39 protein-coding genes, 1 other RNA gene and 1 pseudogene are annotated in these 56,125 nt (G+C 71.5%); 31 read left to right on the top strand and 10 right to left on the bottom strand.

Going from position 1 to position 56,125, the window contains the following annotated elements; all coding sequences use genetic code 11:
- The 3 genes from ACYVD5_RS10480 to hpf all read left to right on the top strand — a co-directional run.
- Positions 1-1,858: LpqB family beta-propeller domain-containing protein (locus ACYVD5_RS10480; RefSeq protein WP_461000773.1), on the top strand; the 1,858-nt coding region annotated here is incomplete at its 5' end.
- Between the two features lie 513 nt (positions 1,859-2,371).
- Positions 2,372-3,190, top strand: coding sequence for a ComF family protein (locus ACYVD5_RS10485; RefSeq protein WP_461000774.1), 819 nt, complete (start codon positions 2,372-2,374; stop codon positions 3,188-3,190).
- Positions 3,191-4,097: 907 nt separating this feature from the next.
- Positions 4,098-4,781, top strand: a complete 684-nt coding sequence (hpf, locus tag ACYVD5_RS10490; protein ID WP_461000775.1) for a ribosome hibernation-promoting factor, HPF/YfiA family — start codon at positions 4,098-4,100, stop codon at positions 4,779-4,781.
- A gap of 146 nt (positions 4,782-4,927) precedes the next feature.
- On the opposite strand, the gene ACYVD5_RS10495 is transcribed toward hpf, so the two are convergent.
- Positions 4,928-5,461 (bottom strand): hypothetical protein, encoded by a 534-nt coding sequence (locus tag ACYVD5_RS10495; RefSeq protein WP_461000776.1) that lies wholly within the window; start codon positions 5,459-5,461, stop codon positions 4,928-4,930.
- A gap of 252 nt (positions 5,462-5,713) precedes the next feature.
- Here ACYVD5_RS10495 and secA point away from each other — a divergent pair, with 252 nt between their 5' ends.
- A complete protein-coding gene (secA, locus tag ACYVD5_RS10500) occupies positions 5,714-8,635 on the top strand; it encodes a preprotein translocase subunit SecA (protein WP_461000777.1) in 2,922 nt (973 codons plus the stop codon).
- Between the two features lie 366 nt (positions 8,636-9,001).
- Here the strand turns inward: secA and ACYVD5_RS10505 are convergent, their stop codons facing one another.
- Together ACYVD5_RS10505 and ACYVD5_RS10510 are read right to left on the bottom strand one after the other, a co-directional pair.
- Positions 9,002-10,438 carry a PTS transporter subunit EIIC gene (locus ACYVD5_RS10505; RefSeq protein ID WP_461000778.1) on the bottom strand — a complete coding sequence of 479 codons (1,437 nt, stop codon included), beginning with the start codon at positions 10,436-10,438 and terminating at the stop codon, positions 9,002-9,004.
- Positions 10,439-10,514: 76 nt separating this feature from the next.
- Positions 10,515-11,255 carry a GntR family transcriptional regulator gene (locus tag ACYVD5_RS10510; protein ID WP_461000808.1) on the bottom strand — a complete coding sequence of 247 codons (741 nt, stop codon included), beginning with the start codon at positions 11,253-11,255 and terminating at the stop codon, positions 10,515-10,517.
- Positions 11,256-11,436: 181 nt separating this feature from the next.
- Between ACYVD5_RS10510 and ACYVD5_RS10515 the strand changes: the two genes are divergently transcribed.
- The 7 genes from ACYVD5_RS10515 to ACYVD5_RS10545 all read left to right on the top strand — a co-directional run bounded on the left by ACYVD5_RS10515 (position 11,437) and on the right by ACYVD5_RS10545 (position 18,110).
- On the top strand, positions 11,437-12,486 hold the full coding sequence (locus tag ACYVD5_RS10515; protein ID WP_461000779.1) for an SIS domain-containing protein: 1,050 nt from the start codon (positions 11,437-11,439) through the stop codon (positions 12,484-12,486).
- 157 nt (positions 12,487-12,643) lie between these two features.
- Positions 12,644-12,892 carry a glucose PTS transporter subunit EIIB gene (locus tag ACYVD5_RS10520; RefSeq protein WP_461000809.1) on the top strand — a complete coding sequence of 83 codons (249 nt, stop codon included), beginning with the start codon at positions 12,644-12,646 and terminating at the stop codon, positions 12,890-12,892.
- 97 nt (positions 12,893-12,989) lie between these two features.
- A complete protein-coding gene (locus ACYVD5_RS10525; protein ID WP_461000780.1) occupies positions 12,990-13,442 on the top strand; it encodes a PTS sugar transporter subunit IIA in 453 nt (150 codons plus the stop codon).
- Positions 13,439-14,113 (top strand): HAD family hydrolase, encoded by a 675-nt coding sequence (locus ACYVD5_RS10530; protein WP_461000781.1) that lies wholly within the window; start codon positions 13,439-13,441, stop codon positions 14,111-14,113. Before ACYVD5_RS10525 ends, ACYVD5_RS10530 begins: the two co-directional genes overlap by 4 nt.
- 23 nt (positions 14,114-14,136) lie before the next feature.
- Positions 14,137-14,394 (top strand): HPr family phosphocarrier protein, encoded by a 258-nt coding sequence (locus ACYVD5_RS10535; RefSeq protein WP_461000782.1) that lies wholly within the window; start codon positions 14,137-14,139, stop codon positions 14,392-14,394.
- Positions 14,395-14,410: 16 nt separating this feature from the next.
- A complete protein-coding gene (gene ptsP / locus ACYVD5_RS10540) occupies positions 14,411-16,093 on the top strand; it encodes a phosphoenolpyruvate--protein phosphotransferase (RefSeq protein WP_461000783.1) in 1,683 nt (560 codons plus the stop codon).
- Between the two features lie 340 nt (positions 16,094-16,433).
- Complete coding sequence (locus tag ACYVD5_RS10545; protein WP_461000784.1) at positions 16,434-18,110, top strand: glycoside hydrolase family 3 protein; 1,677 nt, start codon at positions 16,434-16,436, stop codon at positions 18,108-18,110.
- Positions 18,111-18,147: 37 nt separating this feature from the next.
- Here the strand turns inward: ACYVD5_RS10545 and ACYVD5_RS10550 are convergent, their stop codons facing one another.
- Positions 18,148-19,347 (bottom strand): acyl-CoA dehydrogenase family protein, encoded by a 1,200-nt coding sequence (locus tag ACYVD5_RS10550; protein WP_461000785.1) that lies wholly within the window; start codon positions 19,345-19,347, stop codon positions 18,148-18,150.
- A 215-nt stretch (positions 19,348-19,562) separates the two neighbouring features.
- On the opposite strand from ACYVD5_RS10550, the gene ACYVD5_RS10555 reads away from it, so the two are divergent.
- The 11 genes from ACYVD5_RS10555 (at position 19,563) to ssrA (ending at position 36,240) form a co-directional block, all read left to right on the top strand.
- A complete protein-coding gene (locus ACYVD5_RS10555; protein WP_461000786.1) occupies positions 19,563-20,228 on the top strand; it encodes an HAD family hydrolase in 666 nt (221 codons plus the stop codon).
- Between the two features lie 129 nt (positions 20,229-20,357).
- Positions 20,358-20,882 carry a DUF6912 family protein gene (locus tag ACYVD5_RS10560; protein WP_461000787.1) on the top strand — a complete coding sequence of 175 codons (525 nt, stop codon included), beginning with the start codon at positions 20,358-20,360 and terminating at the stop codon, positions 20,880-20,882.
- Positions 20,883-21,437: 555 nt separating this feature from the next.
- Positions 21,438-23,072 (top strand): L-glutamate gamma-semialdehyde dehydrogenase, encoded by a 1,635-nt coding sequence (pruA, locus tag ACYVD5_RS10565; protein WP_461000788.1) that lies wholly within the window; start codon positions 21,438-21,440, stop codon positions 23,070-23,072.
- Positions 23,073-23,299: 227 nt separating this feature from the next.
- Positions 23,300-24,052, top strand: a complete 753-nt coding sequence (locus tag ACYVD5_RS10570) for an HAD family hydrolase (protein ID WP_461000789.1) — start codon at positions 23,300-23,302, stop codon at positions 24,050-24,052.
- A 432-nt stretch (positions 24,053-24,484) separates the two neighbouring features.
- Positions 24,485-29,407, top strand: a complete 4,923-nt coding sequence (locus tag ACYVD5_RS10575) for an NAD-glutamate dehydrogenase (RefSeq protein ID WP_461000790.1) — start codon at positions 24,485-24,487, stop codon at positions 29,405-29,407.
- 135 nt (positions 29,408-29,542) lie between these two features.
- Entirely contained in the window at positions 29,543-30,649 is a 1,107-nt protein-coding gene (prfB, locus tag ACYVD5_RS10580; RefSeq protein WP_461000791.1) for a peptide chain release factor 2, read from the top strand.
- 374 nt (positions 30,650-31,023) lie between these two features.
- A complete protein-coding gene (gene ftsE, locus ACYVD5_RS10585; protein WP_461000792.1) occupies positions 31,024-31,713 on the top strand; it encodes a cell division ATP-binding protein FtsE in 690 nt (229 codons plus the stop codon).
- Between the two features lie 75 nt (positions 31,714-31,788).
- The gene (gene ftsX, locus ACYVD5_RS10590; protein WP_461000793.1) at positions 31,789-32,697 is read left to right on the top strand and encodes a permease-like cell division protein FtsX; all 909 of its coding nucleotides are present in this window, start codon (positions 31,789-31,791) and stop codon (positions 32,695-32,697) included.
- Between the two features lie 60 nt (positions 32,698-32,757).
- Complete coding sequence (gene smpB / locus ACYVD5_RS10595) at positions 32,758-33,222, top strand: SsrA-binding protein SmpB (protein ID WP_461000794.1); 465 nt, start codon at positions 32,758-32,760, stop codon at positions 33,220-33,222.
- A gap of 47 nt (positions 33,223-33,269) precedes the next feature.
- Entirely contained in the window at positions 33,270-35,270 is a 2,001-nt protein-coding gene (locus ACYVD5_RS10600; protein ID WP_461000795.1) for a penicillin-binding transpeptidase domain-containing protein, read from the top strand.
- A gap of 598 nt (positions 35,271-35,868) precedes the next feature.
- Positions 35,869-36,240, top strand: a transfer-messenger RNA (tmRNA) gene (gene ssrA, locus ACYVD5_RS10605).
- 163 nt (positions 36,241-36,403) lie between these two features.
- Here ssrA and ACYVD5_RS10610 read toward each other — a convergent pair.
- A complete protein-coding gene (locus ACYVD5_RS10610; protein ID WP_461000796.1) occupies positions 36,404-36,757 on the bottom strand; it encodes a DUF6247 family protein in 354 nt (117 codons plus the stop codon).
- Between the two features lie 186 nt (positions 36,758-36,943).
- Between ACYVD5_RS10610 and ACYVD5_RS10615 the strand changes: the two genes are divergently transcribed.
- The gene (locus ACYVD5_RS10615; RefSeq protein ID WP_461000797.1) at positions 36,944-37,546 is read left to right on the top strand and encodes a YdcF family protein; all 603 of its coding nucleotides are present in this window, start codon (positions 36,944-36,946) and stop codon (positions 37,544-37,546) included.
- Positions 37,547-37,554: 8 nt separating this feature from the next.
- Here ACYVD5_RS10615 and ACYVD5_RS10620 read toward each other — a convergent pair.
- Positions 37,555-37,962, bottom strand: a pseudogene (locus tag ACYVD5_RS10620) (transposase); the annotation flags it as partial.
- Between the two features lie 255 nt (positions 37,963-38,217).
- Between ACYVD5_RS10620 and ACYVD5_RS10625 the strand changes: the two are divergent.
- On the top strand, positions 38,218-38,865 hold the full coding sequence (locus ACYVD5_RS10625) for a TetR/AcrR family transcriptional regulator C-terminal domain-containing protein (RefSeq protein WP_461000798.1): 648 nt from the start codon (positions 38,218-38,220) through the stop codon (positions 38,863-38,865).
- Positions 38,866-38,931: 66 nt separating this feature from the next.
- Here the strand turns inward: ACYVD5_RS10625 and ACYVD5_RS10630 are convergent, their stop codons facing one another.
- The 3 genes from ACYVD5_RS10630 to nagA all read right to left on the bottom strand — a co-directional run bounded on the left by ACYVD5_RS10630 (position 38,932) and on the right by nagA (position 43,176).
- On the bottom strand, positions 38,932-39,249 hold the full coding sequence (locus tag ACYVD5_RS10630; protein ID WP_461000799.1) for a hypothetical protein: 318 nt from the start codon (positions 39,247-39,249) through the stop codon (positions 38,932-38,934).
- A 138-nt stretch (positions 39,250-39,387) separates the two neighbouring features.
- Positions 39,388-41,685 (bottom strand): glycosyltransferase family 2 protein, encoded by a 2,298-nt coding sequence (locus ACYVD5_RS10635; protein ID WP_461000800.1) that lies wholly within the window; start codon positions 41,683-41,685, stop codon positions 39,388-39,390.
- Between the two features lie 336 nt (positions 41,686-42,021).
- Entirely contained in the window at positions 42,022-43,176 is a 1,155-nt protein-coding gene (nagA, locus tag ACYVD5_RS10640) for an N-acetylglucosamine-6-phosphate deacetylase (RefSeq protein ID WP_461000801.1), read from the bottom strand.
- Between the two features lie 157 nt (positions 43,177-43,333).
- On the opposite strand from nagA, the gene ACYVD5_RS10645 reads away from it, so the two are divergent.
- Both ACYVD5_RS10645 and ACYVD5_RS10650 read left to right on the top strand, forming a co-directional pair.
- On the top strand, positions 43,334-43,447 hold the full coding sequence (locus ACYVD5_RS10645; RefSeq protein ID WP_461000802.1) for an ADP-ribose pyrophosphatase: 114 nt from the start codon (positions 43,334-43,336) through the stop codon (positions 43,445-43,447).
- 342 nt (positions 43,448-43,789) lie between these two features.
- On the top strand, positions 43,790-44,368 hold the full coding sequence (locus tag ACYVD5_RS10650) for an NADPH-dependent FMN reductase (protein WP_461000803.1): 579 nt from the start codon (positions 43,790-43,792) through the stop codon (positions 44,366-44,368).
- A 136-nt stretch (positions 44,369-44,504) separates the two neighbouring features.
- Here ACYVD5_RS10650 and ACYVD5_RS10655 read toward each other — a convergent pair whose 3' ends face one another.
- Positions 44,505-45,437: a hypothetical protein gene (locus ACYVD5_RS10655; protein ID WP_461000804.1), complete on the bottom strand. Its 933-nt coding sequence runs from the start codon at positions 45,435-45,437 to the stop codon at positions 44,505-44,507.
- Positions 45,438-46,167: 730 nt separating this feature from the next.
- Here ACYVD5_RS10655 and ACYVD5_RS10660 point away from each other — a divergent pair.
- From ACYVD5_RS10660 to ACYVD5_RS10680, 5 genes are all read left to right on the top strand, one after another.
- Entirely contained in the window at positions 46,168-47,868 is a 1,701-nt protein-coding gene (locus ACYVD5_RS10660) for a GDSL-type esterase/lipase family protein (RefSeq protein ID WP_461000805.1), read from the top strand.
- Positions 47,869-47,947: 79 nt separating this feature from the next.
- Positions 47,948-50,059 carry a hypothetical protein gene (locus ACYVD5_RS10665; RefSeq protein ID WP_461000810.1) on the top strand — a complete coding sequence of 704 codons (2,112 nt, stop codon included), beginning with the start codon at positions 47,948-47,950 and terminating at the stop codon, positions 50,057-50,059.
- Positions 50,056-50,196, top strand: a complete 141-nt coding sequence (locus ACYVD5_RS10670) for a hypothetical protein (protein WP_461000806.1) — start codon at positions 50,056-50,058, stop codon at positions 50,194-50,196. Before ACYVD5_RS10665 ends, ACYVD5_RS10670 begins: the two co-directional genes overlap by 4 nt.
- A 250-nt stretch (positions 50,197-50,446) precedes the next feature.
- Entirely contained in the window at positions 50,447-51,958 is a 1,512-nt protein-coding gene (locus ACYVD5_RS10675; RefSeq protein ID WP_461000807.1) for a glycosyltransferase family 4 protein, read from the top strand.
- A 284-nt stretch (positions 51,959-52,242) separates the two neighbouring features.
- Positions 52,243-56,125, top strand: a 3,883-nt coding sequence (locus tag ACYVD5_RS10680) for an alpha-(1->3)-arabinofuranosyltransferase (RefSeq protein WP_461000811.1), incomplete at its 3' end; no start/stop codon positions are given.

The following is a 56,125-nucleotide window of genomic DNA, read 5'->3' on the forward strand; positions in this document are numbered from 1 at the left end:
CGATGGGGCCGCGGCGGTGGTGGCGCTGGGGCTGTCGGCGTGCGCGACCGTGCCCAGCGGCGGCCCGGTCGTCGAAGGGGCGGGCGGCGACGCCGGCTCCGCGTCGGGCAGCGGCTACGTCCGCCAGCTCCCGCCCGGCCCCCAGCCCGGCGTCGACCCCGAAGGGCTGGTCCGCTGGTTCCTCAAGAGCATGGGCAGCTTCGAGGAGAACCACAGCGCCGCCCGCGAGTACCTCACCGCCCAACCCAGCACCGGCTGGGCGCCCGGCGGCCGCGTCCTGGTCTACGAGGACTTCGACAAGCTCGCCGTCGACACCCGTGTCGGCGACAAGGGCGAAAAGGCCACGGTGCGGTTGCTCGGCAACCAGGTCGCCACCATCGACAACACCGGGCAGTACCTGCCGGCCGAGCCCGGCAAGGTCATCGACATCACCCTGAAGTTGGTGCGCAACTCCAACGACCAGTGGCGGATCTCCGACCCGCCCGACGACCTGGTGCTCAGCCGCAGCGCCGTCGACCTCGCGTACCGGCCGCTGAACCTGTACTTCTTCAACCGCGACCGCAGCACCCTGGTGCCCGACCCGGTGTTCCTGCCTGTCAGCAGCGACCGGTCGGCGACCAAGCTGGTGAAGATGCTCGTCGAGGGGCCCACGAGCTGGCTCGACCCGGCGGTGCAGTCGGCGTTTCCCGAGGACGCCACCGCCGACGTCGCCTACGACGCCGGCACCGTCACGGTCGAGGTCGACTCCGCCGCAGGCGGCGCCAAGCAGCGCTTCGGCATGGGCGCGCAGCTGGTCTGGACCCTGCGCCAGCTTCCCGAGGTCGAAGAACTGACACTGCGGGTCGGCGGCCAGGAGATCGAGATCCCCCAGGAAGAGGGCGAGAACCTGCTCACCGGCGGCGCCGACTGGGAGTCGGTCAACCCCACGGGTGTCACCGGCAACCTGCGGGCCTACTTCCTGCGCGACGGGCAGCTGTGGTCGCTGGAGAGCGACACCCGCGACACCAAGCCCGAAGAGCGCCGCGTGCAGGGCGAGCCGGGAACGGGCGGGACCGCCCTGGAGCAGCACGCCGTCTCACTGGACGAGGACGCGGTCGCCGGTATCCGCGCAGGCGGCGAGGAGGTCGTCGTCTCCGGGCTCGGCGAGGACGGCGAGTATTCCCCGGTGCTCACCGGCGGCACGTACACCTCGCTGTCCTGGGACAGCTACGGCAACCTGTGGGTGGCCGAGGACGTGTCCGAGGACGGACCGGCCGCGCAGGACCGGCAGGACGGCGCCCAGTCGGCCGCCGAGGACACCGAGCGCGGCGACCCCGCCCCCTCTGCCTCCCCATCCGACCGCCCCGCGCCGGACCCGGGCACCCGCGTGTGGATGCTGCGCGGCGGCACCGACCCGGTCGAGGTCAAGGCGCCCGACCTCGCCGGCACCGCGGTCACCAAGCTGCGGCTCTCCCGCGACGGCACGCGCGCGGCGGTCGTCACCGACGACGGCACGGGCGGCACCGAGCTTTCCGTGGGCCGCGTGGTGCACACCGACAGCGGGGTCACGGTCAGCGGGGCACTGCCGCTGGCCACCGACCTCACGGGCATCACCGACGTCTCCTGGCGCGGCGGCGACCAGTTGGCGGTCCTCGGCCACATCGAAGAGGGAGCCGACAAGGGCTACCTGGTGTCGCTGGACGGCAGCACCGAAACCACCAGCGCCGGCGCCCCAGCGGGCAGCGACATGGTCGCGGTCACAGCCGCCCCCGGCCTGCCACTGCTCTCCAGCACCGAGGACGACCACATCTGGATGACCAACGACCGGATCAGCTGGCACCTCGTCTTCGACGGCACCAACCCGGTCTACCCAGGCTGAGGGGGCCGCGGGCGCTGAATCACTCGCAAAACGCCCGGTTTGCGCTTTGATCCGGGCGGGGCGGCCTAAGCCCTGTTTGGAAAGTGTGTGTTAGCGGCGCCGAGGGCGGCGGTCGGTGGGTGGGCGGCTCCTCATGCTTGGAAGGGGCGGGCCGGGTCCGCTGTGCGGCCTTGTTCGCGGCCGGGTGGCGGGTGGTCTGCACTCAAAAACCGGCTCCGAGGGCCGCGGTCGGCCCGGGCGTGCGTGTGTCCGTTCTGCCGGATTGCAGGTGGCAGTGCGCCCGTTATGTCGGGTTCCCGTTGATGATCATGCAGAAATGCCGGTCTCAGCTTTGATATTTGGGCATTTCTGCAGGGTCGGTGCGTCGCGCGCCCCCCGAGCGGGCCCGTGTCCGACCCGGCCCCCGGACGCACTGCAGTCCCGATCGATCAGGGCCTATTAAACAGGACTTGGTTGTCCACAGGCGGCGAATCCGCGTGGCGTCGCCGGTGCGGGACTGCCGAACCTGGGGGCATGAGCGAAGAAACCTCTCCTCCGCCCGCCGCCTCCCCGCCGCCCGCCGGCTTCGGCCGCGCTTGCCCCGGCCGTCTTCCGCCCCGCCGCACCTCCGGCCCCACGGTGCCGCACACGCGTCCGCGGGCGCTCCCGCGGCTGCGGGCCACCGCGGCCACCGGGGACGGCTGCACGGCCGCGTTCGGTGGTCTGCTCGGGCTGCTGCTCGGCGACCACTGCGCAGGGTGTGCGCGCCCCGGAGGGCGGCTGTGTCCCGACTGTGCGCGCGCACTCGGTTCGCGTCCGCGCCGCTGCCGCCGCCGGGCCGGATGCCCGCCGGTGTGGGCGGTCGGCGGCTACGGCGGGCTGCAGCGCACCGCGCTGCTGGCGTTCAAGCAGCGCGGTGCGCGTTCGCTTGCGGTGCCGCTGGGTAGCCGGTTGGCCGCGGCGATCGGTGCCGCCGCGGCACAGCACCCCGGCGCGCTGGTGGTGCCGGTCCCGGCCCGTCCTGCCGCGCTGCGCCGGCGCGGCTACGATCCGGTGCTCCTGCTGGCCTGGGCGGCCGCACAGGCCGGCGGCGTGAGCGGGCCCGGGCCGGCCCCGGTGCTGGTCCACCGGCGCCGTGTCAGCGACCAGGTCGGGCTGGGCCGCGACCGGCGCCGGGCCAACCTCACCGGGGCGCTGGCGGTGCGCGGGCCCACCGCGGCTCTGGCCGGGCGGCCGGTGGTGGTCGTCGACGACATCGTCACCACCGGAGCCACCCTCGCCGAGGCGGCGCGGGCGCTGCGCTGTGCGGGCGCGGCGGTTGTGGGCGGCGCTGTTCTCGCAGAGCGCAACTGACCGCCGGGCCCCGATCGGGCGGCCCTCCGCAGGGTTCAGCCGGGGAATCGGCGGCGCCCCTCCGCCACCGGCCGCCTGCGGCCGCCCGAGGGCGGATTCGGCGGTCAATGCGGTATTGCGGCTTGTCAGGACGAGGCTGCGGTGCAGTCCGGAACACCTGCGGCAACCTTTGACCTTTGGCCCCTCTGCCACCGTTTTCGGCGATTCCTCCGCGATCCTGCTCCCCCGGGAGCGGATACGGAGCAGGATCACCACCTGACATCTGGAGGAACTCGGGTTAGCGTTCAGAACATGGCACCCGTCCGGGTCCGTGGTTGCGCCGGCTGCGGCGCCCCCTCGCAGGGGCGCCCATTCGGCAAGCCGATGCCAGCCGCAGGCGAAACGGCCCACGTAAGGCGACTTTTCGTCGACCGATCACGGTGCGGCTTAGAGGTAAGTCCTGCCCTGCAGAGGGATCCGATGTCCCTCGGTTGCGGGAGAAGGGCAGTAGTCGCGCTCAAGCGCGGCGGGCCCCTCAGCAGGCGGATGTGGGGACGAAGACCAGGTCGGCCGGACGGGTGGCATAGCCCGGCGGTGCGCGGAGCACGGTGCATGCGGCACCGTGCGCCCCGCACCGCCGCGGCACATCCCCTGCGCGCCCGCCGATCCCCGCGCGGGTGCGTGTCAGGCCGCACCCCGCCCGCGACCAGTGCGATTGCCTCCTCCGCAGCGGATATGACCCGCGATCTTGTGGGTATGCGCAGTCGCAAACGTGCAGACCGTCCCAGCCGCCGCGCGAGCCGCAACGGCAGCGCGTAGTGGCGGAGAGGAGGACCGCGGAGTATCGGCATGCTCCGCGCCTCGCGCGGAGCGGCAGTTCCGGCCGTGCCACCGCTTCATCCGGTGGCCACGCGTTGAAGGGGGTCTTGTGGACATCATCGTCAAAGGTCGGCGCACAAGTGTCAGCGACAAGTTCCGGCAGCACGTCGAGAACAAGCTGGACAAGCTCTCCAAGTGGGAGAAAAAGGGCATGAGCGTCGATGTGGAGGTGTCCAAGGAGCGGAACCCGAAGCTCGCCGACATGCGAGAGCGCGTCGAGCTGACCATCCGCTCCACCGGCCCGGTCATCCGCAGCGAAGCTTCCGCCGATGATCGCTACAACGCCCTGGACCAGGCGATCGACCGCATCGAGGCGCGCCTGCGCAAAGTCGCCGACCGCAACAAGGTGCGCAAGGGCAACCGCGCCCCCGTCTCGGTGGCCGCGGCCACCGCCGACCTCGCCAACGGCACCGCCGATGCGCCGGGCGGGGGCGGGGCCATCGGGCCGACCGCGGTCCCCGCACCTGCTGCGAACCCCGACGAATTCGACGGCGGCGCTGTGGACGACCAATTCTCCGACGAGTACGTCGAACTCGACACCCAGGGCAACGGCCCCGTCATCGTCCGCGAGAAGTTCCACTCCGCCAAGCCGATGACCATCGACCAGGCCCTCATGGAAATGGAGCTCGTCGGACACGACTTCTACCTGTTCCACGACGAGGACCGCGACGCCCCCAGCGTGGTCTACCGCCGCAAGGGCTTCAATTACGGAGTCCTGCGCCTGGTCGACTGAACCCGACCGACCGGCACCCGCCGGGCCCGCACGGGCCCGAGCGGGTCGGCGGCCCCGGGGTTTGTGCTCCGGGGCCGCGCGTGCGACCGCCCCTGCCGTGTGCGGGCCGACCGCCCGATCGCCCGGTCGCCGGTCCGGGGTCCGGGTCAGCCCGCCGACCTGGCCCCTCGGCGGTGCTGGTACCGGTCGGCTGCGCTGCCGCCGGGAACCGGCAGGTCGTCGGCTGCGGCCCGGTGGCCCTCCTCGCGTTCCGCCCGCTGCCGGTCGACGGATTTGATCCGGTGCAGCGGCGTGTTGTGCGGCTCCTCGGACTCGCGGCGCGGATCATCGAGCACGACGTCGGTGAAGATGTCGGTCATCAGGAACAGCACCCCGCCCGCGGCCATCACCACGAGGCCGATACCGATGAGCCACCAGTTCGCGCCCAGCGAAACCCCGAGTCCCCCGGCGAGGAACCCGATGAAGAAAACCGCCACTGCGATCCACGACCCCGGGCGGCCGCGGTGCGTGTTGGTGGGCGCGAAACCGCCGCCTTCGGCCTGGTATCCGCGGACGTAGCGGTAGGGCCTGCGGCCGCGCCCGGGGTTGTCCGTCGCCGTTTCGCCGGCGGTATCGCCGGACGTGTTGGCGGATGTCCCGCCGGACGTGCTGCCGGCATCGGGGTTGTTGGATTCCGTCATGGCGGCACCCCCCGCTTACCCAAGAACCAATCGGTGTGCATGGCGCCCTCATGGTGCGCAATAACCGGATCCGCAGGTGGTAAACGATTCTCCGGGCACCGCCGCCGCGGTGGTGGCGGCGACGTGACGGTGCTGTGACCATCCGTGAGTGCACGGCGGGCCGATCCTGTCGCCTACGATGAAAAGGTGGGGGTCAAGGATCCGTCCCGCCTCCGGACGCGGGCGCCCAGATCTGCGAGGAGCGCATAGGAAGTGCCAGCCATACTCGACAAGGTCCTCCGCGCAGGCGAAGGCAAGATCCTGCGCAAGCTGAACAAGCTCAAGGACCAGATCAATTCGATCGAGGACGACTTCGTCGATCTCAGCGACACCGAATTGCGCGAACTCACCGATGAGTTCCGCGAGCGCCACACCGAAGGCGGTGAATCGCTCGACGATCTGCTGCCCGAGGCCTTCGCCGCGGTGCGCGAGGCCGCCAAGCGCACGCTCGGCCAGCGCCACTTCGACGTCCAGCTCATGGGCGGCGCGGCACTGCATCTCGGCAACATCGCCGAAATGAAGACCGGTGAGGGCAAGACCCTCACCTCGGCCCTCGCGGTGTTCCTGAACTCGCTGAGCGGCGACGGCGTGCACGTGGTGACCCCCAACGACTACCTGGCCAAGCGCGACGCCGAGAACATGGGGCGCATTTACCAGTTCCTCGGCCTGAAGGTCGGCGTGCTGGCCCCCGACATGTCGCGCGACGACCGCCAGGCGGCCTATGCCGCCGACGTCACCTACGGCACGAACAACGAGTTCGGCTTCGACTACCTGCGCGACAACATGGCCATCTCGCTTGAGGAGACCGTCCAGCGCGGCCACTCCTTCGCGATCGTCGACGAGGTCGACTCCATCCTCATCGACGAGGCCCGCACCCCGCTGATCATCAGCGGCCCCGGCGAACAGAACTCCAAGTGGTACTCCGAGTTCGCCAAGATCGCGCCCCGCCTGCGGCGCGACACCGACTACGAGGTCGAAGAGAAGAACCGCACGGTCGGCATCACCGAGAGCGGCGTGGCCAAGGTCGAGGACCTGCTGGGCATCGACAACCTCTACGAGTCGGTCAACACGCCCCTGATCAGCTTCCTGAACAACGCCATCAAGGCCAAGGAGCTTTTCCGGCGCGACAAGGAGTACATCGTCAACGACGGCGAAGTGCTCATCGTCGACGAGTTCACCGGCCGGGTGCTGCGCGGGCGCCGCTACAACGAGGGCATGCACCAGGCGATCGAGGCCAAGGAACGCGTCCGGATCAAGGACGAGAACCAGACCCAGGCCAAGATCACCCTGCAGAACTACTTCCGCCTTTACGACAAGCTGGCCGGTATGACCGGTACCGCCGTCACCGAGGCCGCGGAGTTCACCCAGACCTACGGTGTCGGCGTGGTGCCCATCGCCACCAACAAGCCGATGGTCCGCGCCGACGAGCGCGATGTCATCTACAAGGGCGAGGACGCCAAGTTCGAGGCGGTCGTCGACGACATCGCCGAGTCGCACGAGAACGGCCAGCCGGTGCTGGTCGGTACCACCAGCGTAGAGAAATCCGAGCTGCTGGCGAAGATGCTCAAGCGGCGCGGTATCGCCCACGAGGTCCTCAACGCCAAGAACCACGCGCGTGAGGCCTCGATCATTGCCCGCGCGGGCAAGCTCGGCGCGGTCACCGTCGCCACCAACATGGCCGGCCGCGGTACCGACATCATGCTCGGCGGCAACCCCGAGTTCATGGCCGACGAAGAGCTCCAGCGGCGCGGTCTGGCCCCGCTGGAGACCCCTGATGAGTACGAAGAGGCCTGGCCCGACGCGCTGGAGAAAGCGAAGAAGGAGGTCGAGAGCGAGCACGAGCAGGTCGTCGAGGCAGGCGGGCTCTACGTTCTCGGCACCGAGCGCCACGAGTCCCGGCGCATCGACAACCAGCTGCGCGGCCGCTCCGGCCGCCAGGGCGACCCCGGCCTCTCGCGCTTCTACCTTTCGCTTGAGGACGACCTGATGCGCCTGTTCAACAGCGCGCGGGTCGAGCTCATCTACGACCGGTTGAACATCCCCGACGACCAGCCGATCGAGTCCAAGGTCGTCACCAAGGCGATCCAGTCGGCTCAGGCGCAGGTCGAGGCGCAGAACCTCGAAATCCGCAAGAACGTCCTGAAGTACGACGAGGTCCTCAACCGGCAGCGCAAGGTCATCTACGCCGAGCGGCGCAAGGTGCTTGAGGGGGCCGACCTCCAGGAGCAGGCCGCGGGCATGCTCGACGACGTGCTCGACGGCTACGTCCGCGCGGCGACCGCCGAGGGCGACGCCGGCGACTGGGACCTCGACCGGCTGTGGAAGGCGTTCAAGCAGGTCTTCCCGATCAGCTTCACCGCCGACGACCTCATCGAGGAGAACGGCGGCGAGATCGGCTCGCTCACCCGCGAGATCATCTCCGACCGCGTCCGCGAGGACGCCCACGAGGCCTACGCCCGCCGCGAGGAAGAACTCGGCTCCGAGGCGATGCGCGAGCTGGAGCGCCGCGTGATCCTTGAGGTCATGGGCCGCAAGTGGCGCGAGCACCTCTACGAGATGGACTACCTGCAGCAGGGCATCGGCCTGCGGGCCATGGCGCAGCGCAATCCGCTGATCGAGTACCAGCGCGAGGGCTTCGACATGTTCCAGGAGATGCTGGAGGCCATCAAGGAGGAGTCGGTCGGCTACCTCTTCAACGTCGAGGTCCAGGTGCGCGGCAGGACCAGCGCGTCGATCACCCCGGCCACCGCGGCGGTCACCGCTGCGGGCGCCAACGGGGCCACCGTCACCGCCGCCCCCGCCGAGGACACCGCGGCCAAGGGCGGCGGCGAATCCGGCGACTCGGCCGGTCTCGGCGCCGAGGACGTGCTCGAAGCCGAATCCGCCGCCGACAGGGAGGCGGCCGCCGACTCCGACGCCGTCGACGACGGCGGCGAGGAGATCGTGGTCGCCGGGTTCGGCCAGAGCCGCCCGAGCCGGCTGCAGTACTCGGCTCCCGCCGAGGACGGCAGCGTCGACACCCGCACCGAAACCGTCGACGACGCCTACGCCGGCACCTCCCGCAACGCCCCGTGCCCCTGCGGCTCGGGCAAGAAGTTCAAGAAGTGCCACGGCGACCCCCGCAACCGGGGCTAGCCGGGGCGCGAGCACCGGTTGGGCGCCGGCAGACCCGCTAGAACCGGCTGGGACGGCCGGGACGACCGGAGCAACCTGTACGGCCCGCACGGCCGAAGGAAGCGGCCGCGGCAGGAGGATCCCTCCGCCGCGGCCGCTTTGCCGTGCCTGCTGCGCTCGCTGTATTTGCGGTACCGAGCGGTTCCGGCGTGCCGGTACGCGGGTGCGCAGGTGCACGCAGGCGCAGCGGCACCCGGCACACGTTTCGGGGCGGACCCCGGTGGCTCCGGGATCCGCCCCGATGGTGCAGTGAAGCGGTGGTGCGGTGGTGCGGGCGCGCCGGCCGGTCCGTTGCCGGCCGCCGCGCCCTTGCAGCGGATCCGCCGGCTAGGAGCCGCCCGATCCCTTGGCGGTGCCGCTGCCGCCGCCGTCGCCCGCGGCCGACTCGCCCCCGCCGGATCCGCCGGTCGCCGATCCGGAGTCCGGGTTGGTGGCCACCGACGCGTGCTCCTCCACCGGTTCGCGGCCCGGAGTGGGCAGGTTCAGCTTGGTGATCAGGAAGTAGAAGATCACGTAGTACAGCGCGGCATAGACCACGCCCATCAGCAGGATCCACATCAATCCGGTCGTGTTGGACTTGAACGCGTTCAGCACCATGTCGATGAGCCCTGCTGAGAACCCGAAGCCCAGATGGGCGTCGAGCGCATTGAGGATCGCCATTGAGATGCCGGTGAGCACCACGTGCGTAATGAACAGCACCGGTGCGATGAAGATGAACGCGAACTCGATCGGTTCGGTGATGCCGGTGACGAAGGCGGTCAGCGCGGCCGAGATCATGATGCCGCCGACCGCGGGGCGCTGGCTGGGGTGGGCCGCCCGCCACATCGCCAGGGCCGCTGCGGGCAGCCCGAACATCAGCACGGGGAAGAAGCCGGAGAGGAACCCGCCGGCAGTGGGGTCGCCGGCCAGGTAGCGGTTGATCTCGCCGTGGAACACGTCGCCGGACTGCGGGTCGGTGTAGCTGCCGAATACGAACCACACGACCGAGTTGACGATGTGGTGCAGGCCGAACGGCAGCAGCAGCCGGTTGACGACGCCGTAGACGCCGGCGCCCACCGCGCCCGATCCGACGATCCACTCGCCCAGGTTGTTGATCCAGCCGCCCACGGTCGGCCAGATGAAGCCGAAGGCCACCGCGACCACCAGCGCCGCCACGGCGGTGATGATCGGTACGAAGCGGCGCCCCCCGAAGAAGCCCAGCCACGTGGGCAGTTTGATGCGGTGGTAGCGCTGCCACAGCAGAGCCGCCAGCAGCCCGATGACGATGCCGCCGAGCACGTCGGTCGGGTTCTTCACGCCCCAGTTGATCGCCTCGGCGCCTTCGGCGTCGAAGGTCGTGATGGTCTCCTTCAGTTCACCGCTGGGGTCGAAGTTGAAGAACATGTAGCGGGTGACGCGGTCGAAGACGACGTAGCCCACGACCGCGGCCAGTGCGGTGGAACCGTCGGCGCGCTTGGCAAAGCCGATGGCGACGCCGACGGCGAACAGCAGCGGCAGCATCTGGAACAGCGCGTCGCCCGCGGTGCCGATGACACCGGCGACGTGCGCCATCCAGCCCAGGCCGCCGACGTCGGCGAGTCCGCCGGCATCGGGGCCGTTGGAGCCGAGCATGTCGCCTTGGCCCAAGCGCAGCAGGATCGCCGCCGCGGGCAGCACGGCAATGGGCATCATCAGGCTGCGGCCGATGCGTTGGAGCACACCCAGGATGGCCGAGGACGATCCGGTGGCGGGTGGACCGCCGCTTGTGGTGGATGTGGAACTCACGGGTTCCTCCAGTGGTGCGGGGTGTCGGATGATGCGTACGCGGCTGGGCGCGTGCGCGGTGGGGCCGGGCGGGTGGTCAGGATCCGCCCGGTCGTCGCGGGTCGAGGCGCGAATGCAGCGTGTAGCGGTCCGCGCGGTACCGGGATATCGCCAGTTCGACGCATCGGCCGTTGGCGAAACTGCGGCGGCGCATGGACAGCACCGGACTGCCCTGGGGCAGGCCGAGCAGCTTGGCGTCGGCGGGGTCGCAGACACCGGCCTCGATGGTCTGCTCGCCGGAGTCCAGGATGATCCCGTACTCCTGCTCCAAGACCGCATACAGCGACCGGCCGGCCAGCGTGTGCTGGTCCAGGCCGGGCGCCAGGTCGACGGGGATGTTGGACCGCTCCACGGCCATCGGTTCGCCGTCGGCGGTGCGCAGGCGTTCGATGTGGTGGACCGGGGTTTCCGGGGCCAGGCCCATGGCGCGCGCCGTGCTGCCGCTGGCGGGGAGCACGCGGCGCACCAGGTCCTGGGCGCCGGGTTGGAAGCCGCGCGCGCGCATGTCCGCGGTGAACGAGGCCAGCGCAAGCGACATCTCGATCTTGGGCCGGGCCAGGAACGTGCCCTTGCCCGGCACGCGGTAGAGCTTGCCTTCCGACACCATCAGGTCGATGGTCTGGCGAACGGTCATCCGGGACAGGTCGTAGCGCTGCCCCAGTTCGCGTTCGGAGGGGATCGGGTCGTCGACCGACAGGCCGGTTTCGACTATCCAGTCCAGGAGCAGGTCCCTAAGCTGCGAGTACTTGGGGACGGGGCTGGTCGGGTCGATCGCCATGGCGGTGCCTGTTCGGTTGAGAGACATTCTGATATGACTGGTATAGGCCGGACTAGACCACAGCGCGGCCATTTGTGTCAATATGTGGACCCGCGGCATACCGGCCACATCCCGCAGCATGCCGTTACCGCTGGCCACAGCGGTGAAACGGCACCCAGACGGATCCGAGGGAAGGCTCCAGATGACTACCACGACGAGCGTGATGCGCTCGGAGATCGCCGAGCAGCCCGAGGCGCTGCGCGCGACGCTGGACACGCTGCTGCCGCTCACGCCCGACATCGCCGCACTCGGCCGGGAAACCCGGCAGGTGCTGTTCATCGCCCGCGGCTCCTCCGACAACGCCGCCGTCTACGGGAGCTACCTCCTGCAGGCGCACACCGGACGCCTGGCCACCCTCGCCTCGCCGTCCATCGCCACCACCTACGGCGCCAAGGTCGACCTCACCGGTGTGCTGGCGGTGGCCATCTCGCAGTCGGGCCGCACCGAGGAAATCGTCGACACCATGGCCTGGGCCGCCGACTGCGGCGCCCGCACCGTCGGCATCACCAACGGGGCCGACTCGCCGCTGACCCGCACCGCCGACCTCGCCCTGGTCACCCGCGCCGGCAGCGAACTCGCGGTCCCCGCAACGAAGACCTACACCACCCAGCTCGCCGCGCTCGCCGTGCTCGCCCTGGGCCTGGGCGCCGAACTCGACCCCGCCGAACTGCAGGCCGTACCCGAGTCCGTCGACCAGGTGCTGGCCCAACCCGCCGTCAGCGACGGCGTCGAGGCCATCGCCGAGCGCTTGGTGGGCGTGCAGGGCGCGGTCGTCTCCGGGCGCGGCATGGCCTTCTCCAGCGCCCTGGAGGCCGCCCTCAAACTCAAGGAGGCCTGCTACCTGCACGCGATGGGGCTGTCCTACGCCGACCTGCTGCACGGGCCCATCGCCGTGGTCGACCACGCCACCCCGGCCATCCTCACCGCCGCGAACTCCGGCCCGACCCTGGGCGGCATCGTCGAACTGGCCGAACGGGTCACGGCCGCCGGAGCCCCCGCATACGGGATCGGCGGGGGAGCGGCGCTGGCCGGAGCCTGCGACCTGGCGGTCCCGGTTCCCGACCTGGCGGAGTGGCTGGCACCCATCGCGCTCATCGCGCCGGCGCAACTGATCACCGAACGGTTGGCCCGGCGACTGGGCTACAACCCGGACGCGCCTCGTGGCCTGGGCAAGGTAACCCAGACATCCTAGAAGCGCGCGGCCCGGGCGCAGGGCGGCACGGTTGGGGAGCCCGCTGGGCGGGGCCCGCAGCGCGGCTTAAGCTCGAAGCATCCCGGCACCCGGCCGCCCCGGTCGCGGCCACCCACCGCGGACGGCACATCCGGGCACCGGATCACGCACGACCGAACTGGAGGAACACATGGCCGACAAGGCAGCGGCGATCGTCGCCGGGCTCGGCGGCGCCGGCAACATCGAGGACATCGAGGCGTGCATCACCCGGCTGCGCACCGAGGTCGGCGACGCAGGCAAGGTCGACGAGCCGGCGCTCAAGGCGGCGGGCGCCCACGGCGTGCTGATCTCCGGAAACGTCGTCCAGGTCGTAGTGGGCCCCGAAGCCGACGCCCTCACCGACGACATCAACGACCTACTGGACTGACCCCACCCGGACCCGGTCGGCGGCCACCGCCGGCCGGCAACCACCACCGGGCGCGGTCCGCCGCCGGCGGCCGCGCCCCGTCCCCAGGAGGTGCCGCGTGCTCCAAGTGCTCGCCCCCGTCCCCGGAACCGCCCTCGCCATGTCCGCGGTCCCCGACCCGGTCTTCGCCCAAGGCATGGTCGGGCCCGGCGCGGCCGTCCAGCCCGCCTTGGCAACGCAGGACGCCGTCGCCCCCGTCAGCGGCCGCATCGCCAAACTGCACCCGCACGCGTTCATGGTGCTCACCGGCGACGGCCGCGGAGTGCTCGTGCACCTGGGCATCGACACCGTCAAACTCGACGGCGCCGGCTTCGAGAAGCTGACCGAAGAGGGCGCGCACGTCGAGGCCGGCGCCCCGGTGATCCGGTGGAACCCCGCCGAAATCGAGGCCAAGGGCCTCTCGGCCGCGGTACCGGTCGTCGCGCTGGAGGCCGCTGCCGGCACCGTCGCGATGTCCGCGGCGGCCGCAGGGGAAGTCACACCCGGCGACCCGCTGTTCACCTGGTCATGAGCTCCCACGACCCGCCGCCCGCCGCCGCCCTCTTCGACCTCGACGGCACCCTCATCAACAGCGAGCCCCGCTCCATGGAGGTATGGTCGCGGCTGCTGCACATGCACAACATCCCCCACGACCGGTCCACCCTGCACCGCTTCATGGGCCGCCGCGGCGCCGACGTCCTCAACGAGGACCCCGACCTGTTCCCCGGCGTCACCTGGGACGTGCTGGTCGCCGAACTGCAACTGATCCAGGCGTCCCCCGACCTGCCCGACTCGCAGGAACTACCGGAATCGGTGGCGTTCCTGCACCGCCTCCACGCCCAGGGGGTGCCGTTTGGCCTGGTCACCTCGGCCGGCCGGCAGTGGGCCCGCATCGCCCTGGAGCGGCTGGGCGTCCTCGCGATGTTCCGGTGCCTGGTCACCGCCGGCGACGTCGCCGAAGGCAAACCCCACCCGCAGGGTTACCTGATGGGCGCCCGCAACCTGGGCAGCGACCCGGCGCACACCGTGGTGTTCGAGGACACCCCGGCCGGTATCGAGGCGGGACGGCGCGCCGGCATGCACACCGTCGCCATCACCACCACCCATGAGCCCGCAGTACTGCGCAACGCCGATCTGGTCGTCGACCACCTCACCGAGGTCGACTGGCCCCGGATCAGCCGGACAGTACGACCCGACCAGTAGCAACCGGAAGGAAGGTGCGTCCCGTGGCGCAACGCCGAGTCACAGTCCAGTCCGAGGTCGGCCTGCACGCCCGCCCCGCCGCCCTGTTCGTCGAGGCCGCCACCAAGGCCGGCGGCGAAGTGACCCTGGCCAAGGGCGAAGGCGCCCCGGTCTCCGCCAAGAGCATCCTGGCCGTGATGGGCCTGGACGTCCGCAAGGGCGACGAGATCGTCATCAGCGCCGACGGCGAAGACGCCGACGCGCTGCTGGACCGCCTTACCGAGATCGCGGACGCCGGTTAGCCGGATGAGGGAGAGCATGCCACCGACTCTCAAAGGCGCCGGGGTCAGCCCCGGCGCGGGTTACGGGCCGGCCAAGCGGCTGGTCCGCGAAACCCCCCAACCCGACCCCGACGCACGCCACAGCGGCGACCCCGCCGCCGAGGCCGAACGCGCCGCCACCGCAATGGAGGAGACAGCGCGCGACCTCGCCGAACGCGGCGAACGCGCCGGCGGCGACGCCGCCGAGGTACTCAACGCCCAAGCGCTGATGGCCCGCGACCCCGCACTGGCCGACGACGTGCGCAGCCGCGTCGGCGACGGCGCCTCCGCGGCCCGCGCGGTGTCCGAGGCGATGGCGGTCTACCGGCGGATGCTCGCCGACGCCGGCGAGTACCTCGCCGCGCGGGTCGCCGACCTCGACGACGTCCGCAACCGGATCGTGGCCCGGCTGCTGGGGGCGCCCCTGCCGGGCGTGCCCTACTCCGACACCCCGTTCGTGCTGGTCGCCGAGGACCTCGCCCCCGCCGACACCGCCATGCTCGACCCCGAGCTGGTGGTCGCGTTCGTCACCCGCGAGGGCGGCCCCACCAGCCACACCGCCATCCTCGCCCGCTCCCTGGGCCTGCCCGCCGTCGTCGCCTGCCCCGGCGCCGACGACGTCGCCGAAGGCACCATGCTGCTGGTCGACGGCGCCACCGGCGAGGTCGCCGCCGACCCCGACCCCCGCTCCGTCGAAACCGCAACCGCCGCCGCCCGCGCCCGCGCCGACGCAGCGGCGCAGAGCACCGGTCCGGGGCGCACCGCCGACGGCCACGAGGTGCCGCTGCTGGCCAACATCGGCGGTCCCAAGGACCTGCCGGCGGCGCTGGAGCACGGCGCCGAAGGGGTGGGCCTGTACCGCACCGAGTTCCTGTTCCTCGACCGCGCCGACGCCCCTGGCCACGACGAACAGGTCGCCGCCTACCGGGCGGTCCTTGAGGCGTTTCCCGGCGGCCGGGTCGTCGTGCGCACCTTGGACGCCGGTGCCGACAAGCCGCTGCAGTTCCTGCCGGCGGCCGGCGACGAACCCAACCCGGCGCTGGGCGAACGCGGCCTGCGGATGATGCGCCGCCTGCCCGAAACCCTCGGCGCCCAACTCGCGGCACTGGCCGAGGCCGAACGCGACACCGGCGCCTACCTGCAGGTCATGGCGCCCATGGTCACCGACGCCGAGGACGCCGAATGGTTCGCGGCGGCAGCGGCAAAGGCCGGTATCCAGCACGCCGGGGTGATGATCGAGGTGCCCGCGGCGGCCCTGCGGGCCCGGCACATCGCCGCCCACGCCGACTTCTTCAGCATCGGTACCAACGACCTCACCCAGTACACCTGTGCGGCCGACCGCGAAACAGCCGGCCTGGGCCGGTTCCAGGACCCGTGGCAGCCTGCCGTACTGGATCTGGTGGCGGCTTCGGCCGCCTCGGCCGCCGGTGCCGGCCGCACGTGCGGCGTCTGCGGCGAGGCCGCCGCCGACCCGCTGCTGGCGTGTGTGCTGACCGGGTTGGGCGCCACCAGCCTGTCCATGGGCGCCCCGGCGCTGCCGCTGGTGCGGGCGGCGCTGGCCCGCACCGAGCTGGTCCAATGCCGCGCAGCCGCACAGGCGGCCCGCGCGGCTCAGGGGCCCGGCGACGCCCGCCGGGCCGCCGTCGAGCACCTTCCGGGCCTGGCCGAGCTGGGCCTGTAGGAGGCGCGGGCTCCCATTGGGCGCACAGGTCCCATGGGCCCATCGGCCTATGGGGCCGTGTCCCCATGTATCCCATGTATCCACGTGCCCAGCGGCGGGGCGCCGACCGGCCCGGTGAACGAGGCCGCCGGCACCCCGCCGGCCGGGGTGCGGTGCGCCCGCGGTTGCGGGAGTGCACCTGGTTGCCGCTACGCAGGCGCTATCGTGGGGCGCGCGCCGGGCGGGCGCTGATCTGCGCCGATGTGTCGGCCGCCCGTGCCGCCGCGTGCGGCGCCCGCTGGACGCACCCCTTCCCCCGCTGTGCCGTTGCCCTGCCATGCCTGTCCGCCGAAAGGTCCGCATGCCGCTCCGCCGCCTGCTCGCACTGCTGGGTACCGTCGCGTTCGCGCTGGTTCCCGCACTGTCAGGGTGCAGCCCGGGCACCTCCGGCCCGGCCACCCCCGCCGGTTCGGCGAGCCCGTCGCCGCAGGTCTCCGCCGCGGAGAAAACCGCTCGCAAACACCTGGCCGACATGTCGGTCGAGGAGAAGATCGGCCAACTGCTGGTACTGCTCGCCCGGGGCACCACCGCCGAGGAGAACGCCGAACTCGTCGCCGACTACCGGCCCGGCGGCCTCATCTACTTCCCGGAGAACCTCACCGGCCCCGGGCAGATCGCCTCGATGTCCAACGGCCTCCAGCAGGAAGCCGCCGGCAGCGGCGCCGGAGTCCCGCTGTTCCTCGGCATCGACCAGGAGCAGGGCCTGGTCTCGCGGCTGCCCGTCGGCACGGGCTTCCCCGACGCGATGGCGGTGGGCGCCACCCGCGACCCCGCCCACGCCAAGGCGCTCGCCAAAGCCACCGCGGCCGAACTCACCGCCCTGGGCATCAACCTCGACTACGCACCCGTCGCCGACACCAACACCAACCCCGACAACCCCGTGATCGGCATCCGCTCCTTCGGTTCCGACCCCGGCCTGGTCGCCGACATGGCCACCGCCGAAGCCGCCGCCTTCCGCGAGGGCGGGGTACTGCCCGTGGTCAAGCACTTCCCCGGCCACGGTGACACCGCCGTCGACAGCCACACCGGCCTGCCCGTGATCGGCAAGCCGCGCGGCGAGTGGGAGAAGGAGGACCTGCCGCCGTTCCGCGCCGCTGTCGACGCCGGCGTCGGCGCCATCATGACCGCGCACGTGGTCATGCCCGCACTCGCCGACTCCGGGGAACCCTCGACCCTCGCCCCCGAGGTCATCGGCGACATCCTCCGCGACGATCTCGGCTACGACGGCATCGTCACCACCGACGCGCTCAACATGGAGGGCGTGCGCCAGACCCACTCCGACGGCGAGGTCGCCGTGCGCGCCGTGCTCGCCGGCGCCGACCAGCTGCTGATGCCGCCCGACCCCCAGGCCGCCTTCGACGCACTGCGCACCGCCGTCCAGGACGACCGCATCAGCACCGAGCGGTTGGACCGCTCGGTGCTGCGCATCCTCACCGCAAAAGCCGAACACGGCCTGTTCGGCGCCGAGCCCGCCGACCCGCAGTCCGCCGCCGCCGCGGTGGGCACCGACGAGCACCGGGCCGCCGCGCGCGACCTTGCCGGCGACTCGGTGACCCTGCTGCGCAATACCGGCGGCGTGCTGCCGCTGGACGACGGCGCCGCGGTCAGCGTCACCGGGTCCGGCGCCGAGACCATCGGCGCGTCCCTGGAGGAGCTGGGCTACACGGTCACCGCCGACCCGGCAACGGCCGACGTGGCCGTGGTGGGCACGCAGAACGCCCGCGGCGACGCCGGGCAGCGGTCGCTCGTCGCCGAAGCCGGCGCCTCGGGCACCCCGGTGGTCGCGGTCGCCCAGGGCAACCCCTACGACATCGCCGAGCTCGGCGACGTTGAGGGCTACCTCGCCACCTACTCCGCGGTGGACCCCTCGCGGGCCGCTGCCGCGCGCGTGCTCGCCGGCGAAACCGCGCCGTCGGGCAAGCTGCCGGTGTCGGTGCCGGGAACCGGCCTGGAGTTCGGCGACGGGCTGTCCTACTGAGCGCGAGCCCCCGTAGACCCGCCGGCGGCCGTGCGGCTCACCCGTGGCGCTTGGCCTCCTGGCGGGCCAACGAACGCAGGTGCACCTCGTCGGGGCCGTCGAAGATCCGCATGGCCCGTGCGTGGGCGTACATTTCGGCCAGTGGGAAGTCGTCGCCGACCCCGCCGCCGCCGTGCACCTGAATGGCGCGGTCGATGACATCGACGGCCACGCGCGGCGCAGCCACCTTGATCGCCGAGATCTCGGTGCGCGCCTCGCGGGTGCCGCGGTGGTCGATCAGCCAGGCCGTCTTGAGTACCAGCAGCCGTGCCTGCTCGATGGCCAGCCGCGACTCGGCGATCTGCTGCTGGACGACGCCCTGGTCACCCAGCGGCTTGCCGAAGGCCACCCGCTCCTGGGACCGGCGCACCATCAGTTCCAAGGCGCGTTCGGCCATCCCGATGGCGCGCATGCAGTGGTGGATGCGGCCGGGACCCAGCCGGGCCTGGGCGATGGCGAAGCCCTCGCCCTCACCGGAGATCAGGTAGGCGGCGGGCACCCGCACGTCGGTGAACCGCAGCTCGCAGTGGCCCTCCTGGTCCTGGTAGCCGAACACGGGCAGCGAGCGCACGATCTCCAGGCCGGGCGTGTCGCGGGGGACCAGGATCATCGACTGCTGCCGGTGGGCGGGGCCGTCCGGGTCGGTCTTGCCCATCACGATGAGGACCTCGCAGCGCGGGTCGGCCGCACCGCTGATCCACCACTTGCGCCCATTGATCACGTAATCGCCGCCGTCGCGGGTGATGGAGGTGGCGATGTTCGAGGCGTCCGAGGAGGCCACGTCGGGTTCGGTCATGGCGAACGCCGAACGGATGCGGCCGTCCAGCAGCGGCTCCAGCCACCGCTTCCGCTGTTCGGCGGTGCCGAACATGTGCAGCACCTCCATGTTGCCGGTGTCGGGGGCCGCGCAGTTCAGCGCCCGCGGCGCCAGCACGGAGGAGCGGCCGGTCAGCTCGGCCAGTGGTGCGTAGTCGGTGACGCTCAGGCCGCTCACGTCGGGCAGGAACAGGTTCCACAGGCCGCGGCGGCGCGCCTCGGCTTTGAGGTCTTCCACGACCGGCGGCTGGTTGTGGTCGCCGTACCCGGCCTCGGCGCGTTGGCGGTGATAGACGGGCTCGGCCGGGTAGACGTGCTCGTCCATGAACGACTGCAGCTCGGCCAGGCGGTCGCGGGCGGTGGCGCTGAGATCGAAGTCCATGACGGCAGTATGCCATCCGACCGACCGGTCGGTACTGCCCTGGCGGGGATGCGGAGGAACGGGGACGCAACGGGCGGTCGGCGCCCGGCGGGGATTGGCACGCCCGCACCCAGGGAAGAAACCGCGTCCCCGGCGCAACCGTGCGGGCGCAGGCCCGCCGCCCGCGCCGGCCCTGCGCCCGCGAACCGGGCGCCCGGCGAAAGACGGAGGCGAGTATGAGCGCTAAGTGCCGTGGAATCATCACCGACTGGGGCGGTGTCCTGACCTCACCGCTACATCAGACCGTCGCCGCCTGGCTGGCCGCCGACCGCATCGACGACGCCCACTACCGCGACGTCATGACCCCCTGGTTCGACGGCACCGCCACCGGCGGCAGCGCGGACGCCAACCCCGTCCACGCCCTGGAACGCGGCGAGATCACCACCGGCGAGTTCGAGCGCATCCTCGCCGACCGGCTGCGGCTGGTCGACGGCGGGCCCGTACCGGCAACCGGGCTCATCAAGCGGATGTTCTCCCGATTCCACCCCGTCGACGAGATGTACGCGGTCCTGCGCCGCGCCCGCGGCCAGCAGATGCGCACCTGCCTGCTGTCCAACTCCTGGGGCAACGGCTACCCCCGCGACCGCTTCGCCGACACCTTCGACGCGGTCGTCATCTCCGGCGAGGTCGGCATGCGCAAACCCGAACCGGAGATCTTCGAGCACGCCGCCGAACTGACCGGCGTACCGCCCGAGGAGTGCGTGTTCATCGACGACATCGAACACAACGTGCACGCCGCCGTCGAGTTGGGCATGACCGGCATCCTGCACCGCAGCCCCGCCGACACCCGCCAACGGCTGGCGGAGACCTGCGGCATCGAACTGGACCCGATGCCCTCCTGAACGGGCCCGGAGCCGGCGGGCGGCCGCGCGGTCCTGCGGTACGGCGGCCCTGCGGCCGAGCGGACCGCGGGCGCCGCGGGGCCGCTGCACCGGCGCGCCGAAGGTGCCCCACCCGCACCTCTGGCAGACTTGCACGCCGTCCGAGCCCCTGCGATACGAGAGAGCCGCGAGACCACGATGCGCGTCTACCTGCCCAGCACCTTCCCCGGCCTCGCCGCGGCCCTCGACACCGGAGCGGTCGGCGAGCCCGGCGGCGCGCCGCTGACCGCCTTTGCCGTCACCGAACGCCTGGCCGGCCCCGAGGGCGGCGACGATGAGGAACTGGAGTACGAGGCGCTGCGCGGCGCGGCCGAGGCATCGCTCCGCCTGCTGGGCGCCGACCCCGGGGCCCCGCGCCGCCGCGCCGTGATCGCCGCCGAGGCCCCCGACAAGATCGTCGGCCCGGCCCCCGCCGGCGGCGCAGACCACCCGGCCGCCGTCACCATCACGGGCACGGTGCCGCTGAAGCGGGTCGCCGCAGTCCACGTCGACGACCCCGCGGCCGAAGAAGCGGTGGCGGCCGCGATCGCGGCGGAGGACCCCGACCGCACGGACGAGCACGAACTGCTCTGGTACGCCACCCAGGAACTCCCGGACATCCTCGGCCGCAGGTAGGGGCGGTAGGGGCGGTAGGGGCGGTAGGGGCGGTAGGGGCGGTAGGGGCGGCGGCTGCGGTTGGTTGTGCGGCCTTGTGGTCTGCCGGGTGGCGGGTTGGTCTGGGGTGAAAAGCGGCACCGAGGGCGGCGGTTGGCTCGGGTGGGGCCGCGCGTGACCGTTATGTCGGGTTCCCATTGACGATCATGCAGAAATGCCGGTCCCAGCTTTGAAATCCGGGCATTTCTGCAGGCTCAGTGCGCCGGGCGGCCCGCCACCTGCGGGCGGGAGCGGTGGCCGCCCGCCCCAGCCGCCTGCGGCCGTTGCCGCTGCTTTTCACGTCCAGTCCGCCCCTGAGCCGGCCGCTGGCAAGGCCGCCGAGCGGACCCGCGTCGGATCGGGCCGGTCCAGTCCACCATCACCCCGCCACGCCCACCACCCCCACCCGACGATTACCGACCCGGCCGGGGCGGGTATGCATCATCGCGTGGCGCCCGAGGGCCGGCGCGCGCATCCGCGCTTGCGCCCGCCTACCCGCCCGGGCCCGCCGCCCCGTCTGCGATCGGGAGGCTAGCGATGGATGCCGTCACCAATGTCCCCGTCCCCGTCAACGAGCCCAACCTGGCCTACGCCCCGGGGAGCCCCGAACGGGCCGAGCTCGAAGCCGAGATCGCGCGCCAGTCGGCCGAGGAAACCGAGATCCAGCAGGTCATCGGCAACGACCGCGGCCTCGGCGCCGGCGAGCAGATCCCCGCGCTCAAGCCGCACGGCCACGCCCACGTCCTGGGCCGCATGGCCAACGCCACGCCCGGCGAGGTCCAGCGGGCCATCGACGCCGCCCGCGCCGCCGCACCCGCCTGGCGCGCCATGTCCTTCGACGACCGCGCCGCCATCCTGCTGCGCGCCGCCGACCTGCTCGCCGGGCCCCACCGCGCGCGGGTCAACGCCGCCACCATGCTCGGCCAGTCCAAGTCCATCCAGCAGGCCGAAATCGACGCGGCCTGCGAACTCATCGACTTCTGGCGGTTCAACACCGCCTTCGCCCGGCGCCTCTACGCAGAGCAGCCGATCTCGGTCCGCGGCGTGTGGAACCGCCAAGAGCTGCGGCCGCTGGAGGGGTTCGTCCTCGCGATCACCCCGTTCAACTTCACCGCGATCGCCGGCAACCTGCCCACCGCGCCCGCGCTGATGGGCAACGTGGTGGTCTGGAAACCCGCGCCCACCCAGACCTACTCCGCCCACTACGTGATGCGGGTACTGGAGGAGGCCGGGATGCCGCCCGGCGTCATCAACATGGTCACCGGCGACGGCCGCGCGGTGTCGCAGACCGCCCTGGCCCAGCCCGACCTCGCCGGCATCCACTTCACCGGCTCCGTCGGCACCTTCCAGCACCTGTGGCGCACCGCGGGCGAGCACATCGCCGAATACCGTTCCTACCCCCGCATCGTCGGCGAGACCGGCGGCAAGGACTTCATCGTCGCCCACCCATCGGCCGACCACGGCGTGCTGCGCACCGCCCTGATCCGCGGCGCGTTCGAGTACCAGGGCCAGAAGTGCTCCGCGGCCTCGCGCGCCTACATCCCGCGCAGCGTGTGGCCGGCGCTGCGCGACGACCTGCTGGGCGAGGTCGAACAGCTGACCATGGGCGATGTCACCGGCGACGTGTCGACGTTCATGGGCGCCGTCATCGACGACCGCGCCTTCGCCAAGAACGCCGCCGCACTGAAACGGGCGCGCGACGCCGACTCCATCACCGTGCTGGCCGGCGGCGGCGCCGATGACAGCGTGGGCTACTTCATCGAACCCACCGTGCTGGAGTGCGGCGACCCCGAGGACGAGGTGTTCCGCAACGAGTACTTCGGCCCGATCCTGGCCGTGCACGTCTACGACGACTCCCGCTACGACCAGGTGCTCGCACAGATGGCCGACGTCGCCCCCTACGCGCTGACCGGCGCGGTCATCGCCCGCGACAGGGATGCCATCGCCCGCGCCGACGCCGCGCTGCGGTTCTCGGCCGGCAACTTCTACATCAACGACAAACCCACCGGGTCCATCGTCGGCCAGCAGCCGTTCGGCGGCGCCCGCGCCAGCGGCACCAACGACAAGGCCGGCTCGGTGTTCAACCTGGCGCGCTGGACCAGCCCGCGCGCCATCAAGGAGGCGTTCACCCCGCCCACCGACTGGCGCTACCCGCACATGGGCCGCGGCTGAGTCCGGTGCGGGAGAGCCCGGAGAGCCCGCACCGTCGGAATCCTGCGCCGGCGGGCGGGCCGCAGGGCGTCCGGGCTGGACTACGGTGACTGGTGACGCCGACCGCGGCGGGGGAGTTGCGCCGGCCCCCGCTCGCACACCGCGCGCCGGCCGCCGAGCAGTGTGTTCGAACGGCCTGTGGACGGAGTCGGCCGGACGGTTCCGGTGTGAGGCAAAATTATGGTGACATGCCCGCACGTCCCTTCCTTGAGGAGATTGCCATCAGCCGGCTGGTGTTGTGGAACATCGACCTCACGCTCGTCGACGTCGCCCAGGTGACCCGTGCGGCCTACGCCGAAGCGTTCGAACAGGTCACCGGGGTGCCGCTGGTCTACCTGGCATCCACGGGCGGCCGCACCGACTCCGAGATCTTCTTCGAGTTCCTGGCGCGCAACGACGTCCGCCTGGACCCCGGCGACGAACCGCTGACCGACTTCATCGACGCCCTCGGCGAGGCGTTCGCCCGCCGCCGCGACCAGCTCACCGCGCGCGGCAGGGCCATGCCCGGCGCGCAGGAATCCCTGGCGGCCGTCGCCGGGCTGCCCGACACCGTGCAGACCGTGGTCACCGGCACGATCATGGCCAACGCCGTGGCCAAACTCGCCGCATTCGGGCTCGACGGCTATCTCGACCTCAGCATCGGCGGGTTCGGCTCCGAGCACTACCCCAAGGCCAGCCTGCTCCAGTTCACCCGCATGCGCGCCGCCCAAGCCCACGGCTCCGAGTTCCCCGAGTCCGCCACCGTCTACATCAGCGACTCCCCGCGCGATGTCGAGGCCGCCATCATCGGCCACGCCACCCCGATCGCGGTGGTGAGCGGGTCGGCCACCGAATCCCAACTCCGGGCCGCCGGTGCCGAACACGTGATCGAGGACCTCGCCGACCCCCAACAACTACTCAGCGCCGTGCACACTGCCACCGCCGCTGCCGGCACCGGGTGAACCCCCCGTACCCGAATCGGCGGTCCGCCATCCCGCGCTGGCCGACAACGGCCGATACCGGCGCAGCACTTGCCGCCGCATGCTGCGGGCATAGGTTGGCTGTTGGCAGCGGTTGTACCCGGTACGTCCGCAGTCGCATTGTTGCGCAATCCGCTCCTAACAGCCGAAACGCACAGTTAACGGTGTTGATCACAAATCCGCGGGACCCGAACCAGTAATCTGGGTTCGGCGGGGCCGGACAACGGAGTCCGGTCGTGCAACCGCACCTGTGCGCACAGGTCTCCCGCTCCCGCGGTCCCACCCGGCAAAGCGGGAACCCGCGGGCGCCCGCGCGGCGTCCGACAATTTCACAGGACCCAAAGAGCGTCCCGGAACCCTCCCCGCCGGTCCGGGGCCGGCCCCCTACGACTCACAAGGGAGTGACGTCGCACGATGTCCGGGCAGCAAGACGCCGTTCAGGACCGATTGCTGCGTGACGCGGTCACGCACTGCTCAGATTGGCCCCGATTCACCGGTGACGGTGCAGGAGTACCCGAGGGAATGGAGCAGTTCCTCGCGCACTACTACCGCCACGTGGCCACCGAGGAGCTGCAGGAGCGCGACCCCGCCGAGATCTGCGGTCCGGCAGCGGCCCACCTGGAGTTCGCACGGCACCGGCCGCAGGGCCGGGCCAAAGTGCGCGTCTACACCCCCACCAGCGACCACGAAGGCTGGGAGACCGGCCACTCCGTCGTCGAGATCGTCACCGACGACGCGCCCTTCCTGGTCGACTCCGTCACCATGGAACTCGGCCGCCGCCGCATCGGCTACGAACTCGTCATCCACCCGCAGCTGCGGGTCGCGCGCGATGTCACCGGCGCGTTGAAAGAGGTCGAACCCGCCCCCGGGTACGAGCCCGACGGCCCCGCCCCGCTCCAGGAATCCTGGATGCACCTGGAGATCGACCGCTGCAGCGGTCCGGCGGCCTGCAAGGAACTCGCCGCCGACCTCGAACGCGTCCTGGCCGACGTGCACAACGTCGACGAAGACTCCGGCCGGATGCGCCGCCAGGCGCTGCTGCTGGCCGACGACATCGCCGGCTCGGCCGAACGCCTCACCGCCGCCGGCGTCGACTCCCGCGAGCTTTCCGAAAGCGTCGAGTTCCTGCGCTGGGTCGCCGACCGCCACTTCCACTTCATGGGCTACCGCGAGTACGCGCTGGTCAGCGCCTCGGGCACCCCCGAATCCCCCGAGGTCCCCGCCACCGCCGGCGACTCCGCCGAGCAGCTCGGGCTGAGCCCGCGCCCGGGCACCGGGCTGGGCCTGCTGCGCGCCGACGCCACCGACTCCGAGAGCTTCGCCGCCCTGCCGCCCGAGGCCCGCGCCAAGGCGCGCGAACCCCACGTGCTCGTGCTGACCAAGGCCAACTCCCGCGCCACCGTGCACCGCCGCAAGTACCTCGACTACATCGGCATCAAGCACTTCGACGCCGAGGGCAGGGTCGTGGGCGAGTACCGCTTCCTGGGCCTGTTCACCCACGAAGCCGTCACCACCAGCATCGCCCAGATTCCCATCCTCAAGCGCAAGCAGGCCGAGGTCTTGGGCCTGGCCGGCTTCGAACCCGACAGCTACGACGGCAAGGACCTCATCGAGATCCTTGAGGGCTTTCCCCGCGAGGAACTGCTGCAGACCCCCGTCGACCAGCTCTACGACATTGTGTTGGGCGTGCTGCGCCTGCGCGAGCGCCGCGGCACCAAGCTCTTCCTGCGCCGCGACCCCTACGGCCGGTTCATGTCCTGCCTGGTCTACATGCCGCGCGACCGCTACAACACCGATGTGCGGCTGCACATCCAGAACGTCATGAGCCGCGCCTTCGCGGGCGCCACCATGGACCACAGCGTCGCGGTCGGCTCGGCGCCGTTCGCGCAGCTCTACCTGGTCGTGCGCGCCGAACGCGGCAGCATCCTGGCCGAGGTCGACCACGCTGCGTTGGAGGCCGAGGTCGTCGCGGCCACCCGTTCCTGGGACGACGACCTCAGCGACGAACTCCGCGCGCGCTTCGGCGCCGAACGTGCCGGCGAGCTGCTGCAGGACTACGGCTCGGCGCTGCCCGAGGGCTACAAGGTCGACACCGCCGCCTCCGTCGCCGTCGACGACGTCTACCGGCTGGACCTGCTCGGCGACGACCAACTCGCCGTGAACCTGTACCGCCCCGCCGGCGGCGCCTCCGGCGAGTGGCGGCTCAAGGTCTACCGCAAGGGCGACCCGATCTCGCTGTCGCGGGTCCTGCCGCTGCTTGAACACATGGGCGTCGAAGTCCGCGACGAACGCCCCTACGGCATCGCCGGTTCCGCCACCGGCCGCTCCTGGATCTACGACTTCGGCCTGGCCCCCATCACCGAGGCCGTCGAGCTCCCACCCAACCGGCTGAAGTTCCTGTTCGAAGAGGCCTTCACCGCGCTATGGCAGGGCCGCGGCGAATCCGACCGGTTCAACGCCCTGGTCATGCGCGGCGGCCTCGACTGGCGGCAACTGACCATCCTGCGCGCCTACGCCAAGTACCTGCGCCAGACCGGCAGCACGTTCAGCCCCGCCTACATCGCCGACGTGCTCGTGGCCAACGTGCACCTCGCCAACCTGCTGGTGCGGCTGTTCGAGTCCCGCTTCGACCCCGGCCTCGGTACCGGGCGCGCCGAACGCAGCGAGGCCATCACCGAGGAGATCCGCGGCGAACTCGACCTGGTGGCCAGCCTCGACCAGGACCGCATCCTGCGGTCGTTCCTGGCCGCCATCGAAGCCACCCTGCGCACCAACTATTTCCAGGGCGGCACCGCCGAACCCCGGCCCTACCTGGTCTACAAGCTCGACCCCCGGCGCATCCCCGACCTGCCCGCGCCGCGCCCGCGCTACGAGATGTACGTCTACTCGCCGCGTATGGAAGGCGTGCACCTGCGCTTCGGCGCGGTCGCCCGCGGCGGACTGCGCTGGTCCGACCGTTTCGAGGACTTCCGCACCGAGGTCCTCGGACTGGTCAAGGCGCAGACCGTGAAGAACTCCGTCATCGTGCCCAGCGGGTCCAAGGGCGGGTTCGTGTGCAAGCAGCTGCCCGCGGGCGGCGACCGCGACACCGTCCAGGCCGAGGTCATCGCCTGCTACAAGCAGTTCATCAGCGGGATGCTCGACCTCACCGACAACCGGGTCGGCGGCCGCGTCGCCCACCCCGACAACGTTGTGCGCTACGACTCCGACGACCCCTACCTGGTGGTCGCCGCCGACAAGGGCACCGCCACCTTCTCCGACATCGCCAACGGCATCGCGATCGAGCGCGGGTTCTGGCTGGGCGACGCCTTTGCCTCGGGCGGCTCGGTGGGCTACGACCACAAGGAAATGGGCATCACCGCCCGCGGCGCCTGGGAGTCGGTCAAGTACCACTTCCGCGAGCTCGGCACCGACGTGCAGAACGAGGAGTTCACCGCCGTCGGGGTCGGCGACATGTCCGGCGACGTCTTCGGCAACGGCATGCTGCAGTCGCGCCACACCCGGCTCGTCGCGGCCTTCGACCACCGCCACATTTTCCTCGACCCCGATCCCGACCCCGAGCGCTCCTTTGCCGAACGTCAGCGCATGTACGGCCTGCCGCGCAGCACCTGGGCCGACTACGACACCCGGCTGATCTCGGCGGGCGGCGGGGTGCACCCGCGCACCGCCAAGTCGGTACCCATCACCCCGCAGGTCCGCCGGGCACTGGGCATCGAGGCCGAAACCACGGCGCTCACACCCTTCGAGCTCATCCGCCACATCCTCGCCGCACCGGTCGACCTGCTGTGGAACGGTGGCATCGGCACCTACGTCAAGTCCTCCAACGAGTCCGACGCCGATGTCGGCGACAAGGCCAACGACCCCGTGCGGGTCAACGGAGCCGACCTCCGCTGCAAGGTCGTGGGCGAGGGCGGCAACCTCGGGCTGACCCAGGCCGGGCGGATCGAGTTCGCCCGCAAGGGCGGCCGGGTCAACTCCGACTTCATCGACAACTCCGCCGGCGTCGACACCTCCGACCACGAGGTCAACATCAAGATCATGCTCGACCGCGAGGTCGGCGAAGGCAACCTCACCAAGCCCGAACGCGACGAGCTGTTCAAGAGCATGACCGGCGAGGTCGCCGAACTCGTCCTGGGCAACAACTACGCGCAGAACGTGGTGCTGGCGGCTGCGCGCAAGCAGGCCGGCGCCATGATGCACGTCCACGCCCGGTTCCTGCGCCGCCTCGAACGCGACGGCCTGCTCGACCGCAAGCTGGAAGAGCTCCCCGGCGACGAAGAGATCGCCTCGCGGCGCAGCGCCGGCCTGGGGCTGGCCGGCCCGGAGTTCGCCACGCTGCTCGCCTACACCAAGAACACCCTCAAGGACGAGATCGCCGACTCCGACCTGCCCGGCGACCCCTACCTGGGCCAGACGCTGGTGGAGTACTTCCCGACCGCGCTGCGCGAGCGCTTCGCCGACGTCATGCCCGAGCACCCGCTGGCCCGCGAAATCATCGCCAACCAGGTCGTCAACGACATGGTGAACCGGGGCGGCACCACCTTCGCCTTCCGCATCGGCGAGGAACTGGGGGCCGCGCCCGACGACATCGCCCGCGCCTACCTGGTGGTGCGCGAGGTGTTCGGGCTGCGCGAGCTGTGGCGCGAAATCGAGCGCATGGACCACTGGCTCGACGTCGACGTGCAGTTGGCGCTGCTGCTGGAGACCCGCAAGCTCGCCGAACGCGGCACCCGCTGGCTGCTGCGCAACCGCAAGTCGCCCTTTGACCTCGGCGCCGAGATCGCTTTCTTCGCCGAGGGCGTGGCCGAGATCGTGCCGCAGCTGCCCCAGTTGCTGCAGGGCCGCGACCTGCGTCTGTTCACCGAGCGGCGCGACCGTTTCGTCAAGGACGGGGTGCCCGGGGAACTGGCCGAACGGGTGGCTGGGATGGTTCCGGCGTACTCGACCTTCGACCTGGTCGCCATCGCCCACAGCACCGGGCGCGAACTCCCGGCGGTCGCCGAGGTCTACTTCGACCTCGCCGAAAGCCTGCAGATCGGCACTTTGCGCGAACGCATCATCGCGCTGCCGCGCCACGACCGGTGGGTCACCATGGCGCGGGCAGGGCTGCGCGACGACCTCTACGCCGCCCACGCCGGGCTTACCCGCGCGGTACTGCTCAGCGGCGACCCCGGCGACTCCCCCGACCGCCTGCGCGAACGCTGGATCGAACGCAACCGGGTGGCGGTCGACCGCTCGGAGCAGACCCTGCGCGAGATCCACGAAGCCGAGAAGTACGACCTCTCCACGCTTTCGGTGGCGCTGCGCTCGGTGCGTTCGCTGGTTTCGGCCGAGTAAGACCCGCACCGTGCGCATCCGCCCGGGCCGCGCCGGCCCGGGCGGATGCGCACCCGGCGCTGCCGTGCGGCTCTCGTGGTCCCCAGGGCCTGCGCCTGGCAGGCAGCGCGCATGTGACGCCCTAGACTTGGGCCTGTGGCAGACCTAGACCCCGCAGACAAGATCAAGGAACTCTCGTCCACGCTGGCGAGCGTCGAGTCCGTGCTGGACCTCGGTGCCAAGCAGCGCGAGATCGAGGAGTTGCGCGAACAGTCTGCCGACCCCGAGCTGTGGAGCAACCCCGACCAGGCTCAGCAGGTCACCCGCAGGCTGTCCCACCTGGAGTCCACGGTCAACAAGGTCGGCACCATCCGGCGCCGCCTGGACGACCTGAGCGTGCTCTTCGAACTCGCCGCTTCCGAGGACGATTCCGACACCCGCACCGAGGCCGACGCCGAACTCGAATCGCTGCGCGCCGACATCGGCGAAATCGAGATCCGCACGCTGCTCAGCGGCCCCTACGACGAGCGCGAGGCGCTGGTGAGCATCAACTCCCAGGCCGGCGGCATCGACGCGGCCGACTGGGCGCAGATACTGCAGCGGATGTACCTGCGCTGGGCCGAGCGGCACGGCTACCCCACGGAGATCTACGAGACCTCCTACGCCGAAGAGGCCGGCATCAAGTCCACGACCTTCGTGGTCAAGGCGCCGTTCGCCTACGGCACGCTGCGCGGCGAGCACGGCACCCACCGGCTGGTGCGGATCTCGCCCTTCGACAACCAGAACCGGCGCCAGACCTCGTTCGCCGGTGTGGACGTGGTCCCGGTCGTTGAGAAGAGCGACCACATCGACATCGACGAGAGCGAGCTGCGCATCGATGTCTACCGTTCCAGCGGCCCGGGCGGCCAGGGCGTCAACACCACCGACTCCGCGGTGCGCATCACCCACCTGCCCACGGGCATCGTGACCTCGTGCCAGAACGAGCGTTCCCAGATCCAGAACCGCGCGACCGCGATGGGGATGCTGCAGGCCAAGCTGCTGGAGCGCAAGCGCCGCGAGGAGCAGGCCGAACTCGACGAACTGCGCGGCGAGAGTGTCAGCAGCTGGGGCACGCAGATGCGCAACTACGTCCTGCACCCTTACCAAAGCGTGAAGGATGTGCGCACCGGCGCCGAAAGCGGCAACACCGGCGGTGTGCTCGACGGCGAGATCGACTCGTTCATCGACGCCGAGATCCGCTGGTTGCGCAGCCAGGAGAGCTGATACGCCGCGGCGGCGGGCCGGTGCAGGTGCCGGCCCCGCCGCAGTTGCACTGCTGCTCCGCGGGCCTTGCGGGCATCGCGGCAGGACCGCAACCCGGCGCTCGGTATACTTAAACGTTACCAGTGGTTGACACTTCCGATATGGTCTGATCTGCTGTCCTAAGCACAGCCGGGGTCGATCACGCGTGTACGGTCGAGGCCGCCCGAGCATCCGCCCGCCTTCGGGGTCATCCCTGCAAGGGCTCCGGGCCGATTTGGACATTCCGGGTTGCGATCACCTCTACACTGACGATTGGCCCTGTGGCCGGTACTGCCTCCTGTGGACCGAGTTTTCCGCTGAGGCGCCCCTACCTTCGAGAACCTTGTGATGCTGCCGTGATCCACTTTGAGAACGTCACCAAGGTCTATACGACCCAGAAGAACCCGGCGCTGGGGAACGTCTCCATCGACGTCGACAAGGGGGAGTTCGTCTTCCTCGTCGGTCCCTCCGGCTCGGGCAAGTCAACGTTCCTCAGGCTTGTCCTGAAGGAGGAGAAGCCCACGAAAGGGCGGGTGCACGTCGCAGGCAAGGACCTGGCGCGCCTGTCCAACTGGAAGGTCCCGCACCTGCGGCGCCGGATCGGCTGCGTCTTCCAGGACTTCCGGCTGCTGCCGAACAAGAACGTCTTCGAGAACGTCGCCTTCGCCCTTGAGGTGATCGGCAAGCCGAGGCGGTTCATCCGCAAGGTCGTCCCGGAGGTCGTCGAACTCGTCGGCCTTGAGGGCAAGGCCGACCGCATGCCCGACGAGCTGTCGGGTGGCGAGCAGCAGCGGGTCGCCATCGCGCGGGCGTTCGTGAACCGCCCGCAGATCCTGCTGGCTGACGAGCCCACGGGGAACATCGACCCCGCTACTTCGATCGGCATCATGAAGGTGCTCGACCGAATCAACCGGACCGGGACGACCGTTGTCATGGCCACCCACGACGCCGCCATCGTCGACTCGATGCGCAAGCGCGTCATCGAGCTCGAAGAGGGCGAGGTCGTGCGCGACCAGACCCGCGGCGTCTACGGACAGGCGTACTGACGCTCGGGCCTGCCAGCGCTCCTGCGTTGGTCAGTGCAGCGCGGCGAAGCCCACGAGGATGGACCCTTAACTCTCATGCGTGCACAATTCGTACTTTCCGAGATCTGGATCGGTCTGCGTCGGAACCTGACGATGACCGTGGCGGTCATCACCACGGTGGCCATCTCTCTCGCCCTGTTCGGCGGCGGTCTGCTGATCAACCAGCAGGTTTCGCAAATGCGCCAGTACTGGGACGAGCGCGTGACCCTGACCATCTACATGTGCACGGAGATCTCCAACTCCGACACGTGTGAGGAGAACGGTCCCGCGACTGACGACCAGCGCCAGCAGATCCAGAGTGACCTGGAGTCGATGGGCCAGGTCAAGAGCGTCGAGTACGTCAGCAGCGAGGCGGCGTATAAGGACTTCCAGGAGCGCTTCTCCAACAACCAGGCAATGGTGGACGCCGTCCGCAAGGGCGACATCCCCGACAACTTCCGCGTGCAGCTCGTCGACCCGAGCCAGTACCAGGTTGTGGCCGACGAAATGACCGGCCGAGCGGGCATCGACACCATCTACGACGACCAGGCGGTCCTGGAGCAGTTCTTCGGCCTGCTCGACGGCCTCACCGCGGCGGCATTGACGGTATCCTTCGTACAGTTGGCCGCAGCTGCGCTGCTGATCGGCAACACCGTGCGGCTTGCCGCCTACAATCGCCGCAAGGAGACCGGGATCATGCGCCTGGTCGGTGCGTCGAACTTCTACATCCAACTCCCGTTCCTGCTCGAAGGCGCAATCGCGGGCCTGATCGGCGGCATCATCGCCTCCGGGTTCATCGTGGCCGCCCGCTTCCTGCTGCTGACACGGATCCAGGAGTGGTTCCAGTTCGATGTCACGCTCTCGACCGGATCGCTGCTATCGGTCATCGGTGTGTCGCTGATCTTGGGTGTCCTGCTGTGCACGGTCGCCTCGTTCCTGACGCTGCGGCGCTATCTGCGGGTATAACCGCAGGTAGCGGCCGATCGGCGGCCCGCCGGACGAGAGCGGTGGAGAAAGGGAAATCCTGTGCCACGGGAAAAAGGACGCAAGCTCGTCGCGCAGAACCGGCGGGCCCGGTACGACTACCACATCGACGACACCTACGAGGCCGGCATCGTGCTCGCCGGCACCGAGGTGAAGTCGCTGCGGGCCGGGCGCGCCTCCCTGGTCGACGGCTTCGCCCAGGTCAAGGACGGCGAAGTGTGGCTGGAGAACGTCCACATCCCCGAGTACGCGCACGGGACGTGGACCAACCACAGCGCCCGCAGACCACGCAAACTGCTATTGCACCGCGAAGAGATCGCCCGCCTCATCGGCAAAACCCAGGAGTCGGGCCGCACCCTGGTGCCGCTGTCGCTGTACTTCAGCGAGGGCAAGGCCAAGGTCGAACTCGCGCTGGCGCGCGGTAAGCGCACATACGACAAACGCCATGACATCGCCGAACGCGAGGCCAAACGCGACATCGAACGCGCGCTGCGGCGCCGTCGCTGAGGCGTTGTGAAAGGATCGCCAGGGTGTCCCCCCGTCACCTTCGCCGTGTGCTGGCAGCAGGAACCGGGCTCGCCGTCGCCGCGGTGGTTTCCGGCTGTACCACCAACCCCTCGCCCGAGGTCGCGGTGCGCAACTTCCTGCTGGAATGGCAGGCCGGCGATTACTCGAACGCCGCGGCCTACACCAACGGCGACACCGACAAGGTCGCCGCGACGCTGAAGGACGCCCGCCGCCAGCTCGACCTGGCCGGGCTCAGCTTCGCGATGGGGCCCATCAGCCAGGACGGCGACTCCGCCGAGGCGGAGTTCAGCGCCCAGGCCGACCTCGGCATCGGCGACCCCGTGTGGAACTACGACGGCGGCATGTCGCTGCGCGACGGCCCGCAGGGCTGGGTCATCGACTGGTCGCCTTCGGTCATTCACCCGGATCTCGACGCCGACGAGCGCATGGCCGTCAGCTACGACATCCCCGACCGCGGGCAGATCTACGACCGCAACGAGAAACCGCTCGTCGGCACGACCGGCGCCACCGCGTTCGGCGTGGTACCCGCGCAGATGGACGACACCGAAGCCGGCGTGGCCAAGCTCGCCAAGCTGCTCGACGAGGACGACGGGCCGCTGCTGGACCGGGTCCGCTCGGCGCCGCCGCAGGAGTTCCAGCCGCTGGTGCTGACCCGCACGGGCGATGTCGGCGCCAAGGTCGAGAAACGCGCCAAGGCGATCCCCGGGGTGCGCACCGAACAGATCGACATGCGGCTCAAGCCGCGCACCGCCGCACCGGTCGTCGGCGAGGTGGCCGGCACCTCCGAACACAACGTGTCCTCGCGGGTGGCGGGCCCCTACCAGGCCGGAGACACGGTGGGGCTGAGCGGGTTGCAGAACGTCTTCCAGCAGCGCCTGGCCGGCACGGCGACCACCAAGGTCGTCACGCTCGACGGCAAGGGCAACGAGACCGGCACCCTGCACTCCTGGCCCGGGCTGCAGAGCGGCTCGCTGAACACGACCCTGGACATCCGTGCGCAGCAGGCCGGCCAGGCCGCGCTGGACACCCTGCCCGGCAAGGGCTATGTGGTCGCGCTGGATGCCCGCACCGGCCACGTCCTGGCGGCGGCGGGCAGCCAGGGCTCGGCCGACGACGGCGCGTTCACCGCCGAATACCGGCCCGGCGAGGCGTTCAGCATCATCTCCTACACGGGCGCCCTGCGGAGCGGCGCCTACACCGCGAACGACACCATGGCCTGCGACAACCAGACCTCGGTCGGCGGCCGGAAGTTCACCACGCCCAACAACACCGGCCTGTCGGGCCGGCCCGATCTGGCGACGAACTTCAGCTACTCCTGCACCACCGCCTTCGCCCGCATGGGCAACAAGGTCGGCGCCGAGGCCATCGAGTCGGCGGCGCGCGACTTCGGTATCGGCGGCGACTGGCGGCTGCCGGTCCCCGTTTCCACCGGGAAGTTCACCACTCCCGATTCCCCTGGCGCCACCGCTGCGGCCATGGCAGGCACCGACCAGGTGCGCGTCAGCCCGCTGTCGATGGCCCTGGCCGCCGGAGCCATCAGCGACGGCGCCTGGCATCCGCCGCGGCTGGTGGCCGGCGACGAGGACGCCCAAGCGAACGCGGCGAACAAGAAGCTGGACCCGCAGGCCGTCAAGCAGGTGCGGGCGATGATGCGTTCGACGGTCGAGGTCAGCGCCACCAACGCCAATGTCGGTACGGTCCCGGTGCACGGGCAGATGGCCAACACCACGCAGAAGATACGCGGGCGCGAGACCGCGGTGCAGTGGTTCGTCGGCTACCAGGGCAGCATGGCCTTCGCGGTGGTCGCCGAGGTCGACCCCTCCATCCGGCTCTGGGAGCAGTACGCGGTCAACGCCGGCGGTGCGTTCCTGCAGCAACTGCCCGCCGACTACGCCGAGCAGCTCGCCCAGCAGAGCCCGCAAGGCGCGGGCGGCGGCCAGGGCGGGCAGCCCCAGGACGGCACGCCCCAGCAGGGATCTCCGGCCGGCGCCGCACAGCCCGAGGGCGGAACGGTACCCGCCGAGTAGCGCCCGCGGCGGTCTGAGCCGCCGGGTGCCGCTGGTGCTGCTGACTGCCGTCGGTGCCGCCGGGCACCGGCCATCGCCGGTCCGCAGCGGGGAATCGCGCCGGAGCGGGGTGCGTTGTCCGAAGCGAGAAAAAAATCCGTGGAGAAGCAACCCTGGCGGGGGTAACGTGCGTCTTCCCGGGTGACTGGAACCGCAAAGGGGGTTGCGGAACCGGTCCACAGGAGGCAGGACCTCGTCTCGGGGGAGGCCCTGCCGAAAGAAAAGGCCGGCCCGACCCTGCCGGCCGCCCTCGCGGGCAGCGTCGATGGTTCCCGTCCGCGCCCGCGAGGGATTCTCTTGCCCGGAGCCGGCCGAGCCCAGCGCTCCGGCCGGCCGCCCGGGGGAGCGGTCCGGCTCGGCGGGTGCCGGTTGCCGGTTGCAGCCGGTGCACACACCCGGGCTCCGGCGGGCCCCCTCGCCGCCCGCACCCAAAGATCGCAAATCGGCTGCGATACCGGGAATCAGCTTGGTACCCGCGGTGTTCTACAGGTAGCGTTAGATCGCGAGGGACACCGGTGGGTGCCCCGCTTGCGGGCTCCGGCCCGTTGAAAACTGCACAGGGGGTGATCGGTTTCGACTTTGATCGCCGTGTCAAGGGAAGCGAGCCGAGGGTTGCGATGTAACCTCGTAAATCCTGCTTCGCGCTAAATACAAGTGCCAATTCTAAGCGCACTGAGTTCGCTCTCGCTGCTTAAGCTTTAGCGACTCTGTCGGCCTGGACTCGTCCTCGGTCCAGTGTCCGGCACCGTTCAGAGGACTCACCGCTCAGATCAGGCCACGGGGCCTGAGTGGGACATTCACGTGGCTGGGCTCGTCAGCGACCCGTTCGTGGGAGCGCTGGAGCCGAGTAGAACGCTAACCGCGAACTGCGCTCGGAGAAGCCTTGACTCGTCATCGAAGGACGCGGGTTCGATTCCCGCCACCTCCACCGGATCGAATGCGAGACCCCTGGGACGACCCTGCTCGCGCGCAACCGCGCTCGCCGGGTCGTCTCATTGTTTCTTCTGGGGGCGACCCCGGATCCCCGGACTTCGCACAAGAGCCTCCGGCCCACCAGGGTCGGGGGCTTTTTGCTGTCTGCGGCACTGTCCGGCTCAGTTGGCTGCGACATCGCTGTCAACGAAGGGCAGGATGTCGGCTATCTCGCGGATCGCCTGGTCGCGCACACCGCGGTCCGGGCTCTGCATGGCCTTCTCAGCCTCGTGCAGACGGCGCGCGGTGCCGGGATGCCGCTCCATGGCGACGATGAGAGCCCACTTGTGGAGGAAACCGCGGAGCGGGTAGACGCTGCCGGCCTGCTCGGCATCAGTGAACGCCTGCTGCATCTCTTCGAAGAACTCCGGTAGAGACGACGGCGCCACGGCGGCGACGGCCGACCGGAGATCGCGCAGGCGGAGCGCCGGCATGGGGATCAACGGCTCATCACCCTCTGCGTGCAGACTGGTCATAAGCGCCCCTTCAGGTCACTGGTTGAACAGGCCCAAGCATATTGCCGCCGTGTCCACCTGTCTCCTGTTCGCGGACCACCCTCGAACGGGTGTTCCCAGAGGTTTAAGAACTCCTGACAGCATGCGTCGTCTGTAGCGTTGCTGGTTCTTTGGCGGCCAAATACCGAGGCGTCCTAGAATCGCCGCATGAGGCGAAGGGCGGGACTGGCGATAGCTGGGGTTGCAGCCCTGGCCTGGGGCGAGTGGTTGAACTGGCGCTGGTCTCGAGCGCTCGTGGGGAGCAGCGGGGGCGCTTCCGCGGCCGTGGTGGTGTTGGGGTACCGGAATCCTCAAGCGACGGCCAATTTGATCAACCAATGGCGAGTCCGTGCGGGAATCCGCTCCATCGCCGCTGACGGTGCACATGGGACCTGCGTGATCTTCAGCGGTGGTGCGACCAGCAGCGGCGCCACGGAGGCCCAGTTGATGGCTGACTACGCGAAGTCGGTGCTCGAGTTCGACGGCACGGTGCTCCTCGAAGACCAAAGCGCGACGACATGGGAGAACATCACGAACGTGATCCCACTGCTTGAAGACGTGGATTCTTGCATCAAGATTGCCTCCCAGCCAGCTCATGCGCTCAAGGCCCGTGCGTACTTGCGGCGGCAGCGCCCCGATCTTGCAGAGAGGCTGGTGCGCGCGGATGACTACCGCCTCGGCGAATGGATGGTCGTCAAACCCTTGTTGGCTCTGTACGGACTTTGGACGCTCCGTGGCCTCAAGGCCGACGAGCGGAAGGTCTCGCTGTAGACGGCCGCCTCCCAGCGGATCTGCAGTCGGCGGAAACAGTTCAGGTGGGCGAACGTGCGCTCCACGCCCCGGCGTTGGGTGCCCAGGCCGGAGCCGTGCTCGGTGCCGCGGTGGGCGATCAGCGGTTTGACACCGAGATCCCAGACGAGACGGCGGTATTTGTCGTGGTCGTAGCCGCGGTCGGCCAGTAGCACGTCCGGGCCGGCCGCGCTTGTCTCGCACCGGCGGCACAGCATGCAGAAGCGGGATGAGCTGGGTGACGTCGTTGCGGTTGCCGCCGGTCAGGGTGACGGCGAGTGGGATGCCGGCGGCGTCGGTGATCAGGTGGTGCTTGCTGCCCGTCCTGCCCCGGTCGGCGGGGCTTCGTCCGGTCTCGGAGTCCTCTTTAACGCTCGGATATGAGAGCCGTCGACCGCCGCACCCCCAGATCACCAGCTCCGGAGTGATCCAACCACCTCAGAGATCATTTCGTTAGGGGTTTTAAGGCGGTCGTGGGACCGGACGGATCGGTGCCGCGGCCGCTCGGAGCGGTCCGGAAGGTCGCGGCAGCGCTCCCGCCACGGCGGCCCGGGAGCCGCAGGGCCGAGTGCGCCGCACTGCTGCGGGCACCGCCCCCGCTTATTGTTAACGCCGTTATGGTGCAATGACTGAATCAGTGTTAGCGTCTTGCGGTGCCATCACGGGATCAAGCGGTCAACGTGCGCGGATCAGTCCGGGCGGATTCGGTGGCGCGGGCGGCGCTTGCTCTGGTGAACACCAGCGGGCTCGAATCGCTGACCATGCGCCGGCTCGCGACCAGTCTCGGTGTGCAGCTTCCCACCATCTACCGGTTGTTCAACGGCAAGCAGGCCCTGCTCGACGAGATGGCCGAGATGATCCTGAGCGGGGTCCTCGACCGCGCCGTCCTGGACGGTGCCGACTGGGAGCAGTGCGCGGCGGTCCTGGCGCGGGCAATGCGCGAGACACTGCTCGAACAGCGCGACGGAGCCCGCATTGTCGGCGGCAGTTGCGCCGCAAAGAACCACACGCTCGCCCTTGCCGAGACGATGCTCGTGGTGATGCGCGACGCCGGTTTTCCCGCGGAGACCGCCATGCGGGCCAACACGACGATCGCCTGCTACGTCATCGGCGAGGTGCTCGAGCAGCAGAGCGCCGACGGCGGCGCGGCCGGTGTGCCGGCCGCTGCGCTGCACGGCTGGGAGCCCGCCGACGGTGCCGATGCCCCGGTCGGCGTGTTCCTCGACTTCGACGGGCGTTTCGACTTCGGGCTGCGCGTGGTGCTCGCCGGGCTGAACGCGGTGCTCGCCGAAGACCGGTGACGGCGCCGCGTCCCGGGCCCCGGAGCGGGGCCCGCTGCGCTCGGCGCGCCGGATCCGCGGTCGCGGTCACCCGGCGGTTGCCCCGACCAGCCAGGCGATCCTGCGTGCGGCCGGTTCGATGCCGCCGCTGTTGCCGAGGTAGACGCCGAACGACGCGACGAACGCGTGCTCGCGGCCCCGCGGTTCGCAGAACACGTCCTCGACGGCGTACTCCGAATCCGGGTTGCTGACCCGTAAGTAGGGCGTGGCGTCGTCGATGACGCGCGCCCATACGCCGTGCTGGGTCACCTCCGCGGCCAGCCGGGCCAGATGGGTGCGTCCGGCCGTGTCGGCCGGTGCGGTGGGAGCGGTGCGGGAACGGCGGGTGCCGGGACTGTCGGCCACGGCGGCCTCCTTGGTAGTAGCTGTGAGTCGCACTCTCCCGCCATTGTCACTCTCTGTCCTTTATTTGTTGCTTAACGTGGCTGTGACACGCCGGGTGCCGCCTGCCCGGACGGGCGGTCGGCGCGGCTGGCGCCGCTGCTACCCGTGCTGCGCCGGGGCCGGGGGCGCCGGATCGGCGGCCCCGGATGCGCCGTCCGTCTGGGCAGCGTCGGCCGCCTTGGCGGCCTTTGCCGAGTGGCTGCCGCTCCCTTGGCTTGCGGCGGCCGGTGCGGCCTCCTGTGCCGCGGAACCCGGGCCGCGGTCGGCGCCGGCACCGGCAGCCTCCCGATCGGCTTGGCGCGGCACGGCAGCCGGGCCGTCCTGCTGCGTGCCGTCCTGCTGCCGGCCGGCAAGGCCGACGCCGGTGCCGGCACCGGCGGTCGAGGCGCGCAACGTGTCCCGGGCGCCAACGGCGATCCGGCGCACCGGGGCGGGCAGCCGGCGGGCCAGGCGCCGCGCGCTGCGGTTCGCCGCGTTCACGCAGCGCTGCGGCAGCGAGCCATGGGAGCGGCCGATGCGCCAGCCCAGCGGGGTCCAGTACAGGTCCAGCCCCAGCGGTGTGTGCTCGTCGCCGTCGCCCACCCCGATGTGCAGCACACCCGGCCCCCGCGGCACGGGCACGGCCGCGCTGAGCACCGCGGTCGGCAGCGCGCGGCCGCCGTCGGGCTCGCGCGGCGGCGCCCAGACCCGCGCCTCGGCGCTGACAGGCGGGCGGCCCTCGGCCGCGCAGGTCAGCGTGAGCGTCCCCGACGCCGCCGCCTGCACCGCCAGCGGGATCTCCACCCGCAGCCCCGACGCCGTACGCGCAACCGCCGCGGGTAGTCCGGTGCGCAGGGCGCGGCGCAGCGGGCGCCAACTGCCCTGCGTGGTCAGCGTGAGCAGGTCGGCCGAGTTCCAGTAGACGTTGACGAACCGCGCCGACCGCCCGGCGCCGATGAATGCGGGCGCGCGGGTGCGCTGGGCTTCGTCCGAGCGGTCCGGGCCCACGCTCTGATTGCTGCCGATACCGCCGATGACCACGCGGGTGCCGAACGACCACGTTCCGGTGACCGCCCGGCCGTGGTCGGCCGCAGCGGCGTCGATCCGCATCGATCCGGTCAGCCGCAGCCGGAAACGGCCGGGGGCGCTGCCGGCCTCCTCGCGGCGTTGGAACTCCAACGGCAGCTTGACCTCGGCAGGGTCGCCCGAACGGGAGGCGAACGCCCGGTGCACGATCTTGGGTAGTTCGCCGCTGATCTCGGCCGCCTGCTTGATGGCGGGCACCGCGGCCAGGTCGCCGGGCAGGTCCCAGTAGACGCGGGAGCCTTCGCGCACAAACTCCATGGGGGCACCGGTCGACTTGCGCTCCAACGTGGTTTCGGTGCCGACCACGAGTTCGGTGCCCTGCCACCGGAAACCGGTGATGCGGGTCCGGTGCACGGTTTCCGCCTCGAACTCGGCCACCGAACGCAGCAGCGCGGGGTCGTCGGCGGTCAGCGCGGCCGCGCGCAACCTGGAGTACGCGTTCAGCCTGCGCAGCGCCCCTTCGGTGGCGCGCCGACGCACCAGGTCGCCCGCCAGCCGGTGCATGAGGGCGATGCGCTCGGGGTCCTGGCGCAGGAACTTGCGCCCCTGGAACAGGCCGAGCAGCTTGGAACGCAGCCAGTGGGCGATCAGCCGGTCTCGGAACGCGCCCGGTTCGACCTCGCGGTCGATGATGTCGAAGATCTGCTCGATGCTGGCCAGGAACTCCGCAGGCTCCTTGGGGGCAAAGGAGATGTTGCCGAAACCGTCGTTGCGCACCCAGTAGTAGCAGGTGTAGTCGTGCACGACCGACACGCGGTCGGTGGCCAGGTAGGCGCGCAGCATGAACATGTGGTCCTCCAGGCGGATCCTGCCCTCGGCGAAGGCGAGTCCGCGGTCGCGGAGGAACGCGCGGCGGAACAGCTTCTGCACGGTGAGCGTGCTCAGCAGCACCGGGTGGGTGCGCAGCGAGCCCTGCGACATCGGCTGCTGGAAGACCTCGCGCGGGGCGCCGCGGCCGACACCGGCCATGCGGCCGGCGACGATGTCGGCGCCGTCCTGCACCGCCCGGTTGTGGAGGCGTTCAAGGGCCTCCGGGCCGAGGCGGTCGTCGTCGTCCATGAAGAACACATACTCGCCGCGGGCGTGCTCCACCCCGACGTTGCGGGGCCTGCCCGGCCAGCCGGAGTTGTCGATGTGCACCACGGAGAAGTTGGGTTCGCCGGCGAGTTCGGTGTCGAGCAATTCGCCGGTGCCGTCGGTGGAGCCGTCGTCGACATAGACGACCTCGAAACGTTCGCGCGGCAGGGTCTGCCGGCGCAGCGATTCAAGCCCCCGCAGAATGCCCCGCGAGGTGTTGTAAGCCGGAACGACCACCGACACGGCGATGTCCATCGATTCTTCCCCCTGTGGCTGCACGCATTGGGCGGCGACGTGCTGAGAGCGGCTACCCACGCAGTAGCCGTGTGCCACATGGCTATCGCCGCACGTGACGCTTTGCAGCCGAACACACCGATCCGCCACCACCTGGTGGCCAGGTCGGCCGGGATCGGGTGCATTGGGAGAGTGCGCGAATTGGTCGTATCCGGCGGTGCCTGCTGTACCGGGTGGCGGACCGGCCGGAGAGCGGCTCCCGGCGGGTCCGCACTCCGGCCGGTCCGGTCCGGTGGAGCGGACAACGCGGCGCCGCGCGGTATCAGGGCCGGACCAGGGCCGGGAGCAGAGCCGGTATCAGGGCCGGCGGACCCAACCGCCGTGGTGCATGACGCCGGCAACGGACAGGTCGTCGTCCAGCAGCAGCAGGTCGGCCTTGCCGCCCGCGGTCAGCGACCCCACGCCGGACAGGTTCAGTGCCCGCGCCGGCACCGCCGTGGCAGCGTGCGCGGCGGTCTCCAACGGCACGCCCATGGTGTGCACGGCCCGCCGGATCGCGTCGGGAAGCACGATCGTGCTGCTGGCGATCTGCCCGGTCTCGGCGATACGGGCCCTGCCGTCCTCGACACGCACCCGCAGCTTGCCCAACGTGTACTCGCCATCGCCCAGCCCGGTCGCCGACATCGCATCGGTGATCAGCGCCACCCGGTCGGTGCCGGCATTGTCGAACACCAGCCGCGCCGCGGCCGGGTGGACGTGCACCCCGTCGTTGATCAGCTCGACGGTGACACGTTCGTCGTTGAGGGCCGCGGCGATGGGCCCGGGCTCGCGGTGGTGCAGCGGACGCATCTGGTTGTAGATGTGCGTGGCCACGGTGGCGCCCGCGTCGAAGGCCGCCTGCGCCTGGTCGTAGCTGGCCTCCGTGTGGCCGACGGCGGCCACCACACCCTCCGACACCGCCGCGCGGATCAACTCCAGCGCACCGGGAAGCTCCGGAGCCACGGTGATCATCCGCACGTGGCCGCGTCCGGCCTTCAACATCGCCGCGAACTCGGCCAGATCCGGTTCGCGCAGCAGGGCGGGATCGTGCGCGCCGCACTTGCTCGCCGCGATGTAGGGACCCTCCAGGTACACCCCCGCCAGCGCGCCCGTGTCGGCGACCTCGGCCAACGCCGCGATCTGGTCGAGAGTGTCGCGCGGTGCGGCGGCCACCAGCCCGCCGACCAGCGTGGTCACGCCGTGCTCGCGGTTGAATTCCACGATGCGCATGGCGCTTTCCGGGTCGGCATCGGTGAACGCCGCACCCGCACCGCCGTGGATGTGCATATCGACCGCACCCGGCAGCACCCACCGCCCGCCGACGTCAACGGTTCCGGCGCCGCCCTCCGGCGGCTCACCCGTGCCCAGAGCCGTGATGCGCTGCTCCTCCACCCGCAGCCAGCCGGCCCGGACACCGTGGGGTGTGAGCAGCCGTGCGTTCGCCAGCGTCGTCCCGGTCGGCCCTTGGCCCATGTCGCGCGCCCTCCTGTGCCCGATAACACACCTGTCCCGCCGCCTGCCGGCGACCCAGCGGAGGGTGCCCCGGTCCTCCCCGAGTGCGGGAGCGGCGGCAGGGCCCCGGCGCGGATTCCGGCGCGGCGAAGGGCGGACGATTGCGCCCGCCCCCGCATTGACGATAGCCGGGACCCCGATCATCATGGAGAACATGTCCGCCGGTGAGCTGCTCGTCCAGCGCCTGCACGTCGATCTGCGCCAGCAGGCCAGCGCGCTCTGTCGTAGCTAGCGCCGCCGGGGATCACCCTCCCCGGCCCCACCCGGCACCGGAACGGCGGCGCAGCGCCGCCCGCACCCCGCCAGGCGCGCTCGGACCGCGGACATCGAGGTCACGGCCCTGATCAGCCCGGCGCGCCCGGTGCCCCACGCCCCGCCCGCAGCCGAATCCGCCACCGGTCCCGGTGCTCCCGCGCCCGTGCTGCGGCAGCCGCCGCACCGGGCCGCGACCGCGCGGAGCATCCGCACAGCGCTCCACCACCCGCTGCCGACGCCATCTGCAAGGCCGACAGGTCCGACGTTCCACGCCCGCGCCGCCCGCCGCCGCCCGGCCGCACTCACCAGGAGCTTGATCATGACCCGATTCACCGTTCTCGTTGCCGCCCCGCAGCCGCGTTCGGAGATCCGCGCCGCCGCCGTCCACGCGGCCGAAACCCTCGGCGGCCTCGTCGGGCCGCTGGTCCCCGGCCCCGAAAGCGGCCCCGGCGACCGCGGCGAGCCGCCCGCACCGGCGGCCGCGGCACGGCCGGGCGTCGTCGACCTCGCCGAACTCGGCCCGGCGCTGCTGGCCGCCCAACCCGGCCGCGACATCGTCGACGCGCAGGAGGCCGCGATCCGAAGCGACGTGCTGCTGGTCGCCTCGCCGCAGGCGCACGGCAGCTACACCGGGCTTCTGAAAGTGTTCCTCGACCGCCTGCCGGAGTTGGGACTGGGCCACAGCGTTGCCGTGCCGATGGCCGTCATCGAGGACCTGCGCAACGGGCGCACCATCGAGGACGATCTGCGGGTGCTGCTGGCCGACCTCGGGGCCTGGGTCCTGGAACCCGGCCTGCTGCTGAGCCGGCGCGAACTCACCGAGCCGCACGGGGTTGTCGGCGCATGGGCCGAGGTCGCGGCACCGGCCCTGGGACAGGCGTTGGCGGCACGCGTCTGAGGGCGGTGTTGGGCCGACTCCGGGCCGGGGGCGCGGCCGGTCGCCTGGGGCCGGCCGCAGGCGGTGAGCGCCCGGGGCGGGCCAGGAGCGGCGCCGCAGGCGGCCGCGGCCGCCACCGGCTGTCCGGCTGCGCGGTTCAGCGGTCCGGTGACGCCTGCTCGGGCGGCTGCGCGCCCTCGCGGTCGGCGCGGGTGCGCGCGGTGTCGGCCTCGGCGCGGGCGGCGCTGCTGCGGATCAGCGCCACGACCACCAGGGTCAGCCCGAATCCGCCCGCGCGCAGGGCGAGCTGAAGCGGGGAATCGGGCAGCTCCTCGGCAAAGACCACGGTGCCCAGCACCACCATGAACACATTGCCCGTCACGTTGGCCACCGGCGCGGTCACCGCGGCGCGGGAGCGCTGCATCGATGTCTGGAACAGCACGATGCCCACCGCCCAGCCGACGGCATAGAGGTAGGGATAGGGGGACACGAGCACCGCCGGCACGGCAGCGGCGAGGCCGTTGTCGGCGAGCAGGCCGCCGACGGCCTTGCCCTGCAGTCCCGCCACACCCTGCGCCAACCCGGCGGCGGCGCCCATCGCCGCCGCCGAAACGTAGCGTCCGGCGCGTCCGGCGGCGGCCATCGCGAAGACGCAGCCGAGCACCGTCACCGCGCTGACCCCCAGCAGCAGCGGCAGGTCCGGTGTCGTCCCGGTGCGCCCGCCCGCAGAGAGGGAGAGGCTGAGCAGCAGCAGCGCAACCGGCATCAGGGCCAGCGCCAGCCGCTCGCCGCGAGTAATGGACTCGCCCAGCAGCAGCGCCATGACCAGCAGCATCGTTGAGATCCCGCCGGCAAAGGCCGGCTGCACCACCGAGACCGGGGCCAGGCCCAGCGAGATGACGAGCCCGACGCTGCCCGCGGCCGCCAGCGCGCAACCCGCCACCCAGCGGGGGTTGCCCAGCAGTACGCGGGCCAGGTGCACCGGCCGGTGCACGCTGATCCCGGGAGCGCGGTGCAGCGCCCGCTGTTCGACGGTCAGCCCAAGCGAGTAGACCGCGGCGGAGACCAGCGCGGCGATCAGGCCTATCACGGCGCCGCCTTTCCGGACGGTGGCCGCGCACTGCCCGCGCGGCCGGGCGGGCCCCGACCGCGGGTGCGGCGCGGAAGCGGACTGCGGGCAAAGGTACCCGAATCGGCCCGCACAGCGGTGGCCGGTCCCGGCGCCCTGACCGCTCTGGGTGGCCCGGTACCGCTGAAGCCGGAGCGCAAACCCGGGTGCCGGACGTAGCGGTGGTGGCGGTGCGGTGGTCGGCGGCGGCATCGTCGTTGTCCCGTCTGTCCACAGGCGCGGACCCCGGGATGCGGGCGGCCGGTCCCGTGGAGTTCAATCGGGTGGAGGTTCTGCGGTGGCTGCTCGCACAAAGCGCCGCCGCAGGGCCGCCAACCGCGGCGCCCCGCCGCCTGAGACACCCGCCGACCGCCACGGAGGACACCCCACGTGCCACCCCATCCGTTGACCGCCCGGCTCCGGCTCCCGGCGCGGGCGGTATACGCCGCGCGCCACCCGCGGGGGTGATTGCGGCATGGCCAGCGAGCACCATCCCCCGGGCGGCGGCCTTCCCGCCCGGCTCAGCCGCCTTGCCCGCAGACTCTTGCGTGCGCTGCGGCTGCCGCGTGGCGGCCGCAGCGACCGCGATAGTGCTGTGCCGTCCGGTTCCGGGGCCGCTGCCGGGGCCGACTCCGTTCCCGGGGCTGATCCCGCGTCCGGGGCAGGCACTGCAGAAGCCGGGGTCGGCACCACGGCAGCAGCAGACCCGGCCGTGTCGGTTGAGTCGACCGAGCCGACCGAGTCGGCCGAGCCGGTCGGCGCCCCATCCACCGGGCGCGGACCCCGGCTGCTCGGGCTGCTCCGCCTGCGGCGGCTGCTGGGCACCGGCTCCGCCAACGCGCCGCCCCGGTTACGCCCCACACCCCTCGGGCTGTTCGCGATCATGATCGGCGCCATGTTCATCACCCTGCTGCTGATCCAGAGCACCATAGGCACCTTCCGTACCGACGCCCCCGACACCCCCGGTTCCGGCGCCGACCCCGCCGTCGCCGCCGAACCGCCCGCCGGCACCGCCCGCATCATGATCGCCGGCGACTCCATCGCGCAGGGCAGCAGCGGCGACTACACCTGGCGCTACCGGCTGTGGCGCCACCTGAACAAGCGGTCCGGCCTCGACGTCGAGTTCGTCGGCCCCAACGACACCCTGCTCAACCTTGCCGACCGCGACCGCGGCGACACCAGCTACGCCGCCCCCGGCTTCGACACCGACCACGCAAGCCAGTGGGGCGCCACCGCGCGCGAGATCGCCGCCGGCATCGGCGAGCAGACCGCCGCGCACGACCCCGACTACCTGCTGTTCATGGCCGGAGTAAACGACTTCGTCCACGGCGACTCGGCCGACGACGCGCTGTCGGCCGTACGCGACGCCGTCACCACCGCCCGGGTCGCCCACGGCGGCATCCAGGTGGTGCTGGGCCAGCTCACCCCCGTGTGGGGCAGGGACGCCGACGACGACCTGAACGCCCGGATCGCCGAGTTCAACGCCGCGCTTCCCGCACTGGCCCGCGAGATGAGCGGCGACAACTCCCCGGTGACCGTCGCCCGCACCGCCGCCGACTACGCACCCGCCAAGGACACTTGGGACGGCACCCACCCCAACGCCCGCGGCGAACTCAAGATCGCCGCGGCCTTCGCGGACGCCCTGGCCGACCCCCTGCACTTCGGCGACCCATACCGGCGCCCGCTGCCCGATGTCCCGGTAGGCCCGCAGCAGGCGCCCGAGGTCACCGCCGCCGAAACCCGCGAGGGAGTACGGCTGACCTGGGACCCGGTCCCCGGCGCCACCCGGTACCAGGTGCTGCAGCAGCGGCTGGAACCCGACCCCGACGAACAGGTGCGCCTGCCGATGGAGGTGGCCGGATCCGGGCAGCCGTCCGCGGTCGTCGATCAACTCTTGGCCGGGGCCACCTACGAATTCCAGGTCCAGCCGTACAAGGGCGGCGACGGCGGAGCCCGGTCCGAACCGGTCGAGATCGTCCCGGCCGACGATCCGCCGCCCGCGCCCGACCGGGTTCGCGCCGATCCCGGCGCCACCGAACTCACCTGGGACAAGGTCTCCTCCGCAACCCACTACGAGGTCTGGCGCCGTCCGCTGCACTGCGCCGGGCCCGAGGAGTCGCCGACGGCACGGCCCGATGACGGTTCCGGCTCCGGTTCGGCTGCACCGACCGCGGATCCGCCCGATTCCGGCGGCGCGGCGGGTTCCGGAACGGCCGGTCCGGACTGCGGACCGGCCGACCCCCAGGGCCCGGACCGCGGCGATGGGTGGCACAGTGTCGCCATCGTCAACGACCGGACCCGCTGGTCGATCCCGGCGGACGGCGCGGCGGGCTGGGAATTCGCGGTCCGCAGCCACCGCGACTTCGTGCGCGGCGGCTACTCCGATTCGGTGACCGTCAGGGCGCCCGAATGAACGGCGCCGGGCCCCGTCGGCGCCGCGCTGTGTCCGCCCGCCGCTCGGGCACCGCGCCGGGCGGTGCGCCGCCGTGGTGATGGCGCGGCGGCCCGCCGCCGACCGGCTCGGCCGGCTGTTGCCGTGGGCCGTGGGCGCCGCCGCCGGAGCCCTGGCGCTCGGCCCCGCACTCGGTCCCGGTTACGTGCTGGGCTACGACATGGTGGCGGTGCCCAACCCCCCGCTGTCGGAAGTGGCGCTGGGCGGCGGAGGCGGGTTTCCGCGGGCGGTGCCCAGCGACGCGGTGCTGGGGGCGCTGGGCTTGGTGCTGCCGGGCGACCTGGCCCAGGCGCTGCTGCTGATGGCGGTGTTCACCCTGGCCGGAGCGGGGGCGGGGCGGCTTGTCCCGGCAGGGGGCGCGGGCGGCGCTGTTGTCCCGGTCGGCGCCGGCCTGGCGGGTGCGCGCGCCGCCGCGGCCGTGTTCTATGTGTGGAACCCCTTCGTCGCCGAACGGCTGCTACTCGGGCAGTGGGCGATGCTGCTGGGCTATGCGGGGCTGCCGTGGGTGGCGGCCGCGGTGGGGCGGCTCGCCGCGGCGGTGCGGCCGCCGCGGGCGCGCGATGCGGCCGGGTTGGTTCCGGCGCTGCTTCCGGCCGCGGTCGGCGGGTTCTCCGGGATGGTGCTGTCGGCGCTGGTGGGGTTGCCGGTGGCGGTACTGGGCGGGCGCAGTCCGGTGCGCGCGGTGCGGGCGGGGGGCGTCGTTGCGGTGGCGATCGCGGTGTTGTCGCTGCCGTGGCTGGTTCCGGCGTTGGGCAGCGGGGCGCGCACCGACCCGGGGGCCGTCGACCTGTTCGCCGCGCGCGCCGACACCCCCTTCGGCGCCGTGGGTTCCCTGGTGTCATTGGGCGGGATCTGGAACGCCCACGCTGTCCCGGAGTGGTTCGGGCAACCGGTCCTGGCCGCCTGCCGGTTAACCCTCTCGCTGGCCGGCGTGGCGGGTTGGGTATGGCTGTTGCGGCGCGGCGGGGCGGCGGGCTTCGGTGCGGGGGTTTCGGTGGCAGCGGCGGCCGGTTTCTCCATCGCCGCGGCCGGGGTGGCCGAACCCGGCCGGGACGCGCTGGCGGCCCTGATCGGCCTGTGGCCGGGATTCGGGCCGCTGCGCGACGGCCAGCTCTACGTGGCGCCGCTGGCGCTGCTGCAGGCGGTCGGTATCGGCGCGGCGGTGCTGTGGGTCCGCAGCGCGGCGGCGCACTCGGGGGGGCACTCAGCGCACTCGGCGCACCCGGTAGGACCGCCCGGGGCGGGGCATGGTGATGCGGAGGTCCCGGGGGGACCCCTTATTTCAAGTCAAGCCGATTCGGTTCCTGCGGCGCCACCCGAGTCCGCCGGCCTGTGGACAACCCGGCCGCGCCGCTGGTGGGGGCTGCTGCGAGCACGGACTCCGCGGCGCACATCCCGCCCCCCGGCCGAACGTGCCGGTGCCCTGTTCGGGGCGGTACTTGCGCTGGCGCCCGTCGCACTGCTGGCCGGGCTGCTGTGGGGGGCCGCAGGCCGGCTCGAACCGGTCGACTACCCCGGCGAGTGGGTCCGCGTCCAGCGCCTGGTGAACCACGACCCCCGGCCCGGACGGGTGCTGGTGCTGCCCTGGAGCGCCTACCGGGGCCTTGACTGGCGTGCCGACGGACATAGAGTCGTCGTACTCGACCCCGCCACCAAGCTGTTCGACCGCCGCACCGTCTGGAACGACGACCTGCGGGTGGGATCCGGCGGCGGGGTGCGGGTCGCCGAGGGCGAGGACCCGCTCGCCCGCCGCATCGACCGGCTCCACGCCGCACAACCCGGAACCCGCCGCTACGTCGAGTCCCTCGGCGATCTCGGTATCCGCTACATCCTGCTGGAGCGGCGGGCCGCCGCCGGGCTTACCGGGGACGGGGAGGCGGCTGCGCTCGGCCCGCTCGCAGGCGATAACAGGTTCTCGTCCGCCGGGACCCGGGCCGCCACCGTGCACGCCGGCCCGCGACTGCTGCTCCTGGAAGTTCCGGATAACCATGTAGATCAGGTAACCGACGCACTCACGGGCTTGGAAGCCCTGGCATGGTTCGTTACAGTTGGAGCAATTATCTGGTCGTTAGGTGTATCAGGTTCTAGTCTCGTTTCCAGGCGTGCCGGACCGACCCCCGGTGCGGTATCGCGGAAGGAGAACCCCACGTGATCAAAATCGTCGCCGCCTGCATCATCGGTGCGGCTCTGGCGGGCGGGCTGGCCTTCGTGGGCACCACCGTCGCCACCGAGACCTCATCGTCGGCGCAGCCGGTGAACCAGTCGCTGTACAACTACGGCGACCGCTGACCCGACCGCGCCCCGTCCCCGGCGGTCTCCTGCCGGGGCGGCGCAGTCGGAACCGCCCGCCCCAGGCGGCTCCGGCTCCAGCGCGCAGCGGGCGCGCCCGTCCGCGCTTACGGCCCCCGCAGCCCACTGTGCGGTCCGCACCGACCCCCACCCCGGCTGTGCGCCGCTTTCGGTTCATCGCCCGGGCGCCGTACCCGGCAGGCGCGCGCCCGCCGGGTGACCAGGCGGAATGGGCGGAACAGGAGAGCATGTGGCGTTCCAGCAGCTACCCCTATTCCCGGAACCGGGCTGCGGCCGCCTGCGGGTGGCCCCGGCTGCGGTACCCGGCCCGCAAACCGCGCCGCAGCCGCCGCCCGCCCCCGGATCCGGCGGACCGGCCGACCCCGCCGACCCCGCCGCAACCGCGGGCCCCGCCGACCCCGCCGAGTCCCCCCACCCCGCGGTGGACGATGCCACCGCGCCGGACGATTCCCGCGGACCGCGGCTCGACGGCCTGCGCGCCGTGATGATCAACTGGCGCGACCCCTGGCAGGACGCCGCCGGCGGCGCCGAAGAGTACGCCTGGCGCATCAGCCGCCACCTCGCCGGCCGCGGCGCCGTGGTCACCTTCCTCACCGGCAAGGAACCCGGTCAGGCCCGCGTCGAGACCCGCGACGGCATCGTCATCCGCCGCATGGGCGGCAAGTTCACCGTCTACCCGCTGGTGATGCTCTGGCTGCTGCTGTGGCGCCGCGAGTTCCACACGGCGCTGGATTGCATGAACGGCATCCCGTTCTTCTCCCGGTTGGTGCTGCCGCGCCGCACCCGGGTCGTCAGCGTCGTGCACCACGTCCACGACCTCCAGTTCAACGCCTACTTCAGCCGCCCCCTGGCCTGGTTCGGCAGATTCATTGAAGGCGCGGTCGCCGCCCGCGTGTACCGCAACTGCCCCACTGTCACGGTTTCGGAGTCCTCCCGCCGCGCCATGCACGAGAAGCTGCGCTGGCGCGCCCCCATCACCGTCATCCACAACGGCAGCCCGCCCCGGCAACCGGTCGCACCCGACCGGTTCCTCAGCGAGGCCGAAACCGGGTCGCCCGCCCTGGTCAGCCTGGGCCGGCTGGTGGTGCAGAAACGCGTCTCCCGCATCGTCGATATCGCCCGCGACCTGCGCGGCGCCTACCCCGACCTGCGTGTGCACGTTGTCGGCCGCGGCCCTGAGAGCGCCACCCTGGCCGAGCAGATCGACCGCGACGCCCTGCACAGCCACGTCCGCCTGCACGGTTTCCTGCTCGAAGCGCAGAAGAACGCCGTGCTCGCGAGTTCGCTGCTGCACGTCACGGCCTCCGAGTTCGAGGGCTGGGGGCTGACCGTGATCGAAGCGGCGGGATTGGGTGTGCCCACGGTCGCCTACGATGTCGACGGCCTGCGCGACTCGGTGCGCCATGGCGAAACCGGTTGGCTGGTACGGGAGGGGGAGGAACTGACCGACGTCGTCGCCGCGGCCCTGCGGGAGCTGAGCGATCCCGTCCGCGCCGCGCAGATCCGCCGGGCCTGCCGCGAATGGGCGGCCCGCTTCACCTGGGAACGCAGCGGCGCGGCCATGGCCCGGCTCGCCGCCGGCACCTCCGCCGCGGGGGACGCCGCGGAACCCGCCACCGGCAACCCGGCCACCGCCTCCGCACCCCGCGCGCACACCGCTCCCGCCGCCGCGCCGCGCCCGCACGGCACCGCTGCGCCCGCTGCCGGCCCGCCGACACATCCCGCGAAGGCGGCCCGGTGACCGATCCCCGAGCCGGGGCGCAGCGAGACGGCGAGCCGCCGGACGGCGCCGCCGCGGTCCCAGCCGACGGCGACCCCACCGACAGCGACCTGACCGGCCCAACCGCCCCGGACCCTCCGGACGTCCCGGCCGACAGCGGCGGCGACGGCCGCCAGAGCGCAGCCGAACGCGGCGGACCGGGCGGGCCCCGCGCACCGGAGGACCCTGCCGGCCCAGGCGCCCCGGGAGACGCGGACGGCGCAGGCAGCACCGGCGACCCGCCCCCCGCCCCCGACGACGCCGTCCTGCTGCGCCGCCTCAAACTGCTCGGGGCGTGCCTGCTGCTATGCGGGATCACGTTCAGCCTCGGCCCCGCGAAGATCGTCGGCGACACCAAGATCGACCTGACCATCAACCCGTTCGGTTTCCTCCAGCGCGCCCTGCACCTGTGGGACTCCGCCTACTTCGGCCAGCTGCAGAACCAGGCTTACGGCTACTTCTTCCCCAACGGCCCCTTCCACGCGCTGCTGATCGGGCTGGACATGCCCGAGTGGCTGGTGCAGCGCCTGTGGATGTCGGTGCTGCTGTGCGCGGCGTTTATCGGCACGGTCAAGCTCGCCGAAGCGCTGGGCATCGGCACTCCGCACACCCGCATCCTCGCGGGCGCCGCCTATGCCCTGGCCCCCCGGGTCCTCACCCTGCTGTCGTACAACTCCGCGGAACTGCAGCCGATGCTGCTGCTGCCGTGGATCGTGCTGCCCCTGGTGCACGGCACCCGCCGCGGGCGCCCGCCGATGCGCACGGCGATGCTGTCGGCGCTGGCGTTCCTGTTCTGCGGCGGCACCAACGCAGCCTCCGAACTGGCCGTCCTGGTCGTGCCGCTGATCTACCTGCTCACCCGCGCGCCCGGCCCCCGCAAACGGCGGCTGCTCGCCTGGTGGCTGTCGGCGCTGTTCCTGGTGTCGTTCTGGTGGCTGGTCCCGCTGCTGCTCATGGGCCGCTACGTGTTCTCGTTCATGCCCTACACCGAGGACGCGGCCACCACCACCGGTGTCACCATGCTCACCAACGTGCTGCGCGGCGCCTCGAACTGGATGGGCTACGTGCCCGTGCCGGGCCAATCCGCGCTGCCCGCCGGGGCGGAGCTGTCCACCGGTGTCTGGCTGATCGCGGTGACCGCGCTGGTGGCGGGCCTGGGCCTGGCGGGTCTGGCCAATCGCGGCACACCCGAACGGCTGTTTTTGATCACCACGCTGCTGTCGGGTACCGCGATCGTGGCCGCCGGCTACACGGGGGCGCTGACCGGCCCCGCCGCCGAGCCGATGCGCGACCTGCTGAACGGGGCGCTGAGCCCGTTCCGCAACGTCCACAAGTTCGACGCGCTGGTCCGGCTGCCGGTGGTTCTGGGCCTGGCCCAGCTCCCCGTCGTGCTCGCCCGCGACACCGCCGACCGCCGCGCCCGCCGGGCCGCCGCCCGCGCGCAGGCCGGCCCGCTGCCGTCCGGCGGCGGCCCCGCGGACTCCGCACCGGGCAGGCTCTACCGGGTCTCGGCGGCGGTTTGCGCGCTGGCCGTGGCCGCGACGCTGACCCCGGTGGCCACGGTCGGGGCCGCAATCCCCGGCGGTTTCGATCGGATCCCCGGCTACTGGTACGAGGCGACGAACTGGTTGGAGTCCCACAACCGCGACGGCATGACCATGGCCGTGCCCGGCTCGGCGCGCGGCGAGTACATGTGGGGCCGCCCGATGGACGAGCCGATGCAGCCGCTGCTGGAAACCCCGTGGACCAACCACCAGATCATCCCGTGGGGCTCCGCCGGGGTGTCGCGGCTGAACCAGGAGATCGACCAGCGGATCTCTTCGGGGCAGGGATCGGCCGGACTCACCGCCACCCTGGCTCGCATGGGCGTGACCCACCTGCTGGTACGCAACGACCTGGAACGCGAAAGCCTCAACGGCGGCTGGCCGGCCCGCGTGCACCAGGCGCTCGCCGACTCGCCCGGCATCACCCGCGCCGCCTCCTTCGGCCCCGCTGTCGGCTCCGCCGATTCCCAGCAGGCGTCCGGTTTCTACGATCAGCCCTACCGGGCACTGGACGTCTACACCGTCGAGGGCGCCGCACCGCGGGTGGGTACCGTGCCCGCCGACACGGCCGTGCGTGTCACCGGCGGCCCCGAAGCACTGCTCGACCTGGCCGAACAGGGCGTGCTGACCGGTGACCGCCCGGTCATCATCGGCGACGACCCCGGGGCCGCGCAGATCCCGCCCGCCGACACGGTCGCCACCGACACCGTCCGCCGCCGCGAGGTCGTCTACTCCGATGTGCGCCGCAACGTCAGCAACACCCTCACCGCCGGCGCGGACCGGCGCGACGCCCCGGCGCCCGACATCACCGACCCCGCCTGGCGCGACTACACCACCACCGCCCGGTACCACGGCATCGCCGGGGTCACCGCCTCTTCGGCGGCGTCCGGCGCCGACGCCGCACCGGCCACGCGCGACCCCGGCCGGATGCCGTTCGCCGCGATCGACGACGCCGCAGACACCTCGTGGCGCTCCAGCGCGTTCGGCGGGGCAGAGGGCGAGTGGTTGGAGATCGAGTTCGAGGAGCCGCGCGAGGTCGGCGAGGTCGCCATCGGGTTCGAGCAGATCCCCGGCGAGCCGCCGCCCGCCCGGATCAGCCTGATCACCGACGACGACCGCACCACCGCACCGGTCTCCGCCACCGAGGACCCCCAGGAGTTCACCGCTCCCGCCGGCACCACCTCGACCCTGCGCATCCGTGTCGACGAGTTGGCGTGGGAGCCGGAGTACCGGTTCGGCACGCGGGTGGGCATCACCAGCGTGTCCCTGCCGGGTCTGCAAGCCGACCGCACTCTGCAGGTGCCCGGCCCCGAGGGTGCCGGATCGGGCGCCGGGTCCTTCCTCTTCACCGGCTCCACCGGCACCGTTCCGGGGTGCATGGACGGTTCCCGGGTGTGGGCGTGCAACCCCGACCTCGCCGTGCAGGGCGAGGACGCCTACTCCTTCGACCGCACGTTCCAAGTGAGCAGCGGAGCCGCCGCCAACGAGCACACCGTCACCGGGCAGGCCGTGGTGACCGACCCCCACGACGTGGAGAACGCCGCCAACCGCGCCGGCGGCTACCCGAAGGTGACCTCCTCCTCGACCTCCGTGGCCCACCCCGCGGCGATGGGGCGCAGCGCGTTCGACGGCGACGACTCCACCGTGTGGTACCCCGCCCCCGATGAGGACCGGCCATGGCTGGAGGCCGACCTGGGCGAGCGCACCGAGATCGGCGGGCTGCGGGTGGACTTCCCCCGCCCCGGCTCCGTCGCCCGCCCCATCCATGTCACCGTCGAAGCCGGCGATACCGTCCGCAGCGGTTGGCTGGACGGGAGCGGCTGGCTGAGCTTCGACCCCATCACCACCGACCATCTGCGCATCACCTTCGACCCGCCGCAGGGCCAGCCGCTGGAGGTGCGGCGCGTCGCCCTGCCCGATGTTGCGGCGCTGCCCGCCATCGAGGGAGGCGACGCCGCCGCAGCGTGCGGCCTCGGCCCCGTTCTGCGGGTCAACGGCGAACGGGTGGAGACCCGTATCTCCGCGGGCACGCTGCAGGACCAGGCCGAAGGGCGGCCGCTGCACTACGAGAGCTGCTCGCCGGTGCCGCTGCAGGAAGGCGGTAACCGGCTCACCGTCGAACCGGGCAACCAGTACCGGGTGAGGTCCGCGGTCGTGGCCGGAGCCGGCACGGTCCTGGCCGAGAGCGGCCAACAGCAGGACGGCCAACAGCAGGACGGCGGAAACAGCGGTGGCGGGGCGGCGGAGGTCGAGATGGCCGGCGCCGCCACCGTGTCCGAGTGGGGCAGCAGCGAGCGGCGCTTCACCGTCGACACCGGAGAGGACAGCTTCCTCGTCGTCAACGAGAACTTCAACGACGGCTGGGAGGCCACCGCCGAAGGCCGCCGGGAACCCCTGGAGCCGGTGCGCCTGGACGGCTGGAAGCAGGGCTGGAAGCTTCCGGAGGGCACCTCCGGGCAGATCACCCTGCGCTACACCCCGGACGGGGCTTACCACGCGGCCCTCGCGCTGGGTGCCGCGTTCGCTCTGGTGGTCGCGGTGCTGGCCGTGCGCAGGCCCGCCGCCGACCGGGCCCGCCGCCGGGACCGAGCCGCCGGTGCGCCGG

The sequence above is a fragment of the Streptomonospora sediminis genome (genome assembly GCF_054778995.1).

Excerpts from the sequence above, each read along its gene's own strand:
- ACYVD5_RS10485 (WP_461000774.1), top strand. The coding sequence starts at position 2,372 with ATGAGCGAAGAAACCTCTCCTCCGCCCGCCGCCTCCCCGCCGCCCGCC.
- ACYVD5_RS10495 (WP_461000776.1), bottom strand. The coding sequence starts at position 5,461 with ATGACGGAATCCAACAACCCCGATGCCGGCAGCACGTCCGGCGGGACA.
- ACYVD5_RS10510 (WP_461000808.1), bottom strand. The coding sequence starts at position 11,255 with ATGGCGATCGACCCGACCAGCCCCGTCCCCAAGTACTCGCAGCTTAGG.
- ACYVD5_RS10515 (WP_461000779.1), top strand. The coding sequence starts at position 11,437 with ATGACTACCACGACGAGCGTGATGCGCTCGGAGATCGCCGAGCAGCCC.
- ACYVD5_RS10530 (WP_461000781.1), top strand. The coding sequence starts at position 13,439 with ATGAGCTCCCACGACCCGCCGCCCGCCGCCGCCCTCTTCGACCTCGAC.
- ptsP (WP_461000783.1), top strand. The coding sequence starts at position 14,411 with ATGCCACCGACTCTCAAAGGCGCCGGGGTCAGCCCCGGCGCGGGTTAC.
- ACYVD5_RS10545 (WP_461000784.1), top strand. The coding sequence starts at position 16,434 with ATGCCGCTCCGCCGCCTGCTCGCACTGCTGGGTACCGTCGCGTTCGCG.
- ACYVD5_RS10550 (WP_461000785.1), bottom strand. The coding sequence starts at position 19,347 with ATGGACTTCGATCTCAGCGCCACCGCCCGCGACCGCCTGGCCGAGCTG.
- ACYVD5_RS10555 (WP_461000786.1), top strand. The coding sequence starts at position 19,563 with ATGAGCGCTAAGTGCCGTGGAATCATCACCGACTGGGGCGGTGTCCTG.
- pruA (WP_461000788.1), top strand. The coding sequence starts at position 21,438 with ATGGATGCCGTCACCAATGTCCCCGTCCCCGTCAACGAGCCCAACCTG.
- ACYVD5_RS10570 (WP_461000789.1), top strand. The coding sequence starts at position 23,300 with ATGCCCGCACGTCCCTTCCTTGAGGAGATTGCCATCAGCCGGCTGGTG.
- ACYVD5_RS10575 (WP_461000790.1), top strand. The coding sequence starts at position 24,485 with ATGTCCGGGCAGCAAGACGCCGTTCAGGACCGATTGCTGCGTGACGCG.
- ftsX (WP_461000793.1), top strand. The coding sequence starts at position 31,789 with ATGCGTGCACAATTCGTACTTTCCGAGATCTGGATCGGTCTGCGTCGG.
- ACYVD5_RS10610 (WP_461000796.1), bottom strand. The coding sequence starts at position 36,757 with ATGACCAGTCTGCACGCAGAGGGTGATGAGCCGTTGATCCCCATGCCG.
- ACYVD5_RS10615 (WP_461000797.1), top strand. The coding sequence starts at position 36,944 with ATGAGGCGAAGGGCGGGACTGGCGATAGCTGGGGTTGCAGCCCTGGCC.
- ACYVD5_RS10635 (WP_461000800.1), bottom strand. The coding sequence starts at position 41,685 with ATGGACATCGCCGTGTCGGTGGTCGTTCCGGCTTACAACACCTCGCGG.
- nagA (WP_461000801.1), bottom strand. The coding sequence starts at position 43,176 with ATGGGCCAAGGGCCGACCGGGACGACGCTGGCGAACGCACGGCTGCTC.
- ACYVD5_RS10650 (WP_461000803.1), top strand. The coding sequence starts at position 43,790 with ATGACCCGATTCACCGTTCTCGTTGCCGCCCCGCAGCCGCGTTCGGAG.
- ACYVD5_RS10665 (WP_461000810.1), top strand. The coding sequence starts at position 47,948 with ATGGCGCGGCGGCCCGCCGCCGACCGGCTCGGCCGGCTGTTGCCGTGG.